The sequence below is a fragment of the Meridianimarinicoccus aquatilis genome (assembly GCF_004358675.1).
In the GTDB taxonomy this organism is placed as follows: domain Bacteria; phylum Pseudomonadota; class Alphaproteobacteria; order Rhodobacterales; family Rhodobacteraceae; genus Meridianimarinicoccus; species Meridianimarinicoccus aquatilis.
The window spans coordinates 1-47,001 of record NZ_SMZO01000029.1 but is presented as its reverse complement, the minus strand read 5'-3'; the positions used below and the strand labels follow the sequence as shown (position 1 = coordinate 47,001).

Annotated in this window: 46 protein-coding genes, 1 tRNA gene and 2 pseudogenes; 31 read left to right on the top strand and 18 right to left on the bottom strand. The window is 58.6% G+C overall.

What is annotated here, in order from left to right; all coding sequences use genetic code 11:
• The coding region (locus E2L05_RS13035) for a PucC family protein (RefSeq protein ID WP_208016258.1) at positions 1 to 182 on the top strand (182 nt) is incomplete at its 5' end.
• 2 nt (positions 183 to 184) lie between these two features.
• Positions 185 to 1,363 (top strand): geranylgeranyl diphosphate reductase, encoded by a 1,179-nt coding sequence (locus E2L05_RS13030; RefSeq protein WP_208016257.1) that lies wholly within the window; start codon positions 185 to 187, stop codon positions 1,361 to 1,363.
• A gap of 237 nt (positions 1,364 to 1,600) precedes the next feature.
• Here the strand turns inward: E2L05_RS13030 and E2L05_RS21430 are convergent, their stop codons facing one another.
• The gene (locus E2L05_RS21430) at positions 1,601 to 1,744 is read right to left on the bottom strand and encodes an IS3 family transposase (RefSeq protein ID WP_449288512.1); all 144 of its coding nucleotides are present in this window, start codon (positions 1,742 to 1,744) and stop codon (positions 1,601 to 1,603) included.
• A gap of 39 nt (positions 1,745 to 1,783) precedes the next feature.
• A pseudogene (locus tag E2L05_RS13025) lies at positions 1,784 to 2,176 on the bottom strand (IS3 family transposase); the annotation flags it as partial.
• Positions 2,177 to 2,256: 80 nt separating this feature from the next.
• Between E2L05_RS13025 and E2L05_RS21110 the strand changes: the two are divergent.
• Both E2L05_RS21110 and E2L05_RS21105 read left to right on the top strand, forming a co-directional pair.
• The gene (locus tag E2L05_RS21110; RefSeq protein ID WP_243721975.1) at positions 2,257 to 2,460 is read left to right on the top strand and encodes a BREX system Lon protease-like protein BrxL; all 204 of its coding nucleotides are present in this window, start codon (positions 2,257 to 2,259) and stop codon (positions 2,458 to 2,460) included.
• 23 nt (positions 2,461 to 2,483) lie between these two features.
• Positions 2,484 to 2,759 carry an MIT C-terminal domain-containing protein gene (locus E2L05_RS21105; RefSeq protein ID WP_243721974.1) on the top strand — a complete coding sequence of 92 codons (276 nt, stop codon included), beginning with the start codon at positions 2,484 to 2,486 and terminating at the stop codon, positions 2,757 to 2,759.
• Between the two features lie 130 nt (positions 2,760 to 2,889).
• Here the strand turns inward: E2L05_RS21105 and E2L05_RS13015 are convergent.
• A tRNA-Ile gene (locus tag E2L05_RS13015) sits at positions 2,890 to 2,966 on the bottom strand.
• A 123-nt stretch (positions 2,967 to 3,089) separates the two neighbouring features.
• Between E2L05_RS13015 and purM the strand changes: the two genes are divergently transcribed.
• From purM to ureG, 6 genes are all read left to right on the top strand, one after another.
• On the top strand, positions 3,090 to 4,142 hold the full coding sequence (purM, locus tag E2L05_RS13010) for a phosphoribosylformylglycinamidine cyclo-ligase (protein ID WP_133343335.1): 1,053 nt from the start codon (positions 3,090 to 3,092) through the stop codon (positions 4,140 to 4,142).
• Entirely contained in the window at positions 4,139 to 4,738 is a 600-nt protein-coding gene (gene purN, locus E2L05_RS13005) for a phosphoribosylglycinamide formyltransferase (protein ID WP_133343334.1), read from the top strand. Before purM ends, purN begins: the two co-directional genes overlap by 4 nt.
• A gap of 77 nt (positions 4,739 to 4,815) precedes the next feature.
• Entirely contained in the window at positions 4,816 to 5,973 is a 1,158-nt protein-coding gene (gene rnd / locus E2L05_RS13000) for a ribonuclease D (RefSeq protein ID WP_133343342.1), read from the top strand.
• Between the two features lie 51 nt (positions 5,974 to 6,024).
• The gene (locus E2L05_RS12995; protein WP_133343333.1) at positions 6,025 to 6,558 is read left to right on the top strand and encodes an urease accessory protein UreE; all 534 of its coding nucleotides are present in this window, start codon (positions 6,025 to 6,027) and stop codon (positions 6,556 to 6,558) included.
• Positions 6,545 to 7,198, top strand: a complete 654-nt coding sequence (locus E2L05_RS12990) for an urease accessory protein UreF (RefSeq protein WP_133343332.1) — start codon at positions 6,545 to 6,547, stop codon at positions 7,196 to 7,198. Before E2L05_RS12995 ends, E2L05_RS12990 begins: the two co-directional genes overlap by 14 nt.
• A 31-nt stretch (positions 7,199 to 7,229) precedes the next feature.
• Positions 7,230 to 7,871: an urease accessory protein UreG gene (gene ureG / locus E2L05_RS12985; protein WP_133343331.1), complete on the top strand. Its 642-nt coding sequence runs from the start codon at positions 7,230 to 7,232 to the stop codon at positions 7,869 to 7,871.
• A 34-nt stretch (positions 7,872 to 7,905) separates the two neighbouring features.
• Here ureG and infC read toward each other — a convergent pair whose 3' ends face one another.
• The 7 genes from infC to cysG all read right to left on the bottom strand — a co-directional run bounded on the left by infC (position 7,906) and on the right by cysG (position 14,070).
• The gene (gene infC / locus E2L05_RS12980; protein ID WP_243721973.1) at positions 7,906 to 8,400 is read right to left on the bottom strand and encodes a translation initiation factor IF-3; all 495 of its coding nucleotides are present in this window, start codon (positions 8,398 to 8,400) and stop codon (positions 7,906 to 7,908) included.
• 204 nt (positions 8,401 to 8,604) lie between these two features.
• Positions 8,605 to 9,444: a ferredoxin--NADP reductase gene (locus tag E2L05_RS12975; protein WP_133343329.1), complete on the bottom strand. Its 840-nt coding sequence runs from the start codon at positions 9,442 to 9,444 to the stop codon at positions 8,605 to 8,607.
• A gap of 79 nt (positions 9,445 to 9,523) precedes the next feature.
• Positions 9,524 to 9,934: a DUF934 domain-containing protein gene (locus E2L05_RS12970; protein WP_133343328.1), complete on the bottom strand. Its 411-nt coding sequence runs from the start codon at positions 9,932 to 9,934 to the stop codon at positions 9,524 to 9,526.
• Positions 9,931 to 10,686 (bottom strand): phosphoadenylyl-sulfate reductase, encoded by a 756-nt coding sequence (locus E2L05_RS12965; RefSeq protein ID WP_133343327.1) that lies wholly within the window; start codon positions 10,684 to 10,686, stop codon positions 9,931 to 9,933. The genes E2L05_RS12970 and E2L05_RS12965 overlap by 4 nt, the downstream gene beginning before the upstream one ends.
• The gene (locus tag E2L05_RS12960; RefSeq protein WP_133343326.1) at positions 10,676 to 12,355 is read right to left on the bottom strand and encodes a nitrite/sulfite reductase; all 1,680 of its coding nucleotides are present in this window, start codon (positions 12,353 to 12,355) and stop codon (positions 10,676 to 10,678) included. The genes E2L05_RS12965 and E2L05_RS12960 overlap by 11 nt, the downstream gene beginning before the upstream one ends.
• Before the next feature lie 12 nt (positions 12,356 to 12,367).
• Positions 12,368 to 12,673 (bottom strand): DUF2849 domain-containing protein, encoded by a 306-nt coding sequence (locus tag E2L05_RS12955; protein WP_133343325.1) that lies wholly within the window; start codon positions 12,671 to 12,673, stop codon positions 12,368 to 12,370.
• Positions 12,670 to 14,070, bottom strand: coding sequence for a siroheme synthase CysG (gene cysG, locus E2L05_RS12950; protein WP_133343324.1), 1,401 nt, complete (start codon positions 14,068 to 14,070; stop codon positions 12,670 to 12,672). Before cysG ends, E2L05_RS12955 begins: the two co-directional genes overlap by 4 nt.
• Positions 14,071 to 14,227: 157 nt before the next feature.
• On the opposite strand from cysG, the gene E2L05_RS12945 reads away from it, so the two are divergent.
• Complete coding sequence (locus tag E2L05_RS12945) at positions 14,228 to 14,689, top strand: Lrp/AsnC family transcriptional regulator (protein ID WP_133343341.1); 462 nt, start codon at positions 14,228 to 14,230, stop codon at positions 14,687 to 14,689.
• Here E2L05_RS12945 and E2L05_RS12940 read toward each other — a convergent pair.
• Entirely contained in the window at positions 14,686 to 15,870 is a 1,185-nt protein-coding gene (locus tag E2L05_RS12940) for a cytochrome P450 (protein ID WP_133343323.1), read from the bottom strand. The genes E2L05_RS12945 and E2L05_RS12940 overlap by 4 nt on opposite strands.
• 119 nt (positions 15,871 to 15,989) lie before the next feature.
• Here E2L05_RS12940 and rarD point away from each other — a divergent pair, with 119 nt between their 5' ends.
• The 3 genes from rarD to E2L05_RS12925 are packed head-to-tail and all read left to right on the top strand — an operon-like array spanning position 15,990 to position 20,216.
• Positions 15,990 to 16,925, top strand: coding sequence for an EamA family transporter RarD (gene rarD / locus E2L05_RS12935; RefSeq protein ID WP_341776751.1), 936 nt, complete (start codon positions 15,990 to 15,992; stop codon positions 16,923 to 16,925).
• A gap of 39 nt (positions 16,926 to 16,964) precedes the next feature.
• Complete coding sequence (locus E2L05_RS12930) at positions 16,965 to 18,323, top strand: LysM peptidoglycan-binding domain-containing protein (RefSeq protein ID WP_133343322.1); 1,359 nt, start codon at positions 16,965 to 16,967, stop codon at positions 18,321 to 18,323.
• 54 nt (positions 18,324 to 18,377) lie between these two features.
• Entirely contained in the window at positions 18,378 to 20,216 is a 1,839-nt protein-coding gene (locus E2L05_RS12925; RefSeq protein ID WP_133343321.1) for an ABCB family ABC transporter ATP-binding protein/permease, read from the top strand.
• A gap of 11 nt (positions 20,217 to 20,227) precedes the next feature.
• Here E2L05_RS12925 and E2L05_RS12920 read toward each other — a convergent pair whose 3' ends face one another.
• Both E2L05_RS12920 and E2L05_RS12915 read right to left on the bottom strand, forming a co-directional pair.
• Positions 20,228 to 23,833, bottom strand: a complete 3,606-nt coding sequence (locus E2L05_RS12920; protein ID WP_133343320.1) for an efflux RND transporter permease subunit — start codon at positions 23,831 to 23,833, stop codon at positions 20,228 to 20,230.
• On the bottom strand, positions 23,830 to 24,978 hold the full coding sequence (locus tag E2L05_RS12915) for an efflux RND transporter periplasmic adaptor subunit (protein WP_133343319.1): 1,149 nt from the start codon (positions 24,976 to 24,978) through the stop codon (positions 23,830 to 23,832). Before E2L05_RS12915 ends, E2L05_RS12920 begins: the two co-directional genes overlap by 4 nt.
• Positions 24,979 to 25,185: 207 nt before the next feature.
• Between E2L05_RS12915 and E2L05_RS12910 the strand changes: the two genes are divergently transcribed.
• The 3 genes from E2L05_RS12910 to der are packed head-to-tail and all read left to right on the top strand — an operon-like array spanning position 25,186 to position 28,723.
• On the top strand, positions 25,186 to 25,836 hold the full coding sequence (locus E2L05_RS12910) for a hypothetical protein (protein WP_133343318.1): 651 nt from the start codon (positions 25,186 to 25,188) through the stop codon (positions 25,834 to 25,836).
• A gap of 1 nt (position 25,837) precedes the next feature.
• Positions 25,838 to 27,232: an outer membrane protein assembly factor BamB family protein gene (locus tag E2L05_RS12905; protein ID WP_165971753.1), complete on the top strand. Its 1,395-nt coding sequence runs from the start codon at positions 25,838 to 25,840 to the stop codon at positions 27,230 to 27,232.
• A gap of 48 nt (positions 27,233 to 27,280) precedes the next feature.
• Positions 27,281 to 28,723: a ribosome biogenesis GTPase Der gene (der, locus tag E2L05_RS12900; protein ID WP_133343316.1), complete on the top strand. Its 1,443-nt coding sequence runs from the start codon at positions 27,281 to 27,283 to the stop codon at positions 28,721 to 28,723.
• 49 nt (positions 28,724 to 28,772) lie between these two features.
• On the opposite strand, the gene serS is transcribed toward der, so the two are convergent.
• Both serS and E2L05_RS12890 read right to left on the bottom strand, forming a co-directional pair.
• Positions 28,773 to 30,065 (bottom strand): serine--tRNA ligase, encoded by a 1,293-nt coding sequence (gene serS / locus E2L05_RS12895; protein WP_133343315.1) that lies wholly within the window; start codon positions 30,063 to 30,065, stop codon positions 28,773 to 28,775.
• Between the two features lie 143 nt (positions 30,066 to 30,208).
• Positions 30,209 to 31,984, bottom strand: a complete 1,776-nt coding sequence (locus tag E2L05_RS12890; RefSeq protein WP_133343314.1) for a pentapeptide repeat-containing protein — start codon at positions 31,982 to 31,984, stop codon at positions 30,209 to 30,211.
• A 270-nt stretch (positions 31,985 to 32,254) separates the two neighbouring features.
• On the opposite strand from E2L05_RS12890, the gene yajC reads away from it, so the two are divergent.
• The 9 genes from yajC (at position 32,255) to E2L05_RS12845 (ending at position 38,514) form a co-directional block, all read left to right on the top strand.
• Entirely contained in the window at positions 32,255 to 32,533 is a 279-nt protein-coding gene (yajC, locus tag E2L05_RS12885; RefSeq protein ID WP_133343339.1) for a preprotein translocase subunit YajC, read from the top strand.
• 73 nt (positions 32,534 to 32,606) lie between these two features.
• Positions 32,607 to 34,271, top strand: a complete 1,665-nt coding sequence (gene secD / locus E2L05_RS12880) for a protein translocase subunit SecD (protein ID WP_133343313.1) — start codon at positions 32,607 to 32,609, stop codon at positions 34,269 to 34,271.
• 3 nt (positions 34,272 to 34,274) lie between these two features.
• Positions 34,275 to 35,243, top strand: a complete 969-nt coding sequence (secF, locus tag E2L05_RS12875; RefSeq protein ID WP_133343312.1) for a protein translocase subunit SecF — start codon at positions 34,275 to 34,277, stop codon at positions 35,241 to 35,243.
• Positions 35,244 to 35,285: 42 nt separating this feature from the next.
• Complete coding sequence (locus tag E2L05_RS12870; protein ID WP_133343311.1) at positions 35,286 to 35,645, top strand: Mth938-like domain-containing protein; 360 nt, start codon at positions 35,286 to 35,288, stop codon at positions 35,643 to 35,645.
• A gap of 115 nt (positions 35,646 to 35,760) precedes the next feature.
• Complete coding sequence (gene ccmA / locus E2L05_RS12865) at positions 35,761 to 36,384, top strand: heme ABC exporter ATP-binding protein CcmA (RefSeq protein WP_133343310.1); 624 nt, start codon at positions 35,761 to 35,763, stop codon at positions 36,382 to 36,384.
• Positions 36,381 to 37,037, top strand: coding sequence for a heme exporter protein CcmB (gene ccmB / locus E2L05_RS12860; protein WP_133343309.1), 657 nt, complete (start codon positions 36,381 to 36,383; stop codon positions 37,035 to 37,037). Before ccmA ends, ccmB begins: the two co-directional genes overlap by 4 nt.
• A 55-nt stretch (positions 37,038 to 37,092) precedes the next feature.
• Positions 37,093 to 37,824, top strand: coding sequence for a heme ABC transporter permease (locus E2L05_RS12855; protein WP_133343338.1), 732 nt, complete (start codon positions 37,093 to 37,095; stop codon positions 37,822 to 37,824).
• A complete protein-coding gene (gene ccmD / locus E2L05_RS12850) occupies positions 37,821 to 37,982 on the top strand; it encodes a heme exporter protein CcmD (protein WP_133343308.1) in 162 nt (53 codons plus the stop codon). Before E2L05_RS12855 ends, ccmD begins: the two co-directional genes overlap by 4 nt.
• On the top strand, positions 37,975 to 38,514 hold the full coding sequence (locus E2L05_RS12845; protein ID WP_133343307.1) for a DsbE family thiol:disulfide interchange protein: 540 nt from the start codon (positions 37,975 to 37,977) through the stop codon (positions 38,512 to 38,514). The genes ccmD and E2L05_RS12845 overlap by 8 nt, the downstream gene beginning before the upstream one ends.
• Positions 38,515 to 38,633: 119 nt before the next feature.
• Here E2L05_RS12845 and E2L05_RS12840 read toward each other — a convergent pair whose 3' ends face one another.
• Both E2L05_RS12840 and acnA read right to left on the bottom strand, forming a co-directional pair.
• A complete protein-coding gene (locus E2L05_RS12840; RefSeq protein ID WP_133343306.1) occupies positions 38,634 to 39,161 on the bottom strand; it encodes a VPLPA-CTERM sorting domain-containing protein in 528 nt (175 codons plus the stop codon).
• Between the two features lie 277 nt (positions 39,162 to 39,438).
• Positions 39,439 to 42,132 carry an aconitate hydratase AcnA gene (gene acnA / locus E2L05_RS12835; RefSeq protein ID WP_133343305.1) on the bottom strand — a complete coding sequence of 898 codons (2,694 nt, stop codon included), beginning with the start codon at positions 42,130 to 42,132 and terminating at the stop codon, positions 39,439 to 39,441.
• A 214-nt stretch (positions 42,133 to 42,346) separates the two neighbouring features.
• Here acnA and E2L05_RS12830 point away from each other — a divergent pair, with 214 nt between their 5' ends.
• The gene (locus E2L05_RS12830) at positions 42,347 to 43,084 is read left to right on the top strand and encodes a DUF1223 domain-containing protein (protein WP_133343304.1); all 738 of its coding nucleotides are present in this window, start codon (positions 42,347 to 42,349) and stop codon (positions 43,082 to 43,084) included.
• On the opposite strand, the gene E2L05_RS12825 is transcribed toward E2L05_RS12830, so the two are convergent.
• The gene (locus tag E2L05_RS12825; RefSeq protein WP_133343303.1) at positions 43,036 to 43,968 is read right to left on the bottom strand and encodes a lysophospholipid acyltransferase family protein; all 933 of its coding nucleotides are present in this window, start codon (positions 43,966 to 43,968) and stop codon (positions 43,036 to 43,038) included. The genes E2L05_RS12830 and E2L05_RS12825 overlap by 49 nt on opposite strands.
• 410 nt (positions 43,969 to 44,378) lie before the next feature.
• On the opposite strand from E2L05_RS12825, the gene E2L05_RS12820 reads away from it, so the two are divergent.
• From E2L05_RS12820 to E2L05_RS12805, 4 genes and pseudogenes are all read left to right on the top strand, one after another.
• Positions 44,379 to 45,686 carry a tyrosine-type recombinase/integrase gene (locus E2L05_RS12820; protein WP_133343302.1) on the top strand — a complete coding sequence of 436 codons (1,308 nt, stop codon included), beginning with the start codon at positions 44,379 to 44,381 and terminating at the stop codon, positions 45,684 to 45,686.
• A 261-nt stretch (positions 45,687 to 45,947) separates the two neighbouring features.
• Entirely contained in the window at positions 45,948 to 46,157 is a 210-nt protein-coding gene (locus E2L05_RS21100; protein ID WP_243721972.1) for a helix-turn-helix transcriptional regulator, read from the top strand.
• A 3-nt stretch (positions 46,158 to 46,160) separates the two neighbouring features.
• Complete coding sequence (locus tag E2L05_RS12810; protein WP_243721971.1) at positions 46,161 to 46,562, top strand: winged helix domain-containing protein; 402 nt, start codon at positions 46,161 to 46,163, stop codon at positions 46,560 to 46,562.
• A gap of 109 nt (positions 46,563 to 46,671) precedes the next feature.
• Positions 46,672 to 47,001 (top strand): annotated as a pseudogene (locus E2L05_RS12805) (DUF7146 domain-containing protein); the annotation flags it as partial.

Genomic DNA, 47,001 nt, shown 5'->3' with positions numbered 1-47,001 from the left:
GCGGCTTGCTTGGCGCGATTGGGGTCGATGTCATGCGCGGACTTACACTCACGGATGCCACGGCTTTCGGCGTTGTCTTTCTGGCTGAAGCCACATTGTTTCTTGCCGCAGCAGCCTTGGCGGTGCGGGTCATCGAACGTCCGGTTTTGGGCGGCACACATCAAATCGTTCCGGGAGAATAATCATGTTCGATGTCATCGTCGTTGGCGGCGGGCCGTCTGGCGCAACAGCGGCCGAAGACCTTGCGCGCTCTGGCGCACATGTTGCCATGCTGGACCGAGATGGGCGGATCAAGCCTTGTGGTGGGGCCATCCCGCCCCGTCTGATCGAAGACTTCGCACTACCCGAAAGTCAGCTGGTGGCGAAAATCACGACAGCGCGCATGATTTCGCCAACCGGTCGAGCGGTCGATATTCCGATCGAGAATGGCTTTGTGGGCATGGTCGACCGGGAACACTTTGATGAATTTTTGCGGTGCCGGGCCGCAAAAGCCGGTGCCGAGCGACTGACAGGAACTTTCTTGCGTGTTGAGCGCGACGACCAGGGAACACATGTCGTCTATCGTGAGAAAGCGACCGGGGATGAACGCCGTGAGAGGACCAAACTGGTGATCGGCGCTGATGGCGCGCGGTCCCGAGTGGCCGCAGCAGAATTGCCCGGCGGCAGCAAGATCCCCTATGTTCTCGCTTATCACGAGATTATCGACGCGCCAGGCGCCACCGCAAACTACGATCCGGCGCGCTGCGATGTGATTTATGACGGTGCGATATCGCCAGATTTTTACGGATGGGTTTTCCCACATGGAAAGTCAGCCAGTGTCGGGATGGGGACGGCCCTTGGAAGTGTGGATCTAAAGCAGGCAACGGCCGCGTTGCGCAGTTCTGCCGGGCTTGCTGAGTGCAAAACGCTTCGTCGTGAAGGCGCGCCCATACCGCTCAAGCCACTGGATCGTTGGGACAATGGGCGTGACGTGGTTCTGGCTGGTGACGCCGCAGGTGTCGTTGCGCCATCGTCAGGCGAAGGCATCTATTATGCAATGGTGGGAGGGCGCGTGGCGGCAACTGCAGCTATGGCAACCCTTATGAGCGGTGATGTGGCCAAGCTGAAACTGGCGCGGCAGCTCTTTATGAAAGAGCATAAAACGGTATTTCGGGTTCTAGCGTCTATGCAGAACGCCTATTACCGCAGCGATGACCGGCGCGAGCGCTTCGTATCTTTGTGCCATGATATCGATGTCCAGAAGCTGACGTTTGAAGCCTACATGAACAAGCGCCTCGTGAAGGCCCGGCCCATGGCGCATGTGCGGATCGGGCTAAAGAACTTGGCACATCTGACGGGGCTGGTCCGGCCAGGGTTTGTTTGACACCAAACTGTTCCGGCGGTGCGATCTCTGTCATCCAAACGTCCTAACCGACTGTTTTCATGGTATCAGAATCGAAGTTGACGGTGGATTTTCCGATTTACCGGGCCACCTCGTTCCAGCGATCTCCGGGACCCATCTTGAATGCTTGCCGATCCGCGCCGCGATCTTTGGCAGGGCGATGTGACTGCGGGAAACGCTGTGGACTTGTCCCACTTTCGTGCCGTCTTGAGTGCTGGTTTAAGCCGCTTTCGTTTCGAATGCGACAGGGCTTTTCCAGCCCGATGCTGAGTGACGGCAGCGCGGATTGTTGAAGCCGTTGATGTATTCGAAGATCGCCATTTCAGCCTGCCGCCGTTGTTTCCAAGACAGGTGCCAGACCAGTTCAGCCTTGATCTGTGCCAGTGTGACGAGATCGGATCACTGGCTGCGGCTTGCTGGGCGGCTTCGCAAAGCCCTCAAGCCACGTGTGCTGACACCGACAACAATGCAAAGTCGGTTGCTGGAAAGAGGCCGCTGTGTTCTTCGACTAACCTGAATCTCATTGCTTTAGGTCCGCAAGGAACTGGATGGCTTTTTAGGATGCCCCTCTCCTCCTTGAGGAGCCGGTTCTCACGTCGAAGTCGGTCAGTCTTTTGGGCGAGGCTTACATCCTCTTTCGAAACCACGTCAGTTTCTCGATGGGGCCGTGGTGCATTTGTTCAGCGTCGATACTCTGACCCCCGGATCGTCAGCCACCCGCTAACGCCAAAGCCCACTGGTCAGCGCGACCCGCACCGCATCCTGGCGGAATTCGTCCCGCCGTTTCAGTCTCATAGTCAGCTTCCATTGTTGCAGTAAATGCTATCAAAGGAGCGGCATCAAACTGCGACAGGTCCAACGCCATTTACAAAACTATGTCGGGGCTTTTGAAGTTGATCTTCCCAAACGGTGGCGAGGCCCCCGAGGATGTCGAAAAACTGCTGCGGCTGGCTATGGAAAGCCGAAAGCGCGTGAAGGACCAACGGGCTCGTATCGATGCGACCTATCCTGAGGTAGGATTTGATTGCATTGGCCCCGAGGGCAAAAAGCGCCGTGAGACCAGATCAAAATTCATCTGATAACAGGACCGGATGACGGCAACGTGGCCAAGCAGCGTGAGCTTCTGGAGTCCATAGATGACGCTTGTGCGCGCAACGGTATCGAGTTCACTTGGGTTTTCGACGGTACTGGCCATGCACGCGATATCACCACCGACTCAAGCAGGAAGATCGTCCTTGACCGTGGGTTGGACATCTTTCAAGCGTCAATCAGAAAAGTTGGGCTTTCGCTTGCCGACGGGCTGCAGGATCACCGCACGATAAAGGGATTTCACGCGGCCTACGTCAGAAACTTAGGTCACGGACAACAGGCGTTATAGCCCGACGTGGTTCAAATAAAATCAAGGTGTTGTCAGGAAGTGGCACAAGATACCCCAACTGTGACCCGCCGAAATCGCCGATTTGGCAAAGTTGCCCCTGCCGGAACACTGAGGAAACGTCGCGTGGGGATGGTAGGCCCGGCAGGACTTGAACCCGCAACCAAAGCGTTATGAGCGCTCTGCTCTAACCAATTGAGCTACAGGCCCCCATGCAGGTGGTTATCAGACCGCGCGGGGCCGTCAAGTCGTCACCTTATGTGCCTTCACGCTTTCCTTTCGCTTCACTCTGCGCTACGGCCACGGCCACGGTTGAGCGGCAAGGAGACTTTGATGACCCAAGGTAAGAACGGGCTGACATATGCACAGGCCGGCGTGGATATCGACGCAGGCAACGCCTTGGTGGAACGGATCAAGCCCGCGGCGGCGGCGACCTCGCGTCCCGGAGTTATGGCGGGCCTCGGCGGCTTCGGTGCGCTTTTTGACCTGAAGGGCGCTGGTTTCGTTGATCCTGTGCTGGTCGCGGCGACTGACGGTGTCGGCACCAAGCTGCGCATCGCGATCGACACGGGCAAGGTTGACACCATCGGGATTGATCTTGTCGCCATGTGCGTCAATGATCTTGTGTGCCAAGGGGCAGAGCCACTGTTTTTCCTTGATTATTTTGCCACCGGCAAGCTTGAGACAGAGATTGCGGCGCGCATCATCGAAGGCATCGCCGCAGGATGCACGCAGTCTGGCACGGCCTTGATCGGCGGCGAGACAGCCGAGATGCCGGGTATGTATGACGCAGGCGATTTTGATCTCGCAGGTTTTGCCGTCGGTGCGATGGAACGCGGGACAGCCTTGCCCGCAGGTGTCGTCGCGGGCGATGTTCTGCTGGGTCTTGGGTCTGACGGGGTGCATTCAAACGGGTACTCGCTTGTTCGCCGGGTGGTGGAGCTTTCTGGATTGGGCTGGGATGCGGCCGTTCCGTTTGAAAGTTCGGAAGAGACCCTGGGCGCCGCACTGCTGGCCCCAACGCGGCTCTATGTAACGCCAACTTTGTCTGCGATCCGCGCAGGCGGGGTGCATGCCCTGGCGCACATCACGGGCGGCGGCTTGACCGAAAACTTGCCGCGCGTGCTGCCCGAAGGCCTTGGTGCAACAATCGACCTCGGGTCTTGGTCGTTGCCGCCGGTGTTTGGCTGGCTGGCCGAGGTTGGAGGGATTTCAACTCCAGAGATGCTCAAGACGTTCAATGCCGGTATTGGCATGGTCGTTGCCGTTTCAGCTGATCGTGCCGACGCGATAAGCGCGCTGCTGCAAGACGCGGGCGAAACGGTGCACCGGATCGGCGCCGTAACCGAAGGTGACGGAGTATCCTATACCGGGACGCTTGGGTGACACAGCGCGTTGCAATTTTAATTTCGGGTGGTGGGTCGAACATGGTTGCGCTTGCGCGATCCATGACCGGCGATCACCCGGCGCGTCCTGTTCTGGTTCTGTCTAATCGGCCAGATGCGGGTGGTTTGGACCGTGCGCAGGAAATGGGAATTGAGACGGCCGTTGTCGACCATCGTGCGCACAAAGGCGACCGGCCGGGGTTTGAGACGGCCCTGAACACAGCGCTGGATGCAGCAAAGCCGGATTTGATTTGTCTTGCAGGTTTCATGCGCGTTCTGACGTCGGCCTTCACCGAACGCTGGGCCGGGCGCATGTTGAACATTCACCCGTCGTTGCTTCCGAAGTATCGCGGGCTCGACACACATGCCCGCGCGCTTGAGGCCAAAGATGCGTTTCACGGCTGCACGGTTCATGAAGTCACCGCAGAGCTGGATGGCGGGCCAATCCTGGGTCAAGCGCGATTGCCGATTTTGCCCAACGACACGGCCAGTTCCCTTGCTGCGCGGCTCTTGCCACTGGAACACGCACTGTATCCGCTTGTTTTGCGGCGGTTCTGTGACGGAAACCGCGACCCGTTGACCATCGACGCCGAGTGATGGCTTTGTTCAGCTTGTATTCGCTGCGCGAGGCGATAACCTGAGCGCCTTGTGAAGTGAAAGACAGCGATTTGCCTATTATTACCCTGACGACGACCGAAGAGCTTGCCGACTACTGTACGCGCGCTCGGCAGCACCCTTATGTCACCATCGACACGGAGTTTTTGCGCGAACGCACTTATTATTCGCAGCTTTGTCTCATCCAATTGGCGATGCCGGGCGATTCTGACAATGACGCTGTGCTGGTTGATCCATTGGCCGGAGAGCTGTCGCTTGAACCGCTTTACGACCTTTTCCGTGACACATCTGTGGTGAAAGTTTTTCATGCCGCACGGCAGGATCTGGAAATTTTCTATTTTGATGGAAAGTGTTTCCCGACACCTTTGTTCGATACGCAAGTCGCTGCAATGGTATGCGGCTTTGGCGAGCAGGTCGGTTATGAGACGCTGGTGAAACGCATCGTGAACGAACCGCTCGACAAGTCTTCGCGCTTTACCGACTGGAGCCGCAGGCCGCTTTCTGATGCGCAAAAAACCTATGCCTTGGCGGATGTTACGCATCTGCGCACCATTTATGAATCTCTCGCGGCCAATTTGGACAAGCAGGGTCGCCGTAAATGGGTTGAGGAAGAGATACAGGTTCTCACCCGGCCAGAAACCTATGTGATCCAGCCCAATGAGGCGTGGAAGCGCGTAAAGACCCGCACGAATTCGGCCCGCTTCATGGCCGTTGTGGCGAAGCTGGCGGAATTTCGCGAAGGCTATGCCCAGGCCCGTAACGTGCCACGCAGCCGTGTTTACAAAGACGACGCATTGGTCGAATTGGCGTCTGCAAAGCCGGCCAATATAGGTGATCTTGGCAAGTTGCGGCTTCTTCTGCGCGAGGCTCGGAAAGGCGACATCGCCGAAGGGATCTTGAAGGCAGTCGCAGCCGGTCTCAAAATGCCCGCCGAAGATGCGCCGCGCCCGGACCGAAGCCGCGAAAAGTTGATGGTGAACCCGGCGCTGGCCGATTTGCTGCGCGTGTTGTTGAAGACGAAATCTGAACGTGCGGGCGTGGCCCAGAAGCTGATCGCAAGTGCGGCTGATCTGGATCTGATCGCAGCAGGCGAACGGGATGTTGCAGCGCTGTCAGGGTGGCGCGGCGAGGTTTTTGGGCGGGATGCTCTTCGTTTGTGCAATGGTGAAATTGCTCTGGCTGCCAAGGGCAATGATGTGGCGATCATTCAACTTTGATCCGCTTGTGGATGCTTGTGTCGCCGCGCGGGGCGGGGCAGTCTGCCGGACATGACACACGCCCACTCACCTGAGCCTGCACAACAGGCCGCGATCCCCAGCGTTACCGATATTGTCGTTGATGCATCTTTCGAAGACACCATAACGCTTGACTACGAAGCGCGATTTGTGCGCCGCAAGCGCCTTGTGTGCGACAGCGGGCGCGCCTTTTTGATTGACCTGCCAAAGGCCCGCGCTTTGGCCGAAGGCGAGGCCCTGCGCCTGTCCGACGGGACGACTGTTGCGGTGCGTGCTGCGCCTGAGCCGTTGCTGGAGGTCCGTGGCGCACTGCCACGCCTCGCATGGCACATTGGTAATAGACACACGCCTTGCCGTATCGAGGCGGATCGGCTTTTGCTGCGCGAAGATCCGGTGCTCGCGAAGATGTTGAAACATCTGGGCGCAGAGGTGACACACATCGAAGCGCCGTTTTCACCAGAAGGCGGGGCGTACGGCCATGGGCGGACATTCGGGCACAGCCATGCGCCTGACACCCACGACCACGACCACGACCATAGCCATGCGCATGATCATGACCAGTCCTGACGATCCTGCGCGCGATCTTTTGACCCTGTCGCAATGGCTTTCGCCCGCTTTTCCAGTCGGGGGCTATGCGTTCTCGCACGGTCTGGATCACGCGGTTTCAGTTGGCGATGTCAGCGATGCCGCCAGCTTTGCGGCGTGGCTTGGCGCGGTTTTGAGGCACGGCGCCGGGCGATCGGACGCTATCTTGGTGGCGCATGCGCAGTCCGGTGGTGACCTGGAAGCGTTGAACGATCTTGCCGCAGCGCTCACGCCTTGTGTGGAACGCTGGACAGAGACTTTGGCACAGGGCCGCGCTTTCGTACGGACCACAAACGCACTACTCGGAACGGACCTCCCCCTAGATTGTGCGTTTCCCGTGGCCGTCGGGGCACAGGCGCGTGCGTTGTCCTTGTCCACATCAACGGTCGCCAGTTTTTTTCTTCAGGCATTTGCGAGTAACCTGACCAGTATTGCAACGCGTATCGTCCCACTGGGCCAGACTGAAGCGCAAGCTGTTCTGGCAGGACTTGCCAACGACATCGCAACGTTGGGTGATCTGGCGGCAGAGGCTCGGTTGGATGATCTGACCAGTGGTGTGCCGGGCGCAGATCTGGCCGCCATGTTGCACGAAACACAAGAAGTGCGGCTTTTCCAATCGTGATGAGCCGCACCACACCACAGGAGCACGTGACATGAGCATAAACGGGCCGTTGCGCGTTGGAATTGGAGGGCCGGTCGGTGCGGGGAAGACAACGCTGACAGAGCAACTTTGCAGGGCGATGGCGTCGCGGCATTCCATGGCTGTCATCACCAACGATATCTACACTCGGGAGGATGCGGATGCCTTGGTGCGTGCACAGGTCTTGCCAGAAGCACGGATACGCGGTGTTGAAACCGGCGGTTGCCCTCATACGGCAATTCGCGAAGACGCATCCATCAATCTTGCCGCATTGGCGGATCTAAGTGCAGCGTTCCCTGATCTTGATTTGGTCCTGATCGAATCCGGCGGCGATAATCTGGCGGCGACCTTCAGTCCCGAATTGGCGGACGTAACTCTGTACGTAATTGATACTGCGGCGGGTCAGGATATCCCGCGCAAGAAAGGTCCGGGGGTGACCCGCTCTGACCTTTTGGTGATCAACAAGACCGACCTTGCGCCGCATGTGGGCGTATCGATCGACCTTCTTGAACGCGACGCTGCGGCGTCACGCGGCACGCGTCCTTTTGTTCTGGCCAGTTTGCGCCATGGAAAAGGTGTTCCTGAGATTGTGCAGTTTCTGGAGGAGGTCGGTGGTCTGACAAGTACACCAGAAAAAGCGAAAGGCCCGGCTTAAACCGGGCCTTGTGTATCAGAGCCATTGATCGTGATCAGCGCGCGCTTGGGCCGATCATCATGACCATTTGGCGACCTTCCATCTTCGGCATGTTTTCAACCTTGCCGATTTCTTTCACATCCTCTGCGACGCGTTCCAAAAGTTCGCGGCCAAGGTTTTGGTGTGCCATTTCACGACCACGGAACCGCAGGGTGACTTTTACCTTGTCACCACCTTCGAGGAACTTGAACACGTTGCGCATCTTGACGTCGTAATCGTGCGTGTCGGTGTTCGGTCGGAATTTGACTTCCTTGACCTCGATGATCTTCTGCTTCTTTCGCGCTTCGCTTTCGCGTTTCTGCGTCTCGTACTTGAATTTCCCGAAATCCATGATCTTGCAGACCGGTGGGGCTGCGTTCGGAGAGATTTCGACCAGATCGAGTCCAGCGCGTTCAGCAAGTTCCATCCCACGGGTGGGCGTGGTCAAACCGATGTTTTCGCCTTCAGCCCCGATCAGGCGGATTTCAGGCACGCGAATCTTGTCGTTCACACGAGGGCCTGTTTCACGGGACGGCGGGGCGTTATGGGGTCTGCGGGCTATTGCGGCGTTCCTTCGATGGTTGCGAGTGATTGAGCTTTCATAGTCTTGCCGCGCGCCAAGATCAACTGCGCGCAGGCCTCAAGCATAGCACAAAATAGGGCATCACGGCGTGTTTCTGCACGTGTGACAGCAATTTTTGGTGGCACGATTTGATCAGCCGACAAAAGCCTTCTCAACAACGTACTCGGCGGGTTCAGAATTGGCCCCTTCGTGCAACCCAAAGCCTTCGAGAATTCTCTTGATATCGGTGTTTAGCCCCATCGATCCACACACCATGGCGCGATCGGTTTCCGGAGTGATGCCACCGATGCCCAGATCTTTGAATACGGTGCCATCTTCGAGCAAAGTGGTGATCCGGCCCATTTTCGGGCTCTCTTCGCGCGTCGTGGTGGGATAGTAGACAAGCTTGTTCAGCCCGTCACCGAGCAGCTCCTGCATCATCTCGTCGGATTTCAGGCTATCCACCAGTTCCCGGCCATAGGTCAATTCGGCCACATCCCGACATGTGTGTGTCAGGATAATCTGGTCATAGTCTTCATAGGTCTGGGGGTCGCGGATCAGCGATGCAAATGGGGCAATCCCGGTTCCGGTTGCAAAGAACCACAACCGTTTGCCAGGCAGCAATGCATCATGCACCAGCGTGCCAACCGGCTTGGGTCGGAGGATCAACTCGTCGCCGGGCTTGATATGTTGCAACTTGCTTGTCAGCGGGCCGTCCGGAACCTTGATCGAGTAGAATTCCAGTTCTTCGTCCCACGACGGCGACGCAATGGAATAGGCCCGCAGAAGGGGCTTTTGCCGACCCGTCTTTGGGTCTGGATCGCCCATCAGGCCAATCATCACAAATTCGCCCGACCGAAATCGGAGCGAGGCAGGGCGCGTCACGCGAAACCGAAACAGCCGGTCGGTGTAATGCTGCACCTCGGTCACGGTCTGGGCGTCGGGAAGGGTCTTGATCGGGGCTGCGTCAGTCACTGTGGTACGTTCGTTCATTTTATTCATATCGGGCTGGCGCATTCAGCGCGCCCCCGGTCCTTTCGTATCGCGAAATTAAGATGCGTCCCAGCCCCAATCAGGCCCGAAGCCGCGACTGATAGTCATGCGCGTGCACATCGGCGCGGGCACGCCACTGCTCTTCCGGTTGCCGGGCTGCCAAATCGGCGTCGATTTCCACTTCGTCAAAGCCGGATCTGCGGGCCATTGTGTATTGATCCGCCAAAACATGACCAGCGGCCCGAAGGCGGCCCGTAAACCCCATCCGGCGCAAACGGCGTGCCAGGGTAAAACCCCGGCCATCCGCAAAGCTTGCAAACCCGATACGGATCAAGGCCAGTCGGTCAAGATGATCGGCCAAATCATCGGGGTTGGCATCACCGGGCACATCCACAGCGGTGGCGCTTTCATCCGCGACCTCGTCTAAAGTTGCGATGGCACCTGACCATGTTTCAGGAGTAAAGCCAGCGTCTTGCACGATGATGTTCATGCTACTTTCCCTTTTTTGATCGGTCCACGAACGATCTTGCCGTCCACAATGTGAATCCCGCATTCTTCTTTGTCTTGCCCCCGCCAGCGGCCCGCACGCGGGTCTTCGCCGGGCTTCACCTTGCTGGTGCACGGGGCGCAGCCAATCGACGGATACCCCTGTGCCACAAGGGGATGCCGAGGCAGACGGTTGTTGATCATATAGTCCTGAACATCTTGCGGGTCCCAATGGGCCAGTGGGTTGATCTTCAACCGATCCTCGCCGTCAGTCTCAAAGAACTCCAGCGCCGCGCGCGTCCCCGCCTGATACCGTTTGCGCCCCGTTACCCACGCATCGAACTCTGCCAAAACCCGGTCCAGTGGACGGGTTTTGCGAAGATCACAGCACGCATCCGGATCCGTTTTGTGCAACGTTCCGTCACGGTCCTCGACAGCCACGTCCAGCGCGCGCGCCTTGATCCGGCGGATGTTGGTCAACCCCAGTTTGTCAGCGACGTCGGCCTGATACGTAAGCGTCTCTTCGAACAGCATTTGCGTGTCGATGAAAAGGACCGGTGTTTTGGGGTCGATGACCGAGACCATGTGCAAAAGCGCAACGGACTCGGCCCCAAAACTGGAGACCAGTGCAACACGGCCAACTTGCTGATCTGACAAGGCCCGCTCAAGCACAGACGTCGCCGAGTGATGCCGATAACTTGTGTTGAGCAACGCCGCCCTGAGGGCTGCGCTGCCAGGGTGTGTCTCAGGCCGCATGAGCCCGCCCGCTTCGCGCGCTTTCTCCGTACAAGGCGTCCTTGAACGGCTCCATGCCAAGGCGGCGGTAGGTTTCGATAAAGGTCTCGTCATCGCTTTGGCGAATGTTCAGATATGCTCCGATGAGACGTTCGATTGCTGGAACTATCTCATCATAGGCGAATCCGGGGCCTGTACGTTCTCCGATCACAGCTGTTTCCGTGCCATCGCCGCCCAGAGTGATCTGGTAGTTCTCAACGCCAGCGCGGTCGAGGCCAAGAATACCGATATGCCCCACGTGGTGATGCCCGCATGCGTTGATGCAGCCCGAAATCTTGATCTTCAGCGGCCCGATTTCGTGTTCCAGCTTCAATTCATCAAATCGCGTCGCGATTGTTTGGGCCACTGGAATCGATCTGGCTGTCGCCAATGCGCAGTAATCCATGCCGGGGCATGCGATGATATCCGACACTAGGCCCACATTGGCTGTGGCCAGTTCTACTGACGCCAACGCATCGTAAATCGCAGGCAGGTCGGATTTGTGCACATGGGGCAAGATCACATTCTGCTCATGGCTGATGCGCAATTCGTCATAGGCGTGTGTTGCCGCAATATCGGCCAGAAGGCGCATTTGATCTGACGTGGCATCACCGGGCGTCTGGCCCTGCTTTTTGATCGAAACGGTTACGATCGCATGGTCTGCGGACTTGTGCGCGGACAAGTTGGTATCGGCCCAGGACCGGAACACCGGATCAGCGGCATAACGCACTTCAAACGAGGTGGTCTCGGCCTGCCGCAACGGTGGCGGGGCGAACTGTGCTTCGATACCGGCCAAGATCTTTTGATCCACGCCGCTGAATTCGCCGCGAATTTCGGCAAAGCGCGCGTCAACCAATTCGCGGAACGTATCAAGGCCGTTCTCATGTACGGTGATCTTGATCCGCGCCTTGTATTTGTTGTCGCGACGCCCCAGCAGGTTGTACGTGGCGACAATGGCTTCGCAATAGGGCAACAGATCAGCCTTTGGCAGGAATTCGTTGATGACCTTGCCGATCATCGGTGTCCGGCCAAGACCGCCGCCGACGATGACTTCAAATCCCGGCTCACCAGCGGCGTTCCGCACCATGCGCAGGCCAATATCGTGGGCCTTGGTTACGGCGCGGTCTGTCGGGCTTCCGGTGACTGCAATCTTGAACTTGCGCGGCAGGAATTGAAACTCTGGATGGTCAGTAGACCATTGGCGCAGAAGCTCGGCCACGGGGCGCGGGTCTTCAATCTCGTCGGCAGCGGCACCGGCGAAATGGTCAGCGGTCACGTTCCGGATTGTGTTTCCGCTGGTCTGAATGGCGTGCATGCCGACATCCGCCAGCGCATCAAGCATGTCAGGCACATCGCCCAGTTTTGGCCAGTTATATTGAATATTCTGGCGCGTGGTGAAGTGGCCATAGCCCTTATCCCACTTGTCAGCCAAATATGCCAACTGGCGCATCTGGCCACTGTTCAAAGTGCCGTAAGGGATCGCAACCCGCAGCATGTAGGCGTGAAGTTGCAGGTACAGACCGTTCATCAAGCGCAGCGGCTTGAATTCGTCTTCGGTCAGCGAGCCGTCAAGCCTCCGGTTTACTTGACCCCGAAACTGGGCCACGCGGTTGCGAACAAAGGCTTCGTCGAATTCGGTATACGTATACATCTGGAAAACCTCTTAACCGTGACGTTCTGCTTGTTTGCCGTGGGCATAGTTTGAAGGCCCGCGCGCCCGGAAGGCTTCGCGGAAATGTACCGGCTCGGGGCCATGTGGGCCGGATTTCGCATCAGCCAAATACGCGCCAACGATATCGCTCGACTGGCGCGTTGCGTGGATCAGCCGAATTTCCGCATGAGCTTCGTCGTCAATCAACTCAGCCTCTGAATGATTGCGGCTCCAGCGATCATCGGCGGTCAGATAGATCACGTCGCCTTCGCGAAGATCATTTGCGGTGATGACTTTTGGTGTGAAACGGCGGCTCATAGCGCGATGTCCTTCGGTGAAAACTGGGGCAGGGTGGCTGCGGCTTCGCGCGGGGCGATCCCGTACAGCAGCAATGCGGGGCCTGTGAGTGCTGCAGCCTTGATGTCGTCCGAGAGCGTTCCGAGGGTGGCTGAAATCACCCGTTCGTCTTTGCGGGATGCGTTCTCGACAAGGGTCACAGGGGTATCAGACGCGGCGCCGTGCATCATCAGACGCCCTTGAAGGAAGCGCGCGCCCCGCTTGGCCATGTAAATAGCCGCGACCGTGCCGGGGCGGGCCAGCGCCTGCCAGTCATGTTCGGCAAAGCCGTCCATATCGTGGCCTGTCAGAAACCGCATTTCAGAATTGCGCCCGCGCCGGGTCAAGCTTTGACCTGCGCTTGCCACGGCAGCCGAAGCTGCGGTAATGCCCGGCACAACCGACCAAGATTGCCCAGCAGCTTCGACGGCTTCGATTTCTTCGTCTAGACGGCCATATACGGTTGGGTCGCCGGATTTCAGCCGCACGACATGGGCACCCGCACGGACGTGTTCGACGATCAAAGCGTTAATCTGGTCTTGCGGCATGGATGGGCCGAAACCTTCTTTACCTGCGGAAATCAAATCGGCTTCGCGCCGAGCCAACTCAAGGATTTCGGGTGCGATAAGTCTGTCATGGATAATAACATCCGCTGTATCGAGCGCACGGCGGGCTTTCAGGGTCAGCAGCTCTGGATCGCCCGGTCCTGCACCGACGAACTGAACGCGGCCCGCTTCAGGCGCTGTTGTCGTGTGGCGGTCCAGCAGCTTGCTCAATTCAGCGCGCGCGCCTTCCTCGCCACCGTCCTCAAGTGCATGCGGCCCTGTTCCGAAATAGTAGTCGGCCCAAAAATCACGACGTTTCCGGCCCATGGGCAGAATGTCAGCAGCCTTGCGAAAGCTCTTGCCGATCCGCGCAAGAACACCAAGGCGAACTGGCAGCGCGGCCTCAAGGTCGGCCTTGATCTTGCGGGCCAGCACAGGCGCCGCACCTTCGGTTCCGATCGCGACCGTCACTGGATCGCGGTCTACGATGGCCGGGGTGATGAACTGGCTGTTTTCCAGATTGTCGACGATGTTTACCAACGCCCCGTCGGCACGGGCCAGCATGGCAAAACGCGCGTCTTCGGCAGCATCTTCGTTGGCGCCATAAGCAAGCACAGCGCACAGCGCGTCGCCAACCTCGGCCGCGCGGCGGACCAATCGCAACTTACCCACCGTATCCCACGCCTCGATTTCTGGAGCGGGATGTTCGGCGAACACGGTCACATGCGCTTCTGTTTTCAAAAGAATGCGCAGCTTGGCCAGTGCCGCTGCACCGCCGCCCGACAAAACGACACGGCGTCCAGCAAGGGCGACAAAGATCGGAAAATGTTGCATGTCGTGTGCGGTCCTGATTGCGTGGCTTTAGGCTGGGCTTGCTAGTGTATATAGAATATTGTCCCAATAGATGCCTAGTATCCCGGTCTAATAAGGAAAAATGTTCCAATTGGCGGGCTGCATGGAAAGACTGTCTCAAGAATGGAGTGCAATCGGAATGAATGCCCGCGTGGACGACCTAGACCGAAAAATTCTTACAGAACTTCAAGCTGATGCCAGCCAGACTTTGGATGAAATCGCCAGCAAGGTTGGTTCGTCCAAGACTCCGGTCTGGAACCGGATTCGCAAAATGCGCGAGACGGGCGTCATCGGTGCGACCACTGTTATTCTTGATCCTGACAAGCTGGGTTTGGAAGCGTGTTTTTTCGTTCTGATCCGGACCTCGGAACACGAAGCCGAGTGGCAGAACAAATTCTTGGAAACCTTGCGCGCACGCCCCGAAGTGCTTGAGGCGCATCGGCTTGCTGGTGAAATTGACTACATCCTGAAAGTTCAGGTCGCCAACGCCCGCGCCTATGACGATTTTTATCAGGCGCTGATTTCGGAAGTGCGGATTTTCAACGTCACTGCACTGTTGTCTATGGAGCGGATCAAACACACCACTGCGTTGCCGGTCTAACTGCCGCAGGTCACCATAAGGCGTGCATGTCCGTGAAAGTGATAGATGTCTGCCAGTTCGGCCGGCATTGAAAGGTTCAGGTCAGGACATCGTTCAAACAGCACTTGCAACGCAATCTGCAACTCCAGTCTCGCCAACGGGGCGCCAAGGCAAAAATGTACGCCAGCGCCGAAACTGGTGAGCGTTGGACCGGTTCGGCCAGGTCGAAAGCGATCGGGGGCGTCAAAAGCGCTGGGGTCACGGTTGGCCGCGCCCAACATACAGAGCACCTCATCGCCCGGTTCAAATGCGTGACCGCCGATTTCCAGAGGTTCCAGGACATAGCGCGCGAAAACATGCAGCGGGGGATCGATCCTGAGGCATTCTTCAACCGTCGCCGCAATCTGCTTTGGCGCGGTAAGGCTGTCGGCGTGTCCTTCGCTCAACAAGCGCACCACTGCATTCCCAAGGCTGTGCACTGTTGCTTCGTGTCCAGCGTTCAAAAGCAAGATCACCGTGGCGAGGCATTCGTCACGGGTCAGGGCGCCGTGCGTTTCTGCGTCCAGCAAAGCGGTAAGTAGGTCATCCTTGCCATTGTTGCGCTTGGTATCCATGACATGGCCCAGCCAGTCGGAAAATTCCCGCGACGCGTCATTGGCTGCGCGCGCATCCTCGGCGCTGACATTTGGGCGATACATGGCAACCATTGCATGAGACCAACTCAAAAGCTGTGCGCACGCTGTTTCGGGCACTCCCAAAAGCCGTGCAATCACAATGACCGGAACTCGTGCGGCATAGGCTGCAACCAGGTCAAAAGACGTTTCTTTGGGAAAGGCGTCGATCAGACTTTCGCATAACGCTTTGATTTCAGGCGCAAGCGCCGCCACTCTGCGGGAGGTAAACGCGCGCAGAACGTGACTGCGTAACCTTGCGTGGCGGTCGCCCTCCAAATTGAGCAGGGAAAATGCTTCGGCCCGAGCAAAATCGGACATATCGGGCGAAAAGCCGGGCAACCCATCAGGCGGAACGCGGCCCATGCGCCGGTCGCGCAGGGCGGCGGTCACTTCGGCATACCCCATCAAGGCGGGCAATCCGTATTCGGTCCAGAATACGACCGGGCCGTGCGCGCGTGCGGCGTCGTAAAAGCCGTAGGGGTTTTGAACGAACTCAGGATCTGTAAAGGGCTGCGATACATGTTTCATCTTTTGTGGCGTAAAGCTGCGAGGTGGAATTTTCCAGATGCTTGAACAGGGCGTCGACCACTTTTCAGGACTTGCGGTGTTTGGACCCATCTGATTTTGGGCATGGGAAACAACCGGAGATGACCCGCATGTCGGACGGCATGAAAGGCGTGCTGACGATGATCGGCGCTTGCACCATTTGGGGGCTATCGCCCCTGTACTACAAGCTGCTGTCCGATGTGCCTCCGCTGGAAGTGCTGGCACACCGGACGATCTGGTCGCTGCTGTGTTTCGCGGTAATCCTTCGTCTGCGTGGCCATCGCGCGTGGATCCGTACCTGCCTTGGCGGGCGCAATCGCTTTGTGTTGACACTATGTGCTGCGGCCGCAATTTCGGTGAATTGGGGCGGTTTCATCTATGCGGTGCAAACTGGTCATGGGCTTGAAGCGTCGCTCGGGTATTACATCTTTCCGCTCGTCGCCGTCATGCTTGGCTTCGCGCTTTACAAGGACCGTCTGCGCCCGGTGCAGTGGGTCGCCGTGGCGATGGCGACGGTCGCTGTCACGGTATTGACTGTTGGGCTGGGGGTGATCCCGAAGCTGTCAATTTTGCTTGCGATAACCTTTGGGCTCTACGGTGTTTTCAAACGGCGCCTGAAGGCAGACGCGATGGAAACAGTCGGGGCCGAAGTACTTTTGCTTGCACCGCTGGCAGTGGTTTGGCTTGCGGGTGTCCATTTCGCAGGATGGACAGATATGACGGGTCGTCCGGGAGCCGTGTTTCCCCATGACATGGGTGCGACGGTGCTTCTGATCTTGTCAGGGCCGTTGACGGGTATGCCGCTGATCCTTTTTTCGTATGCAGCGCAACGGGTTACGCTTCCGACCATAGGCCTGATACAGTATCTGAACCCCACGCTGCAATTTCTGTGCGCTGCTGTGGTTTTCGGCGAGCTTGTGACCACATGGCATGCGATAGCGTTTCCGTTGATATGGGCCGGTCTCGCCATCTATTCATTCGATAGCTTTCAAGCAGCGCGCCGTACCGCCGCTTCGAAGTCCACCAAAGAGCTTTGACCCAGCGTAAGTACCTTGCTATGTAAGCAGAATTCAGCTTTGCCGCCAGAAAGCCTTGCACCTGTGTCTGCCGAACCAACTTCCTCTTCGACATCCCCATTTCGCGTTTGGGGCGGGCTGGGCCTTTGCGGCGTTGGTGTCATCATAGCTGCTGTCATTTACTTGCCAGATCTTCGGTTGCAACCAGTCCCCACAACGGCCTCCCCCGCGCCTGAGCGCGCATCGGCGCCAACTAGCGGCGCGCCAAGCGCAGAAGACGCTGCTGATGCAGAGGCTGCACGCGCTGAACCTGACGCGTCCGCCGGTGAGCCAGAGTTTGAAGTCGTCCGGATGGAACCGGATGGCACGACCCTTGTGGCTGGAACAGCGGATCCGCTTGCGCAAGTGTCGCTTGTGGTCGACGGTGTGACCCGCGCCAAGACCGAAAGCGACGCTGCAGGACAGTTCGTTGTCTTTGTGACCCTTGAATCATCCGTTGATGCACGTGTCATGTGGCTTGTGGCCCAAGACCGTGCTGGCGAAGTTCTGTCATCGCGCGACACTGTTTTGCTTGCGCCGGGGCGCGCGGTCGGGGCTTCACCGGGCTTGGCCGGGCAGGGGCCTGAGATTCCCAAACCAGTTGACGGGGTGCAGCCGACTTCAGCCAGCGCGCTACTTGCCGCTGCGCCGCCGACGCGGCCCGGTTCGTTGGACATAGCGCACGCACCGGCAGATCCAGACATTGATCTTTCTGGCGGTGTGCCGGCCGCGGACCCGCAATCTGTGGTTGCACCTGCGTCTGGCCTCGCAGAGTCCGCCCAGACGTCCACCCCGGACGACCAAACACTCTCGGCGCCGGTCAAAGTCGCTGCCGCGCCCTCCGCCCCTGCGCGCGCGCTTCTCAGCGACGAAGGCGGCGTGCGGATTTTGCAAACAGCGCCCTTGTCGGGCCTGGGACAAGTACGGTTGGATAGCCTCGACTACGGTGCCGACGGGGCAGTCGTTTTGCGCGGCCGCGCTGCGCCGGGTGGCACTGTGAGCGCCCGACTTGATGGCAATGTGCAGGCAAAAATTGCCCCGGATGCCGATGGGGCATGGACGCTCAGCCTGACCGATGTGGCACCGGGTGACTACGCGCTCAGCGTATTGCGTCAGGATGATCACGGTGCCGTGTCTGACGAAGTTGCACTACCGTTTCGGCGCGAGGCCCCCGGCGTTGTTGCTGCGGCGCTGGCCGGTGCGCCTGCAAGGGTCGTGACCGTTCAGCCCGGGGCCACGTTGTGGGCCATTGCGCGGGACCGATACGGGGATGGAACACGCTATGTTCAGGTCTATGATGCAAACCGAAGCGACATTCGAAACCCCGATCTGATTTATCCCGGTCAGGTGTTCGAACTGCCGGCTGAAGTGCGCCCGTGACAAGTGCTGCGCGGGGCACTACGTGCAACGCATGAGACAAACACGGATCCCTCGATGAGACCAAGCACGGACGCAACCGCGCCCGAAGACCGCATAAAGCCCCAGAACGGGGAAGAGGCAGGTGCGTTCAGCATCATTGCGCGCGTTGGGCCGTATCTTTGGCCCGACGATGCGCCATGGGTCCGTGTGCGCGTTGTCGCTGCCCTTCTGGCGCTTGTGGTGGCGAAAATTGTCGCGGTCGGAACACCGTTTTTCTACAAGGCGGCGGTGGACTCGCTCGCAGGCGAAGGTGGCGGCGATGCGCCCTTCATGCTGGCGATGGGAGCGGTCGGTCTGACCGTGGCCTATGGTGTTGCGCGTGTCCTAAACGTCGGATTTCAGCAACTGCGCGACGTGATTTTTGCCCGCGTGGGCCAACGTGCGCTGCGTGCCGTCGCGATCGAGACTTTCACCCATATTCACCGCATGTCATTGCGATACCACATCACCCGCAAGACAGGCGGGTTGAGCCGGATCATGGAACGTGGCGTGAAAGCCGTGTCGTTCCTGTTGCGCTTCATCCTGCTCAGCATTGGCCCGTTGATGCTTGAGTTGTTGATGGTGGGTATCGTTCTCGCGACCCTGTTCGACATCTGGTATTTGGTCGTCGTGCTGGTGACGGTTATATTTTACGTCGCCTTTACCTTTAAGGTGACCGAATGGCGTGTCGGCATTCGGCGCGAAATGAACCGTCAGGATACGGACGCCAACCAAAAGGCTATCGATAGCCTGTTGAACTTCGAAACAGTCAAATATTTCGGGGCTGAAGACCGCGAAGCGCGTCGATACGACAGCGCGATGGCTGGGTACGAGGATGCGGCGCTGCGCACATCCTATTCCCTGGCGTTCCTGAATTTCGGGCAGTCCCTGCTCATTTCAGCGGGCTTGATCGGCGTGATGGTCATGGCGGCGTTTGGCGTTAGCCGCGGCGAGTTGACTGTTGGCGACTTTGTTATGGTCAACGCCTACATGATCCAGATTACCATACCTCTGAACATGCTTGGGATGGTGTACCGGGAAATTCGGCAAAGCTTGATCGACATGGGCGAGATGTTCGCGCTATTGGATCAGCCGCCCGAAGTGTCGGACAAACCCGGTGCGCCTGCGCTGCGCATCACCGATGGGCGAGTTCGGTTTGATAATGTCGAGTTTGGCTATGATGCGGCGCGACCAATCCTTAAGGGGATAAGCTTTGACGTGCCACCGGGGCATACCGTGGCGCTTGTCGGCGCTTCTGGTGCGGGAAAATCGACCATCGGGCGACTGCTGTTTCGGTTTTATGACGTCTCGGCCGGGGCAGTGACAATTGATGGCCAAGACCTGCGCGACATCACACAAAGCAGTCTGCATGATGCCATCGGGATCGTTCCGCAAGACACCGTTCTGTTCAACGATACGCTTTATTATAACATTGCCTATGGCCGCGACGGGGCCACGCGCGCTGAAATCGAAGAGGCGGCGCGTGCGGCAAGGTTGCACGATTTTATCGCGTCCCTTCCCGAAGGGTACGAGACTCAGGTGGGCGAGCGCGGGCTAAAACTGTCCGGCGGAGAGAAGCAGCGCGTCGGCATTGCCAGAACATTACTCAAGAACCCACCCATTGTCCTGCTTGATGAAGCAACAAGCGCACTCGACACCCAGACAGAGCGGGATATCCAAGACAGCCTTCGTGCCATGAGCACGGGACGGACCGTGATTACCATCGCGCATCGCCTGTCCACAGTTGTAGAGGCCGACACAATTCTTGTCATGGAAGATGGTCAAGTGATTGAGCGTGGAAACCATGACAAGTTGCTTGCATTGGATGGGCAGTACGCACGGCTTTGGAACCGTCAGGCGCGCGAAGCCGCCTGACGTCATTGGGTTTACTCTGCTGCCTTTAAAGGGGGCTGGCCTTGTCTGCTGCCACCGCTGACCGGATCTATATCCACATCCCAAATAATCTCAGGGGCGCGCAGTTTGCGGGCTTGCCGCTGTAATACCCAGTCTTGGGCAGCTCGGCTGGTGCGGCCGCCGGTGATCCGCCCAAGCAGCCTGCCAAGGGCCAGAACATATACCGACGCCCAAACCCGCAGCGCCAGCATCGCGGGCGTGAACACCAAGGTCAGAAGCGTTGCGATACCAAGCCCGAACACAACCGCCGTGGCCAACTGAATCCACCACAAGGCCGTGGGGCTGTTCAGCGTCGCGCCGCCATTGATGAAGTCAAGGCTAAGGCCGAACATCATGGGCGTAAGCCCTGCCATCGTGGTCAGTGTGGTTAACAACACCGGGCGAATACGCGTTTCCGCCGTGCGCACGATCGCTTCGATCCGAGGCATATAGCGGCTGTATTCCTGATAGGTGTCGATCAGAACAATGTTGTTGTTCACCACAATTCCGGCAAGTGCGACGATCCCCGTGCCAGTCATGATGATCGAAAATGGCTGCCCCATGACCAGCATCCCGATCAGAACGCCAGTGGTGGACAGGATCACAGCAAGCAAGACTAGCGTGGCGTTATAGAAACTGTTGAACTGCGCTAAAAGGATGATGAACATCAGCCCAAGCGCCCCCAAGAACGCGTTCCCGAGAAACGCTTGGCTTTCGGCTTGCTCTTCTTGGTCACCTGTCCATTCCCAATCGATCCCGGCGGGAAACGGCTGTTCGGTGTTCAACCATTCCGTCAGCAGCGCGATGCGTTCATTGGCATTGATCGGTGCGCCGGATGGCGTGGTAAGACCGGAGTGCACATCTGCTTTGACGTCAAAATACCGCTTCTGATCGATCCGGTTAATTTCGGCAAGCTTGCGCACGGGTTGTATTGAAATGAAGTTTGCCAGTGGGACAAGGCCGTCCATCGTGCGCACGCGCAACGTATCAAGTGTGGACAACAGGCGCTGCTCTTCAGGAAGACGGACGCGAATGTCTATTTCTTCGTCCGAACTGTCGACGCGCATCGTGTCGAGGAATATCCCGCGTGTGACAAGTTGCACCATCGCGCCAACAGTTGCGACATCGGCCCCAAACCGGCCAGCTTCTTCTACATCGACATTGATTTCCCAATCGATGCCGGGCAGGGGCAGAGAATCCTCGATGGCGAACAGCCCATCGGTTTCTTCGAACTTGCTGCGTGCGATCAGTGCAGCGGCGGACAGATCTTCCCATTGCTGTCCAGTCAGTCGCAGGTGCACGGGTTTGCCTTGGGCGGGGCCTTGGGCAAGATCGGTGATTTCGCTATAAATCCCCGGAATCTGATCAAGCTCGGCCTGCATACGTTCAATGACCGCATTGCCGTCATAAAACGGGTCAACTTCGGCGCGCAGGAACAGCCTTTTCAAAAAACTGCCTTCGGCATCGACCCGGGGGCGGTCGGCCCAAGGGATCATCTCGAACTGCACTTGCCCGATTGAGTCGCCCGGCCCTTCGCCACCGCCGGTATTGGAATTCAACCCGCCTTCGCCTGCAAACGCGAAGGCATTTGAAACGCCCTGTGTTGCCAGAACCACTTTTTCAACCCGTTGGACCAAGGCATCTTTATCGGCGATCGACAGATTGCCGCGGGCCCTGACATATACGATGGCCTGTTCCGGTTCGCTTTCGACGAAGAATTCGACGCCGTTGTTGTTGGCCCCGAAGTACCCGAAAATTGAGACCACGAAAAAGATAACGGCGCCGATTGTGACGAGCGGCATGACCGGGTTGCCCGCAATGGCTTTGATGAACAAACCAAATGGTGTGCGCCGGGTGCCCGCACGAATTCGGCGCGCCTTGCGGGCGGGTTTGACCGCTGTCATCGCGATGGAGGTTGCAGCGGCGCCCAAGACGAACACCACCATGCCCGGAACGGCACCCACGAACCCGGCCGGCGCCGCTTCGCCCAGTAAATAAGCAGGATTGATGACCTGCATTGCGCCGAGGAAGAGCACGTACATGGAAACGGGAACCAACGCGATCCGCAGGATCAAGGGCAATCCGGTCAATGATTGTGCGGCCTGTTCGAACGCTCGGGCAAGACGCCCGGATACGCCGCCCATGACAGGCAGATAAATCAGCGCAACGATCAGAGAAGCCGACAACACAAAGATCAGTGTCACAGGCAACATCCCCATGAACTGGCCCGGCACACCCGGCCAGAACAGCATCGGCAGAAACGCACACAACGTTGTAGCGGTGGAACTGACAATCGGCCAGAACATGCGTTTGGCGGCTTCGACATAGGCACGCATCGGGCCTGACCCTTCTGCGATGCGCCGGTCGGCATACTCCACCACGACAATTGCCCCATCTACGAGCATGCCCACGGCGAGGATAAGCCCGAACATGACGATGTTGGAAATCGTCACCCCCATGATGGCGAGAAACGCAAAACACAGCAGGAACGATGTCGGTATGGCAAAGCCCACAAGCAGGGCAGGGCGTGCGCCCAATGACGCCAGAACCACGATCATCACCAACGCAATAGCGGTCAGAACAGACCCTTCCAACTGGCGAACCATGCTGTCCACGATGGTGGATTGGTCATTGGACGCGGTCACGGTGACAGCGTTTTGCAAAGCCTGCGGCCACAATTCTCGCTCTGCGTCCACTTCACTGCGCACCAACGCAGCAGTGTCGATCAGGTTGTAGCCCTTGCGTTTTACCACCTGCAACGCGACCGTCTTGCTTCCGTTGAACCGTGCCGTTCCCGCCCGATCTTCGAATGTCAGACGAATTTCAGCCACGTCCGACAGGGTAACGACCCGGTCGCCATTGGTCTTGACTGGCAGGTTGAACACATCGCGGCTGTCGTTGAACGAGGACGGAATTTTGACACCAAACGCGCCGTTGCCCAATTCCAACTCACCCGCTGCGATAAGCTGGTTGTTGTTCACGACTGCGTTGATCAGGTCCGACGCGGTGATATCGTAACTTTCCAGACGGACAGGGTCGATAATGACCTCAAGCATCTCGTCGCGTTCCCCGGCAAGCGGGGCTTCCAGCACCGCTTCAAGGCCCTCAAGTCGGTCCTGCAGTGACTTGGCCAATTGCAGCAACGTCCGTTCTGGCACTTCGCCGGTCAAACTGACGATGATGATCGGAAACTCGGAAAAGTTGATTTCGTTGATCGAATACTGCTCTGCACCGCTGGGGAACTTGGCTTCCGCCTTGTTCATGGCTGCGCGAATATCGGCCAAAATCTTGGTCTTGTCCCAACCAAATTCGAACTCGAGCCCGATACCGGCATAGTTCTCGGCAGCTGTCGCCGTCATGGTTTTCAGCCCGTCCAGATCCGACAGCTCGGTCTCCATCGGCTTGACCAAAAGGCTTTCGCTATCTACCGCCGAAATGCCCGGAAACGGAACCGAGACGAAGATTGCAGGGATCTCGATGTCCGGCTCGCCTTCTTTTGGCAGCAGGGCATAGCAATAGCCGCCGACGATGAGTGACAAAGCGATAAACGCAAGGATCATCCGTGCGCGCGAGGCGGCCCAATCGACAATACCTGTCATGTGGCGTTCTCCGCTTCTACAGCGCGCACCTTGACGCCCTGCATCACGAACTCCTGTCCCGTGGTGATGATACGCACGCTGTCTGGCAAGCCGGTGACGATCACCCCGTCAGAGGTGTCGCGCAAGACCCGGACCGGAAAAAACTGCACTGTGTCTGTGTCATCGACGGTGCGCAGGCCCATGTTTCCCTGATCATCCAGTGTCAATGCCGAGGCCGGTATACGATGCGCTGCAACGCCTTCGGCCGCAATGGCCACTTCTGCAGATTGACCATCGCGGATTGTCAGACCGTCATTGGCTGCCGTAATTTCCACACGGAACGTGCGGGTTGCCTGATCGGCGGAGCGGGACAGAAATGTGACCTTGCCTTGCACATCCCGGCCTGAAGAAAGCCGCGCCTGAGCCCCTGCACCAAGCTGCACTGAATCGACCAACGTTTCTGGAACATAGGCGACGATTTTGATCGGGTTGAGTTGGAGGATCGTGGCGCAATGTGCACCTGGTTGCATCAGGCTGCCCAATTCCGCGGTGTCCGTGTCTAGCACACCATCGAAAGGGGCCGCGATCACAAGACGGCCAAGCTCCGTCTTCGCGGCCTGAACTGCGGCGCGGGCGCTTTGTAGTGTGGCCTTTGCGCCGACAGCGCGGGTTTCCGAAGCAAAACCACCCTCTGCCAGCCGAGACGCAGCGGTGTCTGATATCTGGGCTTCGGCCAGACTGGCCTCGGCTTCGTCTAGTTGGGCTTGGCGTATTCCGGGGTCGATCTGGCACAGTGTGTCGCCCGCTGTGACGAAAGCGCCTTTGCGCAGCGGCTCTGAAATTACGCGGCCGGAAGTTTCGGATTGCACGTCCACATGGCGCACGGCTTCCGTCTGTCCGCGCAGGGTCACAGCAGTATCCACCTGACTCGCCACGCTTTGCTGAAAAACGACCGCCACGCGTCGAGCCTCCTCGGCGACATCAGCTGTTTCGCTTGTGTCCGTCGATGCTTGCGCTGGTTGTGGGGTGGTCACGGTTTCGTCTGGCGCAGCCATTGGGTCGTTCGGGGTGGCCCCTGCAAACTCCATCAACCGATCACGTTCGAAGACCACGGCGTAAAGCACTACGGAGACCAAGATGGCCGTCAAAACCGAAAGAAATCGCATAACCAGACCTTGTTTGATACGTCAGCACGCCGAGCCCTTTTGGGGCTGCTACAAACGCACTAAACCGGTGGGTTCAGTTCAATCACTTTTTTACCTTACGTTCAAGCAAAGAGCGCTGCAGGTGCGAAGTGGGAAATCGTCTGGCGACCCTTGGCAACACCGGTCCGACCGGGCTATGTACGCCCGACCTGAGCCGGGAGTGAACGCGTGAGCCAGACCGACAGTTTCATCGACGAAGTCACCGAAGAGGTCCGCCGCGACCGCCTGTACGCTCTTGCGCGGCGGTATGGCTGGATGGTTGCACTGGTGCTGGCGCTTGTCGTGGGCGGCGCAGGATTTCTGGAATGGCAAAAAGCCCAAACGCGTGCAGCCGCGCAGGCAAAGGGCGACCAGATTTTTGCAGCACTGGACAGCGGCACGGCGGCAAGTCGCGCAGCAGCCCTGTCCGACATCGACGCAGATGGGATCGCGGGCGCGTTGGTTCAAATGCTCGCGGCATCAGAATTGGCCCAAGCAGATGTGGCCCGCAGCGGCGAAATCCTCAAGACATTGGCAGAAGACTCAGATCTGCCAATGGTCTATCAGCAGCTGGCGTTGCTCAAACTGATTATGTTGCGCGACTATCCAATGTTCAGTGACGAGAAAATCTCGCGTCTGGAACCGATGACGCAGCCCGGCGCGCCGTTCCGTTTGTTGGCAATGGAACAACTGGCACTGCTTCATATGGATAATGGTGATACGGACAAAGCCTTGGATTTGTTGCGCCCAATTATGACAGATGCTGAAGCCTCGCCCGCGCAAAGAGTACGTGCACAGCAAGTCTTCATCGTTCTTGGCGGTGATCTGGAAGGCGCATAACGTGACACTGCCTTCCATGCGCCTCTGGTTCGGGCTGATTATTGGCTCGGCGCTCTTGCTGGCATCATGCTCGCCACCAGAAGAAATTCTGCCGGGCCAACGATTCGATCCTCGTGATATTGCGGAAGCCTCAGAAGCGTTCGATCCAGAAGAGGCGCTTCCTACAGAACCGCTACCTCAGCCACCGACGACGATCGCTGCCCGTGGTTATGTCGTAACCGGCGAGCCTGCACGCTTGTCACTGCCAGCCGCGCGCACCAATAGCGACTGGACCCATATCGGCGGCTCTGCGACCCACCAAATTCGCCATCCATCTTTAGGGGCGACCCTGACGCAAGTCTGGACAGCGCAGATCGGGCAGGCGGCTTCTCGCCGTGTACGCCCCTCTGCTGATCCGGTCGTCTCTGGCGGGCGGGTCTTTACGTTGAGCGCATTCAGCGAAGTACAAGCAACATCGGTGAGCGGCGCTGTTCTGTGGAGCCGCGATCTGACGCCGTCCGGCGAGCGCCCCGGCGAAGCCGCAGGTGGCGGGCTGTCGATCCAAGGCAACAGACTGTATGTGACCACCGGCTATGGGCGTTTGCATGTTCTGGATGCCACGTCCGGGGCTGAAGTTTGGACGCAGATTCTAGATGCCGTGCCGAATTCAGCCGCAACCGTGGCCGATAAGCTGGTCTATGTCACCACGCGCGGTGGCGAGGCTCTGGCGCTTGATACCGATACGGGGCGAATCCTTTGGCGGCTCAGCGCAGGGGACGCGACATCCTTCACCGCTGATGGGGCATCGCCCGCCGTATCAGGACGAACCGTGTTGTTGCCATTTGGCTCTGGTGACGTGATTGCCGCGCTGCGCCTTGGCGGAATGCGGCTGTGGTCAACCGTGGTCACTGGCGAACGGGTTGGGCGCGCGTATGCCCGCATCACCGATATCACCGGCGATCCGGTCATCGATGGCGACACGGCCTATATCGGGACACCAACCGGGCGTCTTGCGGCGATTGACATGGCGACAGGAGAACGTCTTTGGACAGCGAATGAAGGCGCCGCAAATGTGGTATGGCCCGCAGGCGGGTCGCTTTTCATGATCACGGACCAGCGCGATCTGGCGCGACTCTCCGCAAGCGATGGCAGCACGATCTGGTCTGGAACCCTTCCGCTCTATGTGACAGAGAAAGTCCGCCGCCGTCGCGGTGTGTTCGCCCATTATGGGCCGGTCCTTGCCGGGGGAAGACTGATTGTTGTGTCCTCTGATGGGTTTCTGCGCGAATTCAATCCCACCAGCGGCGCCTTGCTGCGCAACACGGATCTGGGCTCGCCGGCTGTCGCAAACCCGGTTGTTGCGGGGGGCACATTGTTCGTTGTGACCGAAAACGGCATTTTGCACGCTTTCAGATAGCGCAAGCTTGGTGTAAGGGCTGCGTTCTGACCTGTTCATAGGACGCACATGTTCACCCTCGCTATCGTCGGCCGCCCGAATGTCGGCAAATCTACCTTGTTCAATCGCCTTGTCGGGCGACGCCTCGCGCTTGTTGATGACCAGCCCGGCGTGACCCGTGACCTGCGCGAAGGTGAGGCCAAGCTGGCCGATCTTCGATTTACCGTCATTGACACCGCCGGGCTTGAGGATGTCACCGATGACAGCCTGCAAGGGCGCATGCGTCGCTTGACGGAGCGCGCGGTCGACATGGCGGATGTCTGCCTTTTCGTGGTCGATGCCCGCACCGGGATCACCCCCACCGATGAGGTGTTTGCCGACATCCTACGCCGCCGCGCCCCCCGTGTAATCCTTGCCGCCAACAAGGCCGAAGGTGCCGCTGGCGAAAGCGGTGTTTTGGAAGCCTATGGGTTGGGCCTTGGCGAGCCGCTTCGAATTTCTGCGGAACACGGTGAAGGCATGAGCGATCTTATGTCTGTGCTGCGCCCGGTTTCGGAAGAATTCGAAGAACGCGCCCGCCGTGACGCTCCAGCAACCGACCTCACAGTTGAAGATGGCGAGGTCACAGATCACGCACCCGACAAACCACTTCAGATCGCCATTGTTGGTCGTCCGAACGCGGGAAAATCGACGCTGATCAACAAATTTCTGGGCGAGGATCGTCTTTTGACGGGGCCAGAAGCGGGCATCACGCGCGACAGTATTTCGGTCACAATGGATTGGGATGGCCGCCCGGTCCGCTTGTTCGACACGGCCGGGATGCGCAAGAAAGCCAAAGTGCAGGATAAGCTGGAAAAGCTGTCTGTGTCTGACGGGCTGCGCGCTGTGCGGTTCGCAGAAGTCGTCGTTGTCTTGCTCGATTCGGCAATTCCTTTTGAACAACAGGATCTTAGGATAGCCGATTTGGCAGAGCGCGAAGGCCGCGCGGTGGTTGTCGCTGTCAACAAATGGGATCTGGAAGAAGACCGTCAGGCGCGTCTGGTCGGTTTGAAGGAGTCGTTTGAGCGGCTGCTTCCCCAACTGGCGGGTGCACCTTTGGTGACTGTGTCGGCAAAAACGGGCAGAGGGCTCGATCGTTTGCAAGCTGCGGTGATGAAGGCGCACGACGTTTGGAACCGCCGCGTAACAACGGCGAAACTGAACATGTGGTTGTCCGGAATGGTCGAGGCGCACCCGCCGCCCGCGCCCGCTGGCCGCCGGATCAAGCTTCGGTATATGACACAGGTGAAGACGCGCCCGCCGGGTTTCGTTGTGATGTGCTCTGCGCCGGATAAGCTTTCGGACAGCTATAAACGGTATCTGGTCAACGGGTTACGGGCAGATTTTGACATGCCCGGCACGCCGATCCGGCTGACCTTCCGAAGCCAGGCGGACAAGAACCCATACAAAGACAAGAAAAAGTCCGGCCCCTCAAAGTTGCGCAAGCATTTGTCGGGGCGTCGACCGGACTGATCTTTTGAAACGGCGCGGCCTTGGTAGGCCGCGCCGCTTTCGTCCGGGCTTAGGCGAGGGTGCCGTCCGCGTCAAGGCGGGTCTTTCCACCCAGATACCGGTGCAGAACCTGGGGCAAGTCGACGGAGCCATCGGCTTGTTGACCGTTTTCCAGCACAGCGATCAAGGTACGACCGACGGCGAGGCCGGAGCCGTTAAGCGTATGAACAAAATCAGGTTTTCCGCCACCTTCAGGGCGGAAGCGGGCGTTCATGCGACGGCCCTGGAAGGCGCCGCAGTTGGAGACGGAGCTGATTTCGCGATAGGTGTTCTGACCGGGGAGCCAGACTTCGATGTCGTGGGTCCGCACGGCACCGAAGCCGGTATCGCCGGAACACAGAAGGACGGTGCGAAAGGGCAACCCAAGGCGGGTGAGGATGTCTTCGGCAAGCCCGGTCATGCGTTCATGTTCGCTAACTGATTGATCGGGATGGACAATCGACACCATTTCGACTTTTTCAAACTGGTGCTGACGGAGCATCCCGGCGGTGTCGCGGCCTGCGCTGCCTGCTTCGGAACGGAAGCATTGGGTGTGCGCGACATAGCGGCGGGGAAGATAATTTTCTTCTACTATCAATCCGTTGACAATGTTTGTTAAGGTGACCTCTGCCGTTGGGACGAGCCACCAGCCTTCGCGGGTCTGATAGCTGTCTTCGCCGAATTTGGGCAACTGGCCGGTGCCCAAGAGCATGTCTTCGAGCACAAGAACCGGGGTCCATGTTTCGGTTAAGCCATTGATATCAACGTGAGTATCCAGCATGAACTGGGCCAGCGCGCGGTGGATACGGGCAATGGCACCGGACAGGACGACGAAGCGCGAGCCAGAGAGTTTGGCGGCGGTTTCAAAGTCCATTCCGGGAACCACGCCCTTGATTTCAAAGTGTTCTTTTGGTTCAAAGTCCAAATCGCGCGGGGTGCCGGAGCGGCGCAGTTCGACATTGGCGGACTCGTCGGGGCCTTCTGGAATGTCGTCGGCCATGATATTTGGCAACGTCATCAACAGGTTACGCAGTTCTGCGTCGGCTGCTTTGGCTTCGGATTCCAAAGCTGCGATTTCTTCTTTCTTGGCGGCGACGAGGCTTCTAAGGCGTTGAAATTCTTCGTCATTTCCGGCGGCTTTGGCCGCGCCGACCTGTTTGGAGGCGGCGTTGCGATCTGCCAGCGCGGTTTCGGCGGCGGCGATCTTGGCCCGGCGTGTGTTGTCGAGGTCAAGCACTTGATCTGACACGTTTTCCATCCCGCGCCGAGACATGGCGGTGTCAAATGCGGCTGGATTTTCGCGGATCTGGCGGATGTCGTGCATGGAAGCCCCCGTTGGTCATCTGGCCCGCGTTATGGCCGAATTCCGGGTAAGGGCCAAGGGCCGAAAAGCCGCGTCGGTCTGACGTCGGTATTGCGTCGGTATCACGTCGGTATTGTTTGCGGTTCAATGAGTTGGAGTGATAGCTAGATTGGCACGCGGCTACTTGGTATGTACCCAATGTCGCTCTGATGCCTGCGCCAAGCGTTTTTGAAATCATTCAAATCGAGATTTTGAGTGGACCAGTGTTCAAGCGGTGGTTGCCCTGCTTTTAGACCTTCGGGCAACTTTACCGAGGCATCGCCGAATGATTGCGATAGCAGGGCCCCCAAATCTTTCACTTTGCCGCATTGGAAAGGATGGGAAAGATCAACGCTAGCCAGACCCGCGCCGCGCAAAGACTTTGGTGAAAAGCTGTTTTTCTTCCACTCAAATTCAACTTCGAATAGATTTGAACCAGAGAAATCAGCACCGTCAATCCAAGTTCTTTTGAGTTCGGCTTGTTCTAGGCTGGCGTCAGTGAGGATCGCATTACGCAAGTCGGCGTGGTTAAGTTCGGCTTTGTCCAGTCGTGCGTGCTGGAGTTTAGCGCGCTGAAGGTTTGAATTATTTAATTTTGCTTTGATGAGAGAGGCGCCTCGCAAATCTATGTCGCGCATGTTTGAGTTGAATAGCGCCGCTTTTCTACTGAATGATGCTTTGGTGAAGGTCGCACCAATGAGGCTTGAATTGGCAAGATCTGCCCTTTCTAGTTTGGCCGAGGATAAATCTGCGTGATCCAAAACTGCGAGCATGAGAGTTGCACCAGCGAAATTGGCATGTTTCAGACTCGCTCCGGAAAATTTCGTCTCGAATAGTCTCGCGTTTTGAAACTGGGCGAAGTCGAGGTTCATGTGAGAGAAATCGTATCCAGCCAGATCGCAACGTTGGAGATTTATTCGGCTTAAATCTGTTCGGAATTGTGGGGCGGGAGCTTTGGTTTTTTGCGTTTTTGGTAGTTGAGCCAGCACAGCCAGCGCGGAATCGAAGTCAGCACGAGGCTTCAAGATTTCTTTTTCTTTGTCATTGCGTGGGCGCGCTTCGTCGAACGTTTCGTTGGCTGTTGTGCGGATATAGTCGGACAGTAGTTTGGTAACTGTGTGGCTATATCGGTCGCTGTCATCGGCTATTCGTTGAAGGGACGCCAGCGCTCCGTACCTCACAACTAAGTTGGGCAAGTTGACAGTAACATGTCGCCATATTTCGGTTTTGCGTTGAAGGTGGCCGTTTTCGTCCGTGTCTGCATCCGGAAGTTCGTGCGGTTCATCGTACCATTGAAACATGGCCTTTGGTTTGCCGTCCTTAGTGTAAGTGACGGTGCGGCACAGTCTGTTGACCTCTTTTTGCGCCCCGAGGTTCGCGACGGCCTGATTGATCAGGTTGGTGGTGAGGTTTTCTTCGGCGGTTCGGGTGCTGCGTTCGTTGACCCAGACCTTGATGAGTTGAAAGGGAATCGTGGCGAAGATGGCGAGTGCGCCGGCGAGGGCGGCGAAGGTGTAGCCCAGATTGCGGATGCTGGTGTTGGTGGCTTCGTGCGTGGTGGTGGTGTTGGTCTTTAGGAGTGCCCCCAAGCGCGCCAGTACATCGTGGAGGATGCCCGGCAGTTGCCAGACGTAGTTTGCCAGCGCCCAGACGATCGCGGTGGCGGCGAGCGGCAAGACGAGCCACAGATACTTGGTGGTGAAAAAGCGCTTGGCGAGGTTGGCCCAATTGGAGATGGCGAGACCGACGGCGCGGCGTTTTTCCCAGTTCCGAAGGACCCACAGCAGAAGCGCGAGGCCAGCCCCAAAGCCGAAAAGGGTCACGACGAGGCCGATGCCATTTGGAATAGCCGGGACATGAATCGTCGTGCCGCCAGCGTCCCACGTGATGAATTGATCCAAAATTGTTGCCTTAGATATGCTTTAAGTTGCGAGAAGCTTAGCGGGGTGGTGGCAAGCTCTCAAGCCTGTGCCTATGTGTCCTTGGGATGTCGGCGGGGTCTGCTTGCCTTCACCCGTGCGGGCGCTTAGGGTCCGCGCAAATTTGCCACTGACACCCATGCGGGGCCGTAGGGTCGCGCCAGATGAGGATACATGATGCTTTCCACCGCTGCTTTTGCTGCTGCCGTTACCGCGTTTGCCGCGCCTGCCTTTGCCCAGGCCGCTGACCCGATGAGTGCGATTTCCAGCTTTGTTCCGCTGATCCTGATTTTCGCGATCATGTATTTCCTGCTGATCCGTCCGCAGCAGAAGAAGGTCAAGGAGCACGCGAAGATGGTTGAGGCGCTGCGCCGTGGCGATCAGGTGATCACGCAGGGCGGTTTGATCGGCAAGGTTGTGAAGGTCAAAGAGGATGGCGAGCTTGAGGTCGAGTTGGCCGAGAACGTCAAGGTTCGGGTGGTTCAGAGCACCATCGCGCAGGTTCTGAGCAAGACTGAACCGGCGAAGTAATCTGTTCGGCCCCCCATGGTGTGGGGGGCTTTGACGGGGGCGGTTTTGCCCCGTTGCTCGCCTTGGAGGGCGCATGCTGCACATTCCCACATGGAAGCGGGTGGTGATCTGGGCGCTTGTCGCCTGCGGGGTCCTGCTGGCGCTGCCGAACGTGTTTTACTCTCGGGTTGAGGGTCACAATGACGCTGCCAAGCTGATGGAGCAAAGCGGGCTTTCGACGCCGGAGTTGGAGGCGGAGCTGGCCGGGTGGCCGTCGTTCCTTCCGTCCGGTTTGGTGAACCTTGGGCTTGATCTGCGGGGCGGGGCGCATTTGCTGGCCGAAGTGCAGGTTGCCGATGTGTATGCTGACCGTATGCGCGGTTTATGGCCCGATGTGCGCAACGCGTTGCGGGCGGAGCGGGAGACGGTTGGTCCGGTGCGGCGGCTTGATGCTGTGGCGGGCGAGTTGCATGTGCGGATCGGCGAGGCGGCGGGCATGGCGCGCGCGATTGATGTCGTGCGTGATCTGGCGCGGCCGATTGTGTCGCTGACCGGGGTTGGCGCGTCTGACATCGATGTGCGCGGCGAGGGCGATGTGTTGATCGTCACCCTGTCGGACGCCGAGAAGCAGGCGACGGACCGGCGCACGATCCAGCAGAGCCTTGAGATTATTCGCCGCCGTGTGGACGAGGTTGGCACGCGCGAGCCGACGATCCAGCGGCAGGGCGACACGCGTATTCTGATTCAGGTGCCGGGCATCGGGTCGGCGGCCGAGTTGAAGGCGCTGATCGGGACGACGGCGCGGCTGACCTTTCAGCCGGTGGTTGGGCGGACGGCTGATGGCACTGCGTCTGCCGGGGTTGGCAATGTCGTGCTGCCGTCGCTGGACGAGCAGGGCGTATTTTATATCATCGAAGACCGTGTGGTTGTGTCGGGCGAAGAGTTGACCGATGCACAGCCGGCCTTTGACCAGAACGGTCGCCCGGCGGTGAATTTCCGGTTCAATCCGACGGGGGCGCGCAAGTTCGGCGATTACACTGCGGACAATATCGGCAGCCCGTTTGCGATTGTGCTGGACGAGGAAGTGATCAGCGCGCCGACCATTCAAAGCCATATTCCGGGCGGGTCCGGCATCATCACCGGCAATTTCACGGTCGAGGACAGCACCCAGCTTGCGGTCTTGCTGCGCGCCGGGGCCTTGCCGGCCGAGATGACGTTCCTGGAAGAACGGACTATCGGGCCGGAACTGGGGCAAGACAGCATTGAAGCAGGCGCGATTGCCTGTGTCGTGGCCTTTGCTGCCGTGCTGGTGTTCATGTGGCTCAGCTATGGCTTGTTTGGTCTGTTCGCAAATATCGCGCTGATCCTGAACGTGGGTCTGATGTTCGGGCTGCTGTCGTTGATTGGCGCCACCCTGACCTTGCCGGGCATCGCCGGGATTGTTCTGACCATTGGTATGGCGGTGGATGCCAACGTGCTGGTGTTCGAGCGTATCCGCGAAGAGTTGCGCCGCGCGCGCGGCCCGGCCCGTGCCATCGAGCAAGGCTATGAGCGGGCTTTGTCGGCCATTCTGGATGCCAACGTCACCACGTTTCTTGTGGCGGCGATCTTGTTCACCATGGGCTCTGGCCCGGTGCGGGGCTTTGCGGTCACGCTGGGGATGGGTATTCTGACATCGGTCTTTACCGCGATTTTCGTAACGCGGCTTATCATGGTGACGTGGTTTGACCGCGCCCGCCCCAAAAGCATTGAGGTCTGACAGATGCGCCTGCGCCTAGTCCCGCAAGACACCGCCTATGACTTCTTTCGCTATCGGAAGATCACGTCTGGCATTTCCATAGTCGCTGTCATTCTGTCGTTGGTGGCATGGATGGTTATGGGGCTGAATTTCGGCATCGACTTTTCGGGTGGCACGACGATCCGCAGTGAAAGCACGCAGGCTGTGGATGTTGGGGCCTACCGGGCGGCGATTGATCCGCTGGGTTTGGGCGATGTTCGGATTACCGAAGTCTTTGACCCCAGTTTTGGCGATGACAAAAACGTCGCCATGATCCGTCTGCAAGCCCAAGAAGGCGTGGAGAGCGTTACCGCCGAAACCATCGAAGACGTGCGCACGGCTCTTCTGGCGCTGGACCCCGAGTTGCAATTTGCCTCGGTGGAATCCGTGGGTCCGAAGGTGTCTGGCGAATTGGTCAAAAGCGCGGTGATCGCTGTTGCGGTCGCCATGGTGCTGATCATGTTCTACATCTGGTTGCGCTTTGAATGGCAGTTCGCGATTGGGGCTGTCGCCGCATTGTTCCACGATGTCATTCTGGCCATTGGTATCTTTGCGGTGCTTCAGATCCGGTTCGATCTGGCCACGATCGCCGCGCTTTTGACGATTATCGGCTATTCGATCAACGACACCGTGGTGATCTTTGACCGGCTGCGCGAGAACCTGCGCAAGTTCAAGACCAAGCCACTGGTTGACGTGATGAACCTGAGTGTGAACGAAACTCTGGCGCGGACCTTGATGACCAGTGGCACCACGCTTTTGGCGCTGATCGCGCTGCTGGTTCTGGGCGGGGACGTGATCCGCGGGTTCGTGTTTGCAATTACGTTCGGGATTGTCGTCGGCACCTATTCTTCGCTCTATGTTGCGAAGAACATCGTGCTGCAACTGGGCGTCAAGCGCGACTGGAGCAAGCCAGATGCCGGCGCGGGAACGCAATTCGGTGACGTGGACGCATAACGTTGCGTCCATCGCCGCGCCGCCGGGATAGGGAGACCGTTGATGCGACTGAACGAGGTAGACTATTCGGACGGTGCGCCGATTGATGGCTATGGTCCGGGCTTTTTCCGCGTGGGCGGGCAGGTTGTCACGGGTGGCTTGCTGGTTGCGCCGGGTCTGACCCCGGCGGTTTGGGGCGGGTATGACGATGCGGCCCCTTTGTTGGCGTTATCCGGGTCTGTGGATGTTCTGCTTGTTGGAACCGGGGCCGAGATTGCGCACATTCCGGCCGATCTGCGCGCTGCGTTGGAAGAGACTGGCATCGGGGTCGAGATCATGGCCAGCCCTGCGGCGTGCCGCACATATAACGTGCTGCTGTCCGAAGGGCGGCGCATCGGGCTTGCGGCACGGCCCGTCGCGTGAGCCAGACCTTCGGACTGTGCGGCGCCGGTTCAGGGCATGCTGTGTGCCCTGATTGTGCGGTTTCCGGGCACATTCTGCCTGTCAGGCATTTCATGCGTAATATCGGGGCCCCGACGTGCTGAGCGTGTCGAACCTTGCCATTGCACGCGGCGGTGTTCCGGTTCTGGAAGGGCTGTCTTTCGCTTTGAACGCTGGCGAGGCGTTGGTTTTGCGGGGCCCGAACGGGATTGGCAAGACGACGCTGCTGCGCACGCTGGCCGGCTTACAGCCGCCCCTCGCAGGCGAGGTGCATGTGGGCGAGGATGTGTTGGCCTATGCGGGACATGCGGACGGTGTGAAACCGACCTTGAGCGTCACCGAGAACCTTGATTTCTGGGCGCGTATCTTTGGCAGAAGCGAGATTGCGCCGGCGATTGCGGCCTTTGACCTTGAAGGTTTGACAAGCCGTGCGGCACAAAACCTGTCGGCGGGCCAAAAGCGGCGGCTGGGACTGGCGCGGATGATGGTCACCGGGCGGCCTGTGTGGATGTTTGACGAACCGACGGTGTCGCTGGACGCGGCGAGTGTCGCCTTGTTTGCGTCAGCGGTGCGCACTCATCTGGCGGGCGGCGGCGCTGCGGTTATGGCGACACATATCGATCTGGGTCTGACAGAGGCGCGTGTGCTGGACCTTGGCCCCTATCGCGCGGCTGCCGGCGTTGGCGCAGCAGAGTTTGACAGCGACGAGGCTTTTTTATGATCGCGTTGTTACGCCGTGATCTGGCAATTGCCGTGCGCGCGGGCGGCGGGTTTGGCCTTGGACTGGCATTTTTCCTTGTCGTTGTGGTCTTGGTGCCGTTCGGGGTTGGCCCTGACACGGCCACGCTGACCCGCATTGCGCCCGGTATCTTGTGGATTGGGGCGCTGCTGGCGTGTTTGCTGTCGCTTGACCGGCTGTTTGCGTTGGATTTCGAAGATGGATCGCTTGATTTGCTGGCCACGGCGCCGATCCCGCTGGAGGCGGTGGTTGGGGTGAAGGCGGTGGCCCATTGGTTGACCACGGGGTTGCCCTTGACGCTGATGGCCCCTGTTCTGGGGGTGATGTTGAACCTGCCGGGGCAAGGCTTTGTCTGGCTGGTCATCTCGCTTGCGCTTGGAACACCTGCACTGAGTGTGATCGGCGCGTTTGGCGCGGCCTTGACCGTGGGGCTGCGCCGGGGCGGGCTTTTGTTGTCGCTTTTGGTGTTGCCGCTTTATGTACCGACGCTGATTTTCGGCGCTGAGGCGGCGCGGCGCGGGGCAGAGGGGATGGCTGTGAACACACCGCTGGCTTTGATGGCTGGCATCAGCTTTGCATGCTGCGCGCTGATGCCCTTTGCGGCGGCGGCGGCTCTCCGCGTCAATTTGCGCTAACACTTGGAGGGATTGTGACGTGCAAGACGACCCTGCGGCCCTTAAATATTCGCGTATGAAATCGCTCTGGGAATATGCCAACCCGAAGAAATTTATGCAGGTCAGCGGGGCCATGTTGCCTTGGGCGGCTGGGCTGAGTGCGCTGTGCCTTGTCGTCGGCCTGATTTGGGGGTTCTTCTTCACGCCGGATGACTATCGGCAGGGGTCCACGGTCAAGATCATCTATCTGCATGTGCCTGCCGCGCTGATGGCTATCAATGCGTGGCTGATGATGCTGGTCACGTCGTTGATCTGGTTGGTGCGCCGGCACCATGTGAGCGCGCTGGCAGCGCGGGCGGCGGCGCCCGTGGGGTTGGTGATGACGGTGATTGCCCTGGTGACCGGGGCGATCTGGGGCCAGCCGATGTGGGGCACCTGGTGGGCGTGGGACCCGCGGTTGACGTCGTTTCTGATTTTGGCGTTGTTCTATTTAGGCTACATGGCCCTTTGGGAAGCCGTGGAAAATGCGGACACTGCGGCGGACCTGACATCGGTATTGTGCTTGGTGGGATCGGTTTTCGCGCTTTTGTCGCGCTATGCGGTTCTGTTCTGGAACCAAGGGCTGCATCAGGGTGCGTCGCTGAGCTTGGACAAGGAAGAGAACGTGGCCGACGTGTTCTATCACCCGCTGCTGGTGTCTATTGCCGGGTTCGTGTTGCTGTTCTTTGCTCTGGTGCTGCTGCGCACACGGACCGAAATCCGCAAGCGGCGTCTTCAAGCGCTGATGAACCGGGAGCGGATGGGATGATACCAGATCTTGGAAAATACGCGGCCGAGGTCGCATCGGCCTATGCCGTATCCTTGGTGATGATTGCCGGGTTGGTGTGGTTCAGCCTTCGCCAAAGCGCAAAGGTGCGCGCGGAATTGCGCCGGATTGAGGCGAAGCGGGAACAGAAAAATGGCTAATATCAAGCCCCTTGTGGCTTTGCCGCCGATGATTTTCGCGGCTCTTGCGGCGTTGTTCTATTTCGGGATGTTCCGAGATGATCCAGATGCGTTGCCATCGGCGGTTGCCGGGCAACCTGCGCCTGCTGTGGCCGTTACGCCGTTGGGTGACAAGGTAAGTTTCGATGCGGCCAGCCTGCGCGCGCCAGGGGTGAAGTTGGTGAATTTCTGGGCCAGTTGGTGTGCGCCCTGCCGGGTGGAGCATCCTGTGCTGGAACAACTGGCGGCGGAGGGCGTCACGATTTATGGCGTGAACTACAAGGATGAGGGCGACAAGGCGCTGGGGTTCCTGCGGGAATTGGGTGATCCTTATGTTGCGGTGGGTGCGGATGCATCGGGCCGGATGGCGCTTGACTGGGGCCTGTACGGTGTCCCCGAGACATTTGTGATCGATGGACAGGGCACGGTTGTCTTACGCTTTGCCGGACCGATCACGCGGAGCGTTCTTGAAAACACCATACGCCCAGCCATCGCCGAGGCGGGTGGCTCGTAGCCCAAGTTACATCTCTGACAGAGCGTGAAAGACGTAAAAAAACCCGCCAAGAAAGGCGGGTTTCTGTTGTTATCACAGCATGCAACCCGGGTAGCACCACCGGGGTGTCATGTGGGATGTCAGCTTTTGCGTTTGGTCCGGCGCAAGGCACCCATGGTTGCGATGCCGCCCAACAGGAGCGGAAGAGCCGCAGGGACCGGAACAGTTGGCATGGCCGAGTCGAGGCGTGTGTAAAACCCTGCAGGGCACCCGCCGCCACAGTCACCAAAAACCTCTAGGCTATAGCTGCCAGCGGACAGGAGGATTTCAGCGCTTTCATGCGACGCGCTGGTCCAACCAAAATCTGCGGTTGTGTTGTCACCAAACCCGGATGAGAAGCCAAACAGCGCTGTTGTCAGGAGGGGTGTGGTCGAGCCTGTTTCAAACACTGTGTATTTGTCGCCGGTGAGGAACGCGTCGGTAATCCGAAACCAAGCGTCGGCCAGCAACGTGAATGTGTAAGGTGAAAAGTCAGAAGCGGTGTTCGTGTCTTGTACGTCGTCGCCGAACCAGCCCCCGTCCAATACTGGTGCGGCATGCGCCGATATGGAGGCAAGGGACAAGCCCAATGCCGTCACGGCGCCTTTTAACAGTCGAGAAATTTCCATTTAACAGCTCCAAATACCTAAGAATCGGTCAAGGACGCGCCCACGCCCTCATCTTTATTAATACATTCCCTAGCGGCACGTCGTGAAAAAAATTTCGTCTTTAACGATATTTTTAGTTTCGGAGGCCGGTTTTTGGTTATTTTTTGTTCACTATCTTGCTCCAGCAGGCCCAGCAATCGCCACGTCTTTCCGGCAGTTGGCGGATTGTGAGGACCAGACAAACCAAAACGCGCCAGCTGTGAGGCTGGCGCGCGTGTGATTCGCTTGTAGGATGAAATCAAGCGGCTGATTTTGCCAAGTCGCGCAGCACGTAGTGCAGCACGCCGCCGTTCTCGACGTATTCCTTTTCGATGGCGGTATCGATCCGGCATTTGAGTTGGATCTTTTTTTCCGTCCCGTCGCCCATCGTGATCGTGCAGGGCACTTCGGACAGCGGTTTGAGATCGCCTTCCAGCCCATGGATCGACACGGTTTCGTCGCCGGTGAGGCCCAGAGATTTGCGGGTGTCGCCCCCGGTGAATTCAAACGGAATGACACCCATGCCGACAAGATTGGACCGGTGGATGCGTTCGAACGATTCAGCGATGACAGCTTTTACGCCCAGCAAGTTGGTGCCCTTGGCGGCCCAGTCGCGGGACGAGCCTGCGCCGTATTGTTCGCCGCCGAAGATGACCAGCGGCACGCCTGCATCCTGATAGGCCATGGCCGCGTCAAAGATCGACATCTGTTCGCCGTTCGGGCCTTTTGAATAGCCGCCTTCGACGCCGTCCAGCATTTCGTTCTTGATGCGAATATTGGCGAAGGTGCCGCGCATCATCACTTCATGGTTGCCGCGCCGCGAACCGTAGGAGTTGAATTCGCGCACTGGCACCTGACGTTCCACGAGATACTTGCCAGCTGGCGTCGTATCTTTGAACGCACCGGCGGGGCTGATGTGGTCTGTTGTGATCATGTCGCCCAAGATTGCCAGAACCTTGGCGCCATCTATGTTGCTGATCGTTCCAGCTTCGGGCGACATGTCGCGGAAATAGGGCGGGTTTTGCACATAGGTGGACGATGTCGGCCAGTCATAGGTCAGGCTGTCCGTCGTTTCGACGCTTTGCCACTTGTCATCGCCTTTAAAGACATCGGCATATTTCGATTGAAATGCCTCACGGGTGACGGTGTCTTCGACCATCTGTGCGATTTCATGCGTGGTTGGCCAGATGTCTTTCAAGAAGACGTCCTGGCCGTTGCTGCCTGTGCCGATGGGTTCAGACGTCAAGTCGATATCGAGCGTTCCGGCCAGTGCATAGGCCACCACAAGCGGCGGTGAGGCAAGATAGTTGGCACGCACATCGGGGCTGATGCGCCCTTCAAAATTGCGGTTGCCCGACAGAACGGCTGTTGCGACCAGATCCCCTTCGGCAATCGCCGATGATATCTCGGGTTGCAGTGGGCCGGAGTTGCCAATGCAGGTGGTACACCCATAGCCCACAAGATTGAAGCCGATGGCATCGAGATCTTTTTGCAAATCAGCCGCTTCGAGATAGGCAGAGACGACTTGTGAGCCGGGCGCGAGAGAGGTTTTCACCCAAGGCTTGCTGTTCAAACCAAGCGCCGCGGCTTTGCGGGCAACAAGCCCGGCACCGATCATCACATATGGGTTGGACGTGTTGGTGCATGACGTAATGGACGCGATCACGACCTTGCCCGAGGACATGGTGTAATCTTCGCCTTCTACGGCCACCTCTTTGCCCATGGGGCGTTTGAACGTCTCTTTCATTTCCCGTTCGAACGCCGCTTTGGCGTCGGTCAGGGCCACATAATCCTGCGGGCGTTTGGGGCCGGAAATCGCGGGAACGATGGTTCCCATGTCGAGATGCAGGGTATCGGTGTAGATCGGCGCGTAATCGTCGCCGCGCCAGAAACCATTTTCCTTAGCATAGGCTTCGACAAGGGCGATGCGCGCGTCGTCGCGGCCGGTATTGCGCAAGTAGCGCAGGGTTTCGCCGTCGATAGGGAAGAAGCCACAGGTTGCGCCGTATTCCGGGGCCATGTTGGCGATGGTCGCGCGATCTGCCAGCGGCAGGTTATCAAGGCCCGCGCCGTAGAATTCGACAAACTTTCCGACAACGCCCTTGGCGCGCAGCATTTCGACCACCTTCAGAACGAGGTCGGTGCCGGTGGTGCCTTCCATCATCGCGCCGGTCAGTTCAAACCCGATGACTTCGGGGATCAACATGGAAATCGGTTGGCCGAGCATGGCCGCTTCTGCTTCGATGCCGCCCACGCCCCAGCCCAGAACGGCCGCGCCGTTGACCATGGTGGTGTGACTGTCGGTGCCCACGAGCGTGTCGGGATAGGCCACCTGTTCGCCGTTTTGGTCCACATCCGACCAGACGGTTTGCGACAGGTATTCCAGGTTCACCTGGTGGCAAATGCCGGTTCCCGGCGGAACCACACGGAAATTGTTGAACGCCTTCTGACCCCATTTGAGGAACGTGTAGCGTTCGATATTGCGTTCGTATTCCCGGTCAACGTTCATCTGGAAGGCACGCGGGTTGCCGAATTCGTCGATCATGACCGAGTGGTCGATAACCAGATCGACAGGGTTCAGCGGGTTGATCTTTTCAGGGTCTCCGCCGAGCGCCTTGAGGCCGTCGCGCATGGCTGCAAGGTCCACAACAGCCGGAACGCCGGTGAAATCCTGCATCAAGACGCGGGCAGGGCGGTAGGCGATTTCGCGTGGGTTCTTGCCTCCGAGGCGCGCCCATTCTGCGAACGCCTTGATGTCATCGACGGTGACCGTCTTGCCATCTTCGAAGCGGAGCATGTTTTCCAGCACGACCTTCAGGGCGGCGGGCAGTTTTGAAAAATCCCCCAATCCGGCAGCTTCGGCGGCTGGTATGGAATAATAGGCGATATTCTCGCCTTCGACGGTAAGTGTTTTGCGTGTCTTGGCGGAATCTTGTCCAACAATGATCGTCATGGCTTTGAATCTCCCGATGTTCAGCGGAGTTGAGCTAATTTCGATATGCTCATTGTATCTGTATCGATCAAGTGTGATGCGCTTTGCAACTTTCTCGCCGAGGCCCGCCTTTAACCGTCTTGTGCGTTCTGACACCATAATCTCGAAACGGTGATTGGCTCAGCGCGGCATGCTCGCTTAGGTTACGCACACACCAACCGGGAAGGGGTCTTTTATGCGGCATCTGGCAGGCGCAGCACTTTTGGGATTGTGGTCAGCAGTCGCCACAGTAACGGCGGGTGCCGTCGCCGCGCAGACCGAGCCGCCGCGCGCTCCTGTGGTGGTTGAGCTGTTCACATCGCAAGGGTGTTCTTCGTGCCCACCCGCAGACGCCCTTTTGGCCGAATTGTCCAAACGCACGGATGTTTTACCACTCGCTTTGCATGTCGATTATTGGGATTACATCGGGTGGACTGACGAATTTGCCCATCCGGCCTTTAGCAAGCGGCAAAAGACCTATGCGCGGAATGCCGGTCGGCGGATGGTTTATACACCCCAGATGATTGTTGGCGGTCATTTTGAAGTCGCCGGGTACAAGCCTGAAAAGGTGCTGGCAGCGATTGCGGCAGAGAAGGCGATTCGTCCGAAGGTTCGGATCGATCTTCAGACAGGGGACAATGGGGCATTGACCGTACGAGTGACCCCTCTGGACAGTTTGGATCGCCCCACTGACATCATTCTGGTGCGGTTTATTCCGGTTGCGAACGTGCAGATTGAGCGCGGAGAAAATGCCGGAAAAGCAATGACCTATACCAATATCGTGACCGACTGGATCGAAATCGGAAAATGGAGCGGCCAGAGTGCGGCAGAGTTTGCTGTGCCAGCGACGCCGAAAAGCGATGCGATGTCAGGTGCTGTTCTGGTTCAATCCGCAGGGTTGGGTGACGTGTTGTCCGCAGCAAGGCTGGATTGAATTTCTGGTTTCCAGCGTCGGTGAATCCAGAGCCATTGGTCCATATTCGCGCGTACACGTGCTTCGAGGCTGTCATTGATGGCTTGGGTCATTGTCATGGCGTCAGAATGTGGGATCGGGGCCTCGGCTACGATATCGAAGCTTGTTCCTCGACGGATCCCATAAACAGGTACCAGAAGCGCGTCGTACTTCAGGGCCATTTCTGCGGCCGACAGGGAGGTGGGGGCTGTCTTGCCAAAGAAGGTAAGCGGTGCGCCCCCATGCACGTACTGGTCCAGCAGGATCGCCACTGCGTTGCCCTTGCGCAGGAACCTGACCATATTTCCAAGACCCTTGCGCCCACGCGGAAAAACCGGGGCGGCGATGCGCGTCAGGACATCGTGGAACAGCTTGTCCAGCGTCGGGTCATCAACAGGACGATAGAGCGCGCCAATCTGATGGCCGCGTTGCGCCAGGGCACAGCGGGCTGCATCGAAATTGCCAAAATGTCCGCTGACGACGATGATCGGCCGCCCTGCTTCGCGGGCGTCGTCCAGCGCGGCAAGGCCGGGGCCTTGCATTGGAATTGTTGCGACCTGGTCAATGAAGTGCTGCCCCGACGATATCTCGGCCACCATGCGACCTGTATTGGCAGGCACAGCACGGCACAGGGCGCGTTTCTCTGGCTCGGGCAAGTCCGGCAGAACGAAGTCGAGGTTATCACGAACGCGTTTCCCATAGCCTGCAATGGGTCCAAAGCCGTAAGCCATCAACCAACCGATCACCGGCACCCGAAGACGGTAGGGCAGCAGCCGCGACACCTGAACCAACCCAAGGATCGCGCGCCGCGTCCACGGGTTGCTTTCCTTTGCCTTTGCAGCCTGCGTTGCGGGATCGTGCGCCATGCTATCGCGAGTCCGTTTTGCAATGAAATCCTTCAGGCGACGGGTATAGGCCGCGCGGCTTTGCGGGACAACACTCAAGGCGCTGCGCAGGGGCAGGCTGTTGTGTAGCAGCCATGTCAGGATGCACCGTGACCCAATCGCGGAGCATAACGGACGGACGCCTTAAGAAAGGCATTCGTCCCGAATAGTCACGTTAAGATTTTTCGAGGTCGGTGATGCTTTGGCATCCAACCGAGTTTCGCCGTAGATGGCTGGCAGCCCGTAGGGCAGCCATGTGGTGTTCTGACTTTGTCCGACATGGGCGCAATATGTCCATGAAATAAAGGTAAAAAATACCTTCCCTTGTGCGGCGTGTTCCGGCAATATCCTATGAATTCCACGTTACGGTGGGGGATGTATTGGGGGATTTAATGGGGCGCGAAAATATCAGGCGACCACAGAAGGCACTGTCTGCGCGGTTCGTGGAAAGCGTGACTGAAGCGGGCAAGTATTTCGATGGGCAGGGGCTGTTTCTGCGGGTGGCCCCGAACGGCGCGAAGCAATGGGTGCAGCGCATCGTAATTCGTGGAAAGCGGTGCGAACTGGGGCTGGGCAGCCCGCCCGCCGTGGAACTGGCTGACGCCCGCAAGCTGGCGGTGAAGAACCGGGGCAAGGCCATGCTCGGGGGCGATCCGCTGGCCGAAAAGCGCGCGGCGCAGAACAAGCCGCTGACATTCTCGGAATGCGTGGACGCTTATGCCGAGGCAAAGCTTTCCGAATTCAGAAGCGACAAGCACCGCAAGCAGTGGCGGTCCGCAATCGAACGCCTTGCGGTGCCGACGCTGGGAAACATGCCAGTGCAGGACATTCGCACAAAGGACGTTCTGCGGATGCTCGAACCCCATTGGCGCGAACGCACGATAACCGCGAAGAAATTGCGCGGGCAGGTGGAAGCGATTTTGACTTGGGCAACCGTGTCCGGGCACCGCGAAGGTGACAACCCTGCCGCGTGGCGCGGGAACCTCAAGGAACTGCTACCCGCCCCCGGCAAGGTGGCGAAGGCGCAGAACCATCCATCACTGGCGCTTTGCGATGTGTCCGCTTGGTGGAATGACATTGCCCAGCGCGATGGGATGGCCGCGCGGGCGCTCGAATTCGTGACGCTGACCGCCGCGCGGTCGGGCGAAGTGCGCGGCATGACATGGGATGAAATCAGCATAGAGCCACGGGACACAACCGACACAACCGACGAAACCCGCCCGAAGCGTGTCGGTCTCTGGACCATTCCGGCATCGCGGATGAAGGGCGGGCGCGCGCATCGCGTGCCGCTGACGCCCGAGGCCGTGGCGCTGCTGGAAAGCCTGCCGACGATGAACGATAGCCCGTATGTGTTCTTCGCGGCACGGGGCGGGATGCTGTCCGACATGAGCCTGTCAGCGGTCATGCGGCGGATGCAGGAAGCGCAGGTCAAGGCAGGCGCGCCGGGCTATCTCGACCCGGCCAGCAAGCGCCCCGCAGTGCCGCACGGATTGCGCTCGACGTTCCGGCAATGGGCGGCGGAGCGCGGCTATCCCCGCGACATGGCGGAAATCGCACTGGCTCATTTCATCGGGTCCGAGGTGGAGCGCGCCTATCAGCGGTCGGATATGCTCGACCGGCGGCGGGACATGATGGCGGCGTGGGGAGCCTTCTTGCGGAGCGAAACTTCACCGACTGATAAAGTTATTCGCATAGCATAGCGCCAAATATGCTGCGGAAAATCAAAGCCCGCACTATATCTTGCGATTTCACAGGTCATCCACAAGATTATATATTTTGCTTGTTAGACCGGTGCCTGCCATCTTGTTCCTGTACGGATTCGGGTGCGCCGGAAGCGTACGCTCTGCATGGCTCGCCAAAGCCATACAGAGCGGGGTTGGAAAGAATCGGTCCCTTCCAATCTCATTCGTCGCACGACCTTGCGTCTTAAACAACGACGCTGTGAACGAAGAGGACACACCTTGACCCAACTGTTACCTCATAGAACACCAACGACGGTCTTGCGCCGCCGTGAAGTCGAAGCCCGCGTGGGCGTTTCGCGCTCCACGCTCTACGAGTGGATGAAGCAAGGCGAATTTCCCTTGCCAATCAAGCTGGGCAAGCGCGCGGTCGCATGGCGCGAAAGCGACATAAACGGGTGGCTTGATAGCCGAAAAACCCGCGCGGCCTGACCAATGGTTGCCGAAAATAACCCCGGCGCGCTGATGGGCGCGACCGGGGCCGGAAAGCCTGTCCATGCATCGGCGGAAGGCTCTCGGAAAATAGCGCAAACTACGCGCCCGAACAAGGCGGGCACGCCCTATCGTGTCACGCCCATCATCGGCGAACCCTTCCGCATTGTGGTCACAGGCCGGGTGCGGTGGGCGCTTGACCGGCTGCGCATCGCTGGTGCGGCGGGTTGCACGCCCATCACCGAACCCGCGCCACGGTGGAGCGGCTATGTGTTTTCTCTTCGCGATATGGGGGTGGCAATTGAAACCATCACCGAACCGCATGGCGGGGAATTCGCCGGGCACCACGCACGCTACGTCTTGCGCTGTCAGGCGGCACCTGACTGGAAAGGGGGTGCGCAGTGACCCAGCTGCAACTCCTTTACCTTCGCCGCCTGCATGGGCTGACCGAAGCGCAGGCACAGGCCATCGCTGCCATTATTTGGGCGGCAAGCCAATGACGGACGCACGCGATTTGACCCAGAGTCTAGGTGGGCGCTGGCATAGCAGCTATGGCACCGCCCCGTGCCCTGTGTGCCAGCCCGAGCGGCGCAAGGACCAGAATGCATTGACCCTGCACGATGGGCAGGGCGGGCAACTGCTGGCCCATTGCAAGCGGCTTGGCTGCGCTTTCGCTGATGTTCTGGCATCGGCAGGCATTACCTCCGGCGACTATGCGCCGCCCGACCCGGTGGCGGTGGCCCGCCGGGAGGCCGAGCGGTTGGCGGTGGCTACGAATTCCAGAAAGCACGCATACCGGCTCTGGACTGAGGCGCAGCCTATCCGCTGCACTGTTGGGGAAATC

Coding starts and splice junctions, on each gene's coding strand:
- E2L05_RS13030 (WP_208016257.1), top strand. CDS start 185: ATGTTCGATGTCATCGTCGTTGGCGGCGGGCCGTCTGGCGCAACAGCG.
- E2L05_RS21110 (WP_243721975.1), top strand. CDS start 2,257: ATGTCGGGGCTTTTGAAGTTGATCTTCCCAAACGGTGGCGAGGCCCCC.
- purM (WP_133343335.1), top strand. CDS start 3,090: ATGACCCAAGGTAAGAACGGGCTGACATATGCACAGGCCGGCGTGGAT.
- E2L05_RS12995 (WP_133343333.1), top strand. CDS start 6,025: ATGACACACGCCCACTCACCTGAGCCTGCACAACAGGCCGCGATCCCC.
- E2L05_RS12990 (WP_133343332.1), top strand. CDS start 6,545: ATGACCAGTCCTGACGATCCTGCGCGCGATCTTTTGACCCTGTCGCAA.
- ureG (WP_133343331.1), top strand. CDS start 7,230: ATGAGCATAAACGGGCCGTTGCGCGTTGGAATTGGAGGGCCGGTCGGT.
- E2L05_RS12975 (WP_133343329.1), bottom strand. CDS start 9,444: ATGAACGAACGTACCACAGTGACTGACGCAGCCCCGATCAAGACCCTT.
- E2L05_RS12970 (WP_133343328.1), bottom strand. CDS start 9,934: ATGAACATCATCGTGCAAGACGCTGGCTTTACTCCTGAAACATGGTCA.
- E2L05_RS12965 (WP_133343327.1), bottom strand. CDS start 10,686: ATGCGGCCTGAGACACACCCTGGCAGCGCAGCCCTCAGGGCGGCGTTG.
- E2L05_RS12960 (WP_133343326.1), bottom strand. CDS start 12,355: ATGTATACGTATACCGAATTCGACGAAGCCTTTGTTCGCAACCGCGTG.
- E2L05_RS12955 (WP_133343325.1), bottom strand. CDS start 12,673: ATGAGCCGCCGTTTCACACCAAAAGTCATCACCGCAAATGATCTTCGC.
- cysG (WP_133343324.1), bottom strand. CDS start 14,070: ATGCAACATTTTCCGATCTTTGTCGCCCTTGCTGGACGCCGTGTCGTT.
- E2L05_RS12945 (WP_133343341.1), top strand. CDS start 14,228: ATGAATGCCCGCGTGGACGACCTAGACCGAAAAATTCTTACAGAACTT.
- E2L05_RS12940 (WP_133343323.1), bottom strand. CDS start 15,870: ATGAAACATGTATCGCAGCCCTTTACAGATCCTGAGTTCGTTCAAAAC.
- rarD (WP_341776751.1), top strand. CDS start 15,990: ATGACCCGCATGTCGGACGGCATGAAAGGCGTGCTGACGATGATCGGC.
- E2L05_RS12925 (WP_133343321.1), top strand. CDS start 18,378: ATGAGACCAAGCACGGACGCAACCGCGCCCGAAGACCGCATAAAGCCC.
- E2L05_RS12920 (WP_133343320.1), bottom strand. CDS start 23,833: ATGACAGGTATTGTCGATTGGGCCGCCTCGCGCGCACGGATGATCCTT.
- E2L05_RS12915 (WP_133343319.1), bottom strand. CDS start 24,978: ATGCGATTTCTTTCGGTTTTGACGGCCATCTTGGTCTCCGTAGTGCTT.
- der (WP_133343316.1), top strand. CDS start 27,281: ATGTTCACCCTCGCTATCGTCGGCCGCCCGAATGTCGGCAAATCTACC.
- serS (WP_133343315.1), bottom strand. CDS start 30,065: ATGCACGACATCCGCCAGATCCGCGAAAATCCAGCCGCATTTGACACC.
- yajC (WP_133343339.1), top strand. CDS start 32,255: ATGAGTGCGATTTCCAGCTTTGTTCCGCTGATCCTGATTTTCGCGATC.
- secD (WP_133343313.1), top strand. CDS start 32,607: ATGCTGCACATTCCCACATGGAAGCGGGTGGTGATCTGGGCGCTTGTC.
- secF (WP_133343312.1), top strand. CDS start 34,275: ATGCGCCTGCGCCTAGTCCCGCAAGACACCGCCTATGACTTCTTTCGC.
- E2L05_RS12870 (WP_133343311.1), top strand. CDS start 35,286: ATGCGACTGAACGAGGTAGACTATTCGGACGGTGCGCCGATTGATGGC.
- ccmB (WP_133343309.1), top strand. CDS start 36,381: ATGATCGCGTTGTTACGCCGTGATCTGGCAATTGCCGTGCGCGCGGGC.
- E2L05_RS12855 (WP_133343338.1), top strand. CDS start 37,093: ATGAAATCGCTCTGGGAATATGCCAACCCGAAGAAATTTATGCAGGTC.
- ccmD (WP_133343308.1), top strand. CDS start 37,821: ATGATACCAGATCTTGGAAAATACGCGGCCGAGGTCGCATCGGCCTAT.
- E2L05_RS12845 (WP_133343307.1), top strand. CDS start 37,975: ATGGCTAATATCAAGCCCCTTGTGGCTTTGCCGCCGATGATTTTCGCG.
- E2L05_RS12840 (WP_133343306.1), bottom strand. CDS start 39,161: ATGGAAATTTCTCGACTGTTAAAAGGCGCCGTGACGGCATTGGGCTTG.
- acnA (WP_133343305.1), bottom strand. CDS start 42,132: ATGACGATCATTGTTGGACAAGATTCCGCCAAGACACGCAAAACACTT.
- E2L05_RS12830 (WP_133343304.1), top strand. CDS start 42,347: ATGCGGCATCTGGCAGGCGCAGCACTTTTGGGATTGTGGTCAGCAGTC.
- E2L05_RS12825 (WP_133343303.1), bottom strand. CDS start 43,968: ATGGCGCACGATCCCGCAACGCAGGCTGCAAAGGCAAAGGAAAGCAAC.
- E2L05_RS12820 (WP_133343302.1), top strand. CDS start 44,379: ATGGGGCGCGAAAATATCAGGCGACCACAGAAGGCACTGTCTGCGCGG.
- E2L05_RS12810 (WP_243721971.1), top strand. CDS start 46,161: ATGGTTGCCGAAAATAACCCCGGCGCGCTGATGGGCGCGACCGGGGCC.